Genomic DNA, 55,615 nt, shown 5'->3' with positions numbered 1-55,615 from the left:
AGTGGCCGGCAGTTACCAAAGCGGCAAAGGATCTCTCTTCAACTCAATGGACGAAGGTTTCTGGTTACCTGAAATCAACGAAGAGCGGTATTAAGCAGGCAATGGTCAGGATTTCTATTCCTAACGTTAGCAGCGTTAAGGCGGGTAACTCATTCCTCATTGATGACCTGGTCATTACCGAAGTGACTGATGCCTACAATGCGCAAAGTACAGCAGATGCTAACGCTAATGCGATTTCGACACTGAACTCGACCGTATCCCAACAGGGCGACCAGATCACCAGTCAGGGTAACAGCATCACTAAACTGACAAATGACCTGGCGACGACTAATAACAACGTCAGCAATAAAGCAGACGCTAATGCTCTGACGGCACTGACCAACCGTGTTACCCAGACCGAAAAAGACATTAACTCAACGAGTTCGTCTGTCACGAATCTGAACAACAAGGTTGATTCTATTTCTGTCGGTGGAACAAACCTGATCAAGAACTCCGGCGATATGACCGGCTGGTCGAACGTTACCAGCGAGACGTATCGTGGTAACGCGGTAATTGGTGCAACGGTAAAAGCTGGCTCCGGTTACAAGGATCTGCGGGAAATCACGCTTGAGTCGCCTGTCGATGCAGGTGAGTACGTTTACAGCTTCTATGCGAAAGGTGGTGTTGCCGGCCAGACGATGACGGCGTTCTTCTACAATCCGAACACCACAACGTCTATCGAGACCAGCCAGGGTGCGAAAGGTAATAACACCGATGGCCGTGCGTACTTCACGCTGACCACTTCATGGGTTCGCTATTGGGTTAAGTGGAAACAGACACCTACCACGGGTACCAAGCGCCTGATTCTGTGCCGTATCGAGAGTAATACCTCCAAAGACCAGACGGTGTACATCAACAGTCCGAAGTTTGAGGTAGGTAACGTTGTTTCCGACTGGAACGACTCTCCGGCTGATAGCGCCAGCGCGTCGGCAGTGGACTTGTTGACAACGACAGTGAATCAGCAGGGCACTTCCATAAGCTCTATCGGTAATCGCACCACATCGCTGGAAAACGGGCTGTCGACAGCTCAGAACAACATTGCCAGGAAGGCTGATGCTTCTGCATTGCAGGATCTTCGGAACACGGTGACATCTCAGGGGGGCGATTTAACTGCGGCGAACAGTAGCATTACCAGCCTGCAGGCCTCGATGAACCGTCGCACTGTGTTTACTGTCACTGCACGGGGAAATGGCAACAGCGTAACTCCTGGGGTTTTTGATGAAAGCGGCAAAAACCTGTTTACCCCTGGTCGCAGCTGGGCACTGGTCACTTTTGCAAAACACAGCGACGGATCAACGGTGATTGCGACATCCAAAACATACGATGTCTTTGGCAGCGCGAATAATGGTGCCACGATGTCGGCTGATATCGAGGCGTTGGCCAGTGGCACTTACGTTTGCGTCCTGACATTCGATGAGCCATCTGGCAACCGAGGTAAGATATTGTCTGCTCTGGAATCTCTTGGGGGTACATCCGAAGTCGTCAACTCCCTGCCGTATCGTGGTGCCTATATTCTCCTTGGCCGCAAAGGCATGAGGTCGGGCGATGGTCTGGAACTGCGTGCGCCAACCGGTGGTGACGCCACCGCTCACATTTCGACCTCAGTCGAATTTGTGAACGGGATAATGATGGGGCTGGGTGCAGCCGGCGGTGTGATGATGAAGGCTGATGCGAACGCGTCGGCAATTACCACGCTCCAGAACACAGTGAAGACCCAGGGGGGTAATATTGACTCCCTGAGTTCCTCGATAACGGCGCTGGAGAACAGCCTCAGGTCGACAAACGATACGGTGAGTAAAAAGGCTGACACGACTGCAGTGAGTTCACTGACTGGTCGCGTAAGCCAGGTGGAAAACACTATCACCAGCCAGTCGCAGAGTATCACGTCGCTGACCAGCAGCATCAATACCATCAGTACTCAGGGAGCTAATCCGTGGGTTGACGGTACGTTCGAAAGCTACGGAGATGGTCATGTGCTGGGCGGGGGCGGCACCGCCGTTGTGGTGGCGTCTCAGAAATTCACCGGCAATAAGAGCCTGCAGGTGAGTCGAGGAGCGAACAACAACGGCAACAGCGATAAACAGCTTGGGAGCTGGCAGTCAGTCCGTGAGGATGCGAAGTTCCGGTTTGAGTTCTGGGCTATGATGCCGGCGGATCAGGCGCCATCCTCCGGGTGGACAACGCTGGTCGGCATTAACTCACTGAATGCTGCCGGTCAAAACTCCTGGCAGTCGGCGGTCACTGTCAGCGAAGCCGCTCTTGGTGCGCGTGATAAGTGGGTGAAATTTACGGGTATTGCCAGTAACAACGGTGGGGGGAGAACACGCGCAGTGGTCTGGATCTCTACCCGTGGCGCCTCCGGCAGCGGCACCCCCGGTTATTCGCTGTATATCGACGATCTGGTTATCACGGATGTTACCGATGCGAAAGCTGCACAGGATGCCTCTGACGCGACGGCGAGTGCCGTGAGCGGTCTGACGGCCCGCGTAACGGATGCCGAAGGGAAAATCACCGCCCAGGCGCAGCAGCAGACGGCACTGGCCACGAAAGTGGATAATGCCAACTCCCGCGTCGATAACATGGCGAAGACGCTAAGCGACAGCCAGAGCACACAGGCCAGCCTGAATACCTCGCTTCAGTCGCAGATTGACGCGCAGGCGGCCGCCAACATCAAAAACCAGACGACGCTGGACAACACGATTAAATCGGTGGCCAGTATCACCAGTACCCAGCAGACGCATGCAACGGCACTGGAGGCGCTGGCAACGCAGCAGACGACCCTGACATCCAGTGTCGGGGATCTCAGCGCTTCCGTTCAGAACACCGCCAAAACTGTGGCGGATGTGAATGGTACGGTGAGTTCGCTGTGGTCTATGAAGGTTGAGACGGTTAACGGAAAGAATGTTGGCGCGGGGATTACGCTGGGCAGCAATGGTGAAACGAGCGATATGATCCTTTATGCCGACCGGTTCTCGTTGTTCAATCGTAATAATGCGACGGCTGTTCCGGTGATGGTTGCCGAAGGCAATGAGCTGTATATCGATACGGCACGTATCAAAAACAGTTCCCTGACCTCTGCCAAAATCGCGGACGGTTCCATTACGAACGCGAAGATCGGTAACGAGATTCGCTCGAATAACTTTGTTGATGGCTCGCAAGGCTGGCGTATCGCCAAGGATGGCTCTTCGCAGTTCAATAACGTGATCGTCCGTGGCAGGGTTGAAGCGAATAGCGGCGTGTTCCGTGGCACTGTCCAGGCGGATTCGTTCATTGGTGACATTGCGGTGGCCAAAAGTTACGACAGCCTGACTTTCCGCCGCAACCAGACGGTACAGCGGAACGGTGCGTATCAGAACAGGGGGTATAGCATGACAGTGGTTCTGGCCTGCACCCTGGTGTGCCAGACATATGGGACGGGCAGTGGCCTGGGGTATACCTCTGATATTACGTTCAACATTGGTGGGCAGGAGGTAACCCGCCGTATCTTCGTCGATGCCGGTAATATCACAGGCGGCACCACGGCCTTTGAATTGCGGTTTGCCGCGCGCCTGGATGCTGACTACAACAATGTCGGCTTCTTTATCAGAGCGTCAGGTCGTACTGCCGCGATTGATTACACCTGCACAGTCGAGAACATCACTGCAACCGCATTTCGGACGGACAGCAGTTCATTTAGCTAACAGAGGCCCCGTAAGGGGCCTTTTCTTTTTCCAGGGAAAACCATCCAGGAGCAACTTTATTATGGCGATGTATGAAGTCGGCACCGTCACGGGTGCAGCGTCGCAGGCACGTGTGACAGGTGCGACAACAAAATGGTCACAGGTGGCGCTGGGGATACTGCCCGGGTCGATTCTGGTGGTCTACCGCAGCGGTAGTGCTGACCTGTATGCGATCAAATCCGTGGACAGCGACACGCAACTGACGCTGACCAGGAATATCACCACCGCATTTTCCGGTGCCAGTTACGGCATTATTACCGCTGAAACCGCCAGCACCTCGTCGTTTGCTAACCAGCTGGCCAGCGCGTTTGCATTCTGGCGTAATGTAGTGGAGGGCTGGTCGATGGCCCTGACCGGCAGCGGCAATATTACCCTGACTGACCCGATCACAGGAAAGCAGGTGACCGTGCCGGCGATAGCCGGGATGGCGAAAGCATCGGATCTTAACGCGCTGGCAAAACTCACCGGAGGAAACAAACTCGACGGCTCGCAGGTTATAACCAGCGATAATGCCGGTTTTATTCTCGGTAAGAATTCAGATCTGGCTCTGCTCAAAAAACAGGGGCAAGGCGGGACGATTGCCGTTGGCTCGGGAACACCGTTCAGGGTTCAGCGTTCAAGAGCGACCACTATATCACCGGCAGACACCTTTGATGACATCCTCGTTATTGGCACCAATAACCAGACGACGTTGCCCGGAGATTTGGTTGTCGGTGGTGGTTTCGATAATACGGCAAAGGGCAAGCTGTATTCCCAGGCGTTAGAGCTGTCGATGGGCACTCCGTACATCGATTTTCATCATAACAAAAGTGCTAACGACTATACCGCACGCATCATCACTACAGCCGCAGATCAACTTAGTGTTCAGGGAAGTCATCTACGGGTAGACAGAGACCTGCGGGTGGGGCAAGCGGCCGACATCGGCAGCTGGATGCAGTGTCGCTATGACTGTGTGTCCCAGCAGACCGACTTCGGTTCCCCTGCCATTGGCGCGTTAGTTTCCGGTGGCAGAGTCCGGTCCCGCATGACAGGGCGTGGAGGAAACGGCGACACGTCTGGAGCGTGGGGTGGTTTCTACCTTGAAGAATACGTTGGGTACAACCACCGGGTGGTACTGTATATGGACGGTTTCGGCCAAAAAGATGCCTGGCTCTTTTACACCGGAGGGACAATCTCCACCCCTAAAGGCGATGTTATGACCACTGGCTCAGACGTGCGGCTGAAAAAGGATTTTACGGAATTCCAGGAAGGGGCCTCCAGGCGTATTAACGCGCTGGGGGTATGTGAGTTCAACATGAAAGGCGAAACACGCCGTAGGCGTGGATTTATTGCTCAACAAGCTGAAAAAGTTGACCCGATTTACACCTTTCAAAGCGGCGATGTAGAAATTGATGGCGAGAAGATCAATATCCTTAACGTAGACCATACGGCCATCATCGCGGATCTTGTTCTTACGGTGCAGGAGTTAACAAAACAAGTGCGTGATTTGAACAAGCAGGTTCAAACAAAAGAGTACTGATTGAGAGAAAATAGGTTATCAAAACTCGGATAATTTATCATGTAATCAGCATGTTAGAATTAACATAAAAATGGTTCTAGATAAGTGTTCAGAAACATATTTTTTTTAAAAATCAAAGGATTAAGAGCGATGCAGAGAACTACTGCTGCGCCATATGCAGTGGTTCGAAGCCGCAGACCTGATCGTCAAAGGCATGGAAGGCGCTATCGCCGCCAAGACTGTGACCTATGACTTCGAACGTCTGATGGAAGGCGCTAAACTGCTGAAATGTAGCGAGTTTGGCGACGCGATTATCGCGAACATGTAATCCCGTTTGTGGATTAAGTAAAAGCGGGAGCCGATGGGCTCCCGCTTTTTTGGCGTCTGGAAAATCTTTTCCAAAATTCCTCTCCACAACTAATTAAAAATCACGCTGTTTTTTTATCCCTCATGACTCACTCTTTGCTGCAGTCATCATGGTGTTTGTCAGTCATTTTCATTGTATTGTGGCCTAAGAGTTTCTGAGTGTTGATCTGAACGAGTTGCTCGTTAACCACCCCAGTGCGACTTATTTTGTCAAAGCCGCCGGCGACAGCATGAAAGATGCCGGAATAGGGGAAGGGGATCTTCTGGTTGTGGATAGCTCAAGGACAGCAGTTCATGGCGATATCGTTATTGCTGCTGTGGATGGGGAATTCACCGTTAAGAAGCTGCAGCTGCATCAGCGGGTTCAGCTTAACCCAATGAACCCTGCATATGCAGGAGATTGCTTGTAGTCGCAGCTTCGGGCAGCGGATCTCCACCTATGAAGAAATGCGCCAAGCTATATGTTCATACGCATCACGCGCAGCTGAGAAATTTCGTGGCGAGCATCAGTACTACCGCTTTATCTCTGCGTTCGTAAAAACCAGCCCTTTGCGCTGAACGAGCCGTATTACGGGAACAGTGCATCAGTAAAGCTGCTTACACCGACCCAGGATAGCCGGGGCATAATTACCGCGGCGACGAAATGCCTTGATGCAATCTGGCGAGACGGGCATCGCTATCAGAAAGCAGGCGTTATGCTTGGGATTTCTACAGCCAGGGCGTAGCGCAACTTAACCTCTTCGATGATAACGCTCCACGGAAGAACAGCGAGAAACTGATGAAAGTTCTCGACCAACTCAACGCAAAGGACGGAAGGGGAACGCTGTATTTTGCAGGGCAGGGGAACCAGGCTGCCTGGCAGATGAAGCGAGAAATGCTCTCGCCTCGATATACGACAAGATTTGCCGATTTACTTAAAGTGAGATGAGTTAATGTGTCCTCTAAAATTAGAATTACTATTCAGCACTCAGGATTGTGTTTTCGATATTCATTTGCCTCAATATCGTAGCGCTTTAATTTATTGTAAAGTGCTCCACGTGAAAGATTAAGTGCGATAGCAACCTGTCGCAGATTACCTTTTTTCTCCATCAGACAGCGTTCAATAATCATTTTTTCACTATCCTTAAGGTTATAGTTTTTTGTGCGTCCATCATGAACAGCCAAAGCACTACAAACAGAATTCTGTAATTCATCGGGTAAGTCTTTATCATTTATTACATCAGCTTCAGTGAGGTTTATTGTTCGTTCGACGATGTTCTCCAGTTCTCTAACATTACCTGGCCAGTCGTAGTTTTCCATATGACTAAGGGCTGAATCTGAAAATTTCACGCAGTTTCGTTTGAGTGCTCGACTGATTTTTTCACAAAACCATTCTACTAGTTCTCTAAGATCTTCTTTTCTTTCTCTTAATGGTGGAATAGGCAAGCTAATAACATTAAGACGAAAATAGAGGTCACGGCGGAAGGAACCATGTTCGATATCTTTTTTTAGATCCCGATTGGTCGCAGCAATAATTCTGACGTTAACCTTCATCGGGCGCTTGCCGCCAATACGCATCACTTCACCCTCTTGCAATACTCTCAAAAGGCTGGCCTGCGCTTCAAGTGGCATATCGCCTATTTCGTCCAGAAATAGTGTACCACCATCAGCAAGCTCGAATTTCCCCGCTGCACCACCTCGCTTTGAACCAGTATATGCGCCATCCTCATAGCCAAATAATTCACTCTGCACGAGATCTCGAGGAATTGCACCACAGTTAACCGCGAGAAAAGGTCCTGAATTACGATGACTACCGTTATGAATTGACTGAGCAAAAAGCTCTTTTCCTGTTCCGCTTTCTCCAGTCAGGAGAACAGTACTATCACTTCGCCCAACGCTTCGGGCCTTATTGCGTGTATCCTGCATCACACGCGACTCACCGAGGATCATATCGAAGTTGTAGATGGCGGTACTACCAATAACACGATGAGCCATGTCGCGTACGCGTCGGTTGTCACGCATCGAAATCACTCGACCACCTTCAGGCGTGATGACTACAGAGATCACACATGAAATACGAGAATCAGATACGGGACAGAACGTAATATTACGGTCTTTACTGGCTGGTAATGCTTTAACTGAACAGCCATCTGGGCATAATACTTCATCAACATCGCGAAAAAGGACATCTTCCTGAATACCTAATACCTTACGGGCATAACAATTTAACTGACGAATCACCCCCAACTCGCTGATAACCAAAACCCCTTCATTAAGTGACTCCATCACCGACTCCTGCTCGTTTACCAACCGACGCAGAATTAGTTGCTGAGATATCGCTTCTGCGGCAGCCTGAACAGTGCCTAACGTATGGTAATGGAAACAACCAGGATCAGCAGTAAGGGTCAGAATGCCAAGCATTCCACCGTTTTCATCTCTGATGGGAGCTGCCGCGCAATGTTTACCTCGTACGCGTAGCGCTTCTTTATAGTTCTCAGCGCTCAGCAAATAGACCAGCCGGTTCTCTTTGAGACACCGTCCAGTACAGTTTGTACCTTGTACCGTTTCGCAAAGAATACTACCGATCGGCGTCAAGTCCTGGCCGCAATAATGCAGGGTCACTCCGTTAGCATCTGTCAGGTTGATATGTCCATCAGGGTTGTAGGCCAGCAAGTTACGCATGATTTCACGAGCGATGGAAATCAGTAGTGAATTTCTCGCCATGATTCGGCGCAGTTCCCCATGTTCGCAAAATTGATATTCGAAGTGATAAGCATCTATGCCATTGGTATGGCTTCGTAGCCATGATGCATGAACAACAGAGCGTAATCCTTCAGGTTTTTCCCCCTTTTCGAACTCTGCCCAGGCTCTATCCAGTTCATCGGTGTACTGCGCAAAACCTTGTTCATGGTTAAGCCGGGCAATCCGCTCGCATTCTTCATCCCAGATATCACTGATGCTATGGCTCATCTGTTTCATTCTCTGTGCATTTTAATATGTTCATTCTATATACATGTTGTGTCATTGTGTCTTTTTTATGAACACATTGTGATCGTTATCTATTTTTATTTCTTTATGAAACATCGAGATGCGATTTGGCACATCTGTTGCTATTAGAACAGTGTCTCCCTACAAAGACATAAACTAGAAAAATCAATATGGAGTAAAATGAAATGTCTACACGAAAGCACAACGTGCCTTACCTCATATTCATATGTGCCATTGCATCTATTAGCGGGATCATCCTCGGTTATGATGCTTCCGTTATTTCTGGCGTCATAGATCCGCTTACTGAACATTTGTCACTCTCACCAGCGGAAAGCGGATGGGCAGTTTCAAACGTCATTCTGGGTTGTATTGCGGGTGCCTGGGGGGTCGGACGTTTCACTGACCGTTTTGGCCGCAAAGTAACCTTGATCGTCACAGCTATTCTGTTCACCATTTCCGCTATCGGGTCGGCATTAGCCAATGATCTCACCTGGTTTGTTATCTACCGTATGATTGGCGGATTGGCCGTGGGTATGGCATCAGCTGTTACCCCCCTCTATATCGCGGAAGTATCCCCGAAAGACCTTCGCGGGCGGATGCTGGGAATGCAGCAGATGCTGATGGTAGGCGGTCAATTAGTGGTTTACATCGTAAATTACCTGATTGCCAGAGGAATGGCGCATGAATGGGTAGTGTCTATGGGCTGGCGTTGGATGCTGGCATCTGCACTCATTCCCTGTGTGCTATTCCTTGTGATGGCTTTCTTTATGCCAGAATCGCCACGCTGGTATGCGATGCGCAACCAGAGAGAAAAGTCACTGAAGGTACTGACCTCGCTGTCCAACCCAGGACATGCCGAGCGCTTATATGCTGAAATTCGTACCTCCATCGCCACCGATTCTGCTTTGCAGAGTACACCCACATCTCATGGCATTCTGCGGGATAAAAAATCGTCTTACATCCTGTGGATAGGCTGCGCTATCGCCGTCTTACAGCAGGTCTCCGGCATCAATATCCTGATGTACTTTGCGCCTTCACTTCTACAAAACGTTACCGGAAACACACAGGATTCCCTCTTTCAGAGTATTTTCCTTGGCCTCGCACTATTGGCTGGAGTGAGCATTGCGCTGGTGGCCTTTGACCGCGTCGGACGAATCCCGTTGCTGCGCTGGGGGGCATTGGGCTGTGCTGCCTTCCTGTTATTCACCTCATGGGCCTTTATGAGTGAAGCAAAAGGGTATCTCCCGGTCGTCGGCTTAGTCGGATTTATTTTTGTGTTTGGTATGTCCTGGAGCCTCGGAGCCTGGTTGCTGATTTCTGAGATCTTCCCTAATCGCATGCGGGCCGTTGCCATGGGTTATGCGTTTTGCTCCCTGTGGATTTCGAACTTCATCGTTACTCAGAGCTTCCCGATGATGAACCGCAATCCTGTATTGATGGAGCACTTCCATGGGGCATTCCCTCTGCTGTTATGCAGCGGATTCAGCATTATCGCTTTCTGGTTTGTTGGCCGTTTTCTGCCGGAAACCAAGGGTGTTTCGCTGGAACATATCGAACCGTTAATGCTTTCAAAATCCCGTCGATTTGGCGGCGAGCAGGAGATGTTCGTCACGCCAAAATCTGTTTCGCAAAAATAATTAACCAATACCCTATATCTAAGGAGAATGAGATGTCAGTTAAAAACATTGTACGCATCGGTCTTATTGGCGCAGGTCGTATGGGCAGCTTTCATGGTGAAACTGTTGCTCAACGTGTACCGGGCGCAACTCTGATTGCCGTTGCCGATCCGGTTCCTGGCGCAGCCGAAAAACTAGCCGCCAGACTGGGAGCAAAAAAATCGTATACGGATCCACAGGATCTGCTGAACGATCCTGAAATCGATGCCGTTGTGATCGCTTCCCCGGCACGCACCCACGCTGAACTGGTCGTCGCCGCAGCCAAAGCGGGAAAAGGCGTATTTTGTGAGAAGCCAATGGCCGTCACCCTGGAAGATGCAGATAAAGCCATTAATGCGGCTAAAACAGCCGGAGTTGCTCTACAGGTAGGTTTCAACCGTCGATTCGTGAATGGTTTTGCTGCAGCGTATGAAGAGATAAAAGCGGGTAAAATTGGCGTGCCACAACTGTTGCGTTCAACGACTCGCGATCCTGGTTTGGGCGATCCTACGCCAATCCCACATTGGACCATTTTCCTTGAAACACTGATCCACGATTTTGACATCCTGCTGCACCTTAATCCGGGCGCGAAACCCACCCGTGTTTATGCGGTAGCCGATGCATTAGTGCGCCCCGATTTTAAGGATCGTGGCCTGCTGGACACCGCAGTCGTGAATATTTGCTTCGACAATGGCGCGTTCGCCACTGCTGAAGCTAACTTCCAGGCAGTGTATGGCTATGACGTTCGTGGTGAGGTTTTCGGTAGTAAAGGCATGCTACAGGCAGGAAATATCAATGTGAACAACTGCGTGCGTTACACCGCTGACGGTATCTCTATTGACACAGCACGTCGTGATACTGACCTACTTCATGATGCCTATGTTGCAGAAGTGACCGACTTCGTACATTGCGTTGCAACGGGCGCCACGCCGAAAGCAACCGGTGAAGATGCACGTAATGCATTAGAAGTCGCGCTGGCATGTATCGCATCTGTTCAACAGTCTCAGCCGATTAAGCTCTAAGGATTAAAATATGCCTACTTACTCACTGTCGGTCTGCGCTGAAATGGTATTCCTTGATCTGCCATTTATTGAGCGCGTTGAACGCATTCACGCTATGGGCTTTGGCGTGGAGATTTGGGACTGGACCCAAAAAGATATTGATGCGCTGGTGAAAACCGGTGCCCGCTTTACCTCAATGACAGGCTACATCTCTGGCAACCTGACCGATGATGAAGAAATTGATCACCTGCTTTCCAGCGCCAGTCAGTCACTCGAGGCCGCTCGACGCCTTGGCTGCCCGTCTCTCAACTTGCACGGTACAGGACTGAACAATGTTGGTCTGCCGGTGAAACCTGTTGAAATTGTAACGGGTGAAATGTGGCTGAAAGCGAAAAAGACGCTGGATGCCCTTGCCGCTATGGGGGAGAAAGCAGGCAAGGTATTCACTTTGGAAAACCTAAATACCGCCGTTGATCATCCGGGAACACCTTTCGCTAAAGCAGAGGATACTATGGCCCTGGTGTGCGCAGTGAACAGCCCATACCTGAAAATGAATCTGGATATTTATCACGCGCAGATCGGTGAAGGTAACCTGGTCGAGCTTATCCGCAAATGTGAGAAACATATCGGTGAAATTCAGGTTGCCGATGTGCCGGGCCGTAAAGAGCCGGGTACCGGTGAGATCAACTATAAGGCTGTAGCCCGCGCATTGAAAGGGATTAACTATCAAGGCGTGGTCGCGATGGAAGGTTGGGCATCAGGTGATTCCATCGTCGCACTTGAAGCCTTCCGCGAAGCGTTCACGCTATAAGAGTTAACATCTTTAGGCGCTCATTTTGCATCGCTTCTAAGCTAAGGAAGCGATGCATTTATTGTAAAGGATAGAACGATGAACGTATCAACACGTATTCATGTTGGCGTTAGCCCGCTCTCCTGGACTAACGATGTACTCGAAGATCTTGGTGGCGATATCCCATTGGAAACCTGTCTGGCAGAAGCGGCGGTGGCTGGCTACGAAGGAATTGAACTTGGCCGAAAGTTTCCGCGAACCATCGACACACTTGAGCCATTACTGAATCAAGCTAAGCTGAAGCTTGCCTCTGGTTGGTATAATGGCCTGATGGCTGAACGAAGTTTTGAGGATGAGTTAGCAGCGGTACACGATCATGCCATGTTATTGAAATCACTGGGTGCGAAAGTCATGGTATATGGTGAGTGCGGTGCAATGCCCGGACTCACGCCACTCGATGAGCCCCTGTCGAAATCTCCTGCGTTAGGACATATTGATCTGCCTCAGTACGCAGAAAAAGTGAATAAGTTGGCCGTCTCTTTATTGAATAACTATGGTTTACGTCTGGCTTATCATCACCATTTGATGATGGTTGTTGAAACCGACGATGAGCTGAAAGCCTTCCTGAAAGCGACTCATGACTTAGTCGGCATCGTCCTGGACTGTGGGCATGCAACCGCGGCAGGCGTAGATATCGAATGGGTACTTGAAAATTATGGCAACCGTGTGGCACATGTCCATCTAAAAGATGTTCGTGGCGAAGTACTCGATAACGTCATTAACAATAACCTGAGCTTCAATGATGCAGTAAGAGCCGGTCTTTTTACTGTGCCAGGCGAGGGGGTAGTTAATTACGCTCCGGTTATTCATTTTCTTAAAAACTCAACCTACGAAGGCTGGATTATCATAGAAGCCGAACAGGATCCTGAAAAAGCACCACCTTTAGAGACAGTAAAAAAAGCGCGCGCATGGGTTAAATGCGAGCTGGGTATTTAGCATTTGAACAGGTTTGCTGTAGGTTTTTGGCGCTCGTTGAGCGCCTTTTTTGACCTTTGGCCGCACCCACCCGTATTTCATTGTGTTGAACCGACTAGTTTGTAATAACGATCCCACGGGCCCGGAGGCTGCGACGGGTTGAATTAATTGATTCCAGAAGACGCTTACGACTGTCGCTCAGATGTCGGGAAAGTAATGCTGCCGCTTTATCTGTTTCCTGACCCCTGAGGGCGCTAACAATCTCTACGTGCTCTTTCCATGCTGGGTTAGTGGGCTCTTTATCCAACCAGCGCGCGCGGGATAATCGTCTAAGGGAATCCTCAATACCTTCTATGATAAAGGTATTACCACAGAAACCTGCCAGTTGTAGGTGAAACTGACTTCCAGCGTCATTGAGATCCTTTTCCGAATCATCTTGATCGCAATCCACGAACAGTGCTTCCAAACTGTCCAGGTGCTCTTTGGATATCAGGTTAGCCGACAGGCGAACGGCAGCCACTTCTAGCACCTCACGGTAAATACACAATTGTTCCACCTCTTTTACATCAATGGGCGCCACTATCCAACGCAATCCTTCCCGGCAGACAAGTCCCTCTGATTCTAATTTTTGTAATGCAGCACGAACAGGGGTTCGCGATGCGTTAAAACTAGCCTCTGCCCATCGTTCAGTCAGTCTTTCTCCGGGTCCTAAATCCATTCTGAGGATCATTTTTCTTAGCTGGCTTTCGACCTCTGATGCTTGACTCATGGTGGCAATACTCTCCTGGCAATTGACAGTAAATGGGGGAATCCGTATGGTATACCAAAACGGTGTACCAACGAAGGCTTTCATATGACACAATCATACAACAGTTACTGGCAACGTAATCTGCTGGTCTGTTTTATCGGCTCCTTCTCAACCGTCTTTGCAATGACCCTGATGCTCCCCTTCCTACCACTCTATGTTGAAGAGCTCGGAGTTCATGGGCACTCAGAGGTAGTTCAATGGTCTGGCGTGGCATTCAGCGCAACATTTATTACTGCCGGATTGATCGCCCCAGTCTGGGGGAAACTGGGGGACAGGTATGGGCGCAAATCTATGCTTGTAAGAGCCAGTCTTGGTATGGCAATTACTGTTTCACTTATGGGTTTGGTGACAAATATCTGGCAACTTGTCGGTTTGAGATTGTTAGTTGGCCTGGCTGGCGGTTATTCCTCCGGCGCAACCATTCTTATAGCGGTCCAGGCACCCAGAGAGCGTGCCGCTTGGGCGCTTGGGATCGTTTCATCCGGTGTTATGGCAGGTAATCTGGTTGGCCCACTTGCCGGCGGTTGGTTGCCTGCTCTGATTGGTATTCGGTCCACGTTTTTTTTCGCAGGCGCGCTAATATTTCTGGCTTTTATCATGACCCTCACTCTCATCCGGGAAGGGGTGCAACCGAATACAGATGCTGCGGCGAAAAAGCGAGTGAGTTGGTCTCAGTTGCCTCACCGTTCTGTGATTGTCTGCATGCTTTGCACCGGTCTGCTACTGATGCTGGCCAATATGTCGATAGAACCCATTATCACGGTCTATGTGCGCACCCTCGTCAGCGAGGCTTCTCAGATAACGAAAGTTGCGGGATATGTGATGGCTGCAGCGGCTCTGGGCAGCATTATTTCTGCCTCATGGCTTGGAAAACTGGCGGACAGGTTAGGACATTTACGCATTATCACGCTGGCGCTGACTGCGGCCGGTTTACTGCTGATCCCGCAGGCATTTGTCACTTCCGGGTGGCAACTGATCGCCCTGCGTTTCCTTATGGGCCTGGCGCTTGGAGGCTTATTGCCTTGTATTGCAGCAGTGATACGACACCGCGTACCAGAAGGCACGGTGGGCAGCATTCTTGGCTATTCCGTCGCAGCGCAGTTCGCTGGCCAGTTCATTGGGCCGCTGATTGGAGGCTTTGTCGGAGGGCATATCGGTATGCCCGCCGTCTTCCTGGCAACCAGCTGCATCCTGCTAGCCGGAGCTGCCTGGAATTTAAAAATACATCGCCAGTCAGCAACGCGCTGACTGACTTCATTACCTTTCAACTACACATTAAGGAAATTTTATGTCTAATCAACTCAGTAACATCAGTAAAAACAGCGCCCTACTGGTTATGGATTTTCAGACGATTATCCTTAACAATTTCCTCCCGCAAGAAAGCGCTGGAAACGTTATCCGCAATACCGCATCACTGATAGCCGCTGCGCGCGCTGTAGGCGTACCGGTCATTTATGTCAGTGTCGGATTCCGCAAAGGATATCCCGAGGTCAGCAAAAACAACACTATCTTCTCTTCGATTAAAGAGAATGGAATTTTTATGGCTGACAATGAGAGCACAGCTATTCATCCCCATGTAGCTCCGGCAGAGAATGAGACCGTCATCGTTAAACGCAGAGTCGGCGCATTCTCGTTTACCGAACTTGAGATGATCCTTCGTGCTCAAGGCATCGAAAACCTGATCCTTACCGGTGTGACGACCAGTGGAGTTGTGCTTTCTACGGTCGGGCAAGCGTTTGACCTGGATTACCGCCTTATCATTGTGAAGGATTGCTGCGCAGATCCAGATCATGAAACCAATGTGTTTTTGCTTGAAAAAATTCTACCTCAACATGCTTTTGTTACCAGTTCATCTGAAATATCAAAAGCCTGGGCATAAGATACTTAAATCTCCCGCAATGTGGGTGATTTGTGTATGGTTGTCCCTTTTGAGCGATGAGCAGACGTAGCCGCAGTTACCGGCTACACACTAATAAAGTAACCGGAAGTAAGTTTTTAGCATTACTGGCGAGACGGGCATCGTTACCAGAAAGCAGGAGTAATGCTGGAAGAATTCTACAGCCAGGGCGTGGCTCAACTAAATCTGTTCGATGACAATGCAACGCGGCAGAATAGTGCCAAACTGATGGAAGTCTCGACCATCTCAATGCGAAAAACGGAAGAGGAACTCTGTATTTTGCAGGGCAGGGGATCCAGACTGCCTGGCAGATGAAGCGAGAAATGCTTTCGCCTCGCTATACTCGAGGTTCTGTGACCTGCTCAAAGTCAGGTGACTCAGCCATTAACATTAGTGATTGTGCTACTACAGTCCGCTTAAAGCGAGGAGCGGAAGTAGCCTGGCCAAATACGTGGCGGTCGTCCTACAGATATTTCGACATGAAAGTAATTCATACTGCCTTAGATATAATAAGAATCAGGCTAATACCCCTCAATGCCAGTGTTTGCCCTAATTTAGGGCGAGTGCTTATTTTTTAGTGCAAAATGCTTTTAAAAATCATTGATAACACACATTAAAGCCGTTCAACGCTCGTTATTTTTTTTGGCACGAAAATTGCTTGAGCTATGGGCCCTTATTATTCTTTGGATAGAAAATGTTTAGAAAAAATTTATTGATTTCTGCAATTATTCTTGGTTTTTCAGGTGGTTCATTTGCTGCGTCAACGCTAAGTGATTCTCAAATTACCAAAATGAACTTATCGGAACTACGTAGTGCTCTGGATAAAAAAGATATTACTTCAGAGCAGATTGTCAGTGCCTATATGGCTGCGATTAATAAAGACGATCGTCAAGGTAAAAAAATCAAAGCATTGATAACACTGAATCCTGATGCACTGTCACAGGCAAAAGCGTGGGATGAAGCTGATCATGGAGGTAAGGCAAACGCTCCCTTGGCTGGTATTCCTTTCATCGCCAAAGATAACTTCGATACTAAAGACATTCTTACCACCGGTGGAAACCTTGCCCTTGAGACTAACAAACCCGCTAAGAATGCTTTTGTCATAGAGAAGTTACTCAATGAAGGAGCAATTCTTATTGGTAAAGCCAACATGTCAGAACTGGCGGCATCTTATGGATGGATGGGATACAGTTCAGTCGGTGGGCAAACAGTTAACCCTTATAATCCTCTTCGTGATACATCCGGTTCGAGCAGTGGTTCTGCTGCAGCAGTTGCTGCCGGGTTTGCGCCTTTTGCTCTGGGCACAGACACCAGTGGTTCAATTCGTGGGCCCGCAAGTGTGACCGGAACGGTTGGCCTTAGACCCACTCTCGGATTAACCAGTCGTTCCGGGGTTATTCCACTGTCTCTGACAGCGGACAATGTAGGGGCAATTACCCGTACAGTCAGTGATCAGGCTATTGTGCTTGATGCTATTCGCGGAATGGATCCGAATGACAGAGCCACTGAATTTGTGAAGCAGCCAGTAGATAACTTCAGCCACTCTGTTGCTTCCGGCAGTCTTAAAGGGAAAAAATTTGCTGTGCTGGATAACTTTGACGGAGGGAATCCAGATGTAGACCGTATTAAAAATGAAGCGGTAAATCAGCTAATACACGATGGTGCATCAGTTACGCATATACATCTGCCTGCGGAGTTTGAGAACCTATGGAGCCTGGTTTTAGGGCCGGTAGGTACAGCTGAATTCCGTCCTCAGTTTGATGCTTATCTTGCTACGCTGGGTAATGATCAGCCTAAAAACAGTACTGAATTTTTATCCGTACTTAATAAATTGACCGATAATGGCAAAAAAACAATAAATCCAGGTCGTTATAAAGGGCTTATTGAAAGTATTGGCACTACCACAACAGACTCACCTGAATATATTGGAATTCTTACTCAAAGAATTCCACACCTTCGCAGTGAATTGTTAAAAATAGTGCAAGAGGGTGGATATGATGCCATCATTTTTCCAACAATGAGTTGTCCTGCCTCTGTGATTCACGGTAAAAGTGATAAAAATTATATCTGCAAGTCTGTTGATAGCTATGCAGCTTCATATATAGCCTCTTCAACTGGATTCCCTGAGATTACAGTTCCGGCCGGGAAAGCTGTCGGAAACGTCCCCGTTGGTTTTTCATTTATGGGGAAAGCTGGAGACGACCTGAAAATTATGCAGTTTGCTTATCAGTTTGAGAAAAAATAATTGCGAGCTAAAAGTCTCAATAGTTATACAGGCTACTTATGATGAGTAGCCTGGGTTTGCTCTCTACCCGTGCGAAAGCGGCACCGATTAGCGCTTTCGCTTGATGAAAGCGAGGATATATCCAGAGGACTGGTAGCAAACCTCAGTATCACGGACATCGCTGCCAAATTATTAAGAGCACTATCAACGATTAGCCGCGAGATCAAAAGGTACGGTTGTGCAAAACAATACCGTGCAGTAAAAGCCGATGCAGCTGCGTGGGGAAATGTGTGGAGACCAAAACCTTGCAAGCTAATTTAATGCTCAACATTGTGTAAAATCATTGCATAGAAGTTGCATCAGGGCAGTCTCAGGGGGCATAAAAAAAGAGCTGGAGCAATGCCTCAGAAGCGGAAGAAAATTACTCAGATAGTATTTTCCAAAAGAAACTGACTTATCAGTTCACAGCCAACAAAGACTAAACAGTGTCGACAGACAGTTCAACGAGAGGCCGAGAAAAACGCTAGACTATGAATCACCCGCAGAGCGGTTCAATCAATGTGTTGCATCCATCGGTTGAACTCACAGCACATTTCGGACGTCATCAAAGCTATAGGCTTTTGATAGTCTCAATCAATTCAGGCCCCTGATTCTTGACATTACCCACGGCCCGCGTCACGGCGTGCCAGATAAACTTGTCGGCGGGCACTGCTCCGTCGGCTGCTATCATTTCTGCTTCCTTCCCTCCTATATCGTGGCGCATCCATTCGCGTGCTGCCTCCGGTGACAAAACCAGTGGCCGGCGGTCGTGAATGTCTACGAGTCCTTGATCAGCTGCAGCGGTCACAATCAAAAAACCTTCGGCTTCGTCTCTGCGTTCAAATGGTGTGCTTCCTAATCGCCGCTAAGACCGTGACCTATGACTTTGAACGTCTGATGGAAGGCGCTAAACCACTGAAATGTAGTGAGTTTGGTGACGCGATTATCGCGAATATGTAATCTGGCCCCCAGATTATGTCAAAACGGGAACCTTGTGGTTCCCGTTTTTGTTATTAGTTTTTGAACGGCTATCAAAACGCCCTCCCGAAAAACCTCATAAACCACTTTTGTTCACCCCATCCTTGATGATCATGGTACCTTTTTGGCTGTGAGTTCAATGGGCCACTTTAAGCGAAATGCGGGATCCTCTCTAATACTGCCGTAAAAATAAAAAACACGCAAAAGTGGTGTGTTTTACATTATAAATTGATTTTAAAATCTTATTTTAAACTAAATAAAAGAGTTCAAGTGCCCATATAAATATTATGTTTGGCTACGCATGACTTTATGCGAGATAGTTTATTTTCTTTAATGAATTTATGATGCCTGTAAATCCAACAGTCAAATCTTTCGTCCCCTAAAGGGACAGACAATCGGGATTATTTGTAATACAATTAATCGCGTAATTGTTATGAGGTTTTTGTATGAAAATTTATCAAGCCCAACCACATGATGTGGATACCCTCCTTCCTCTGTATCTCGGTTATCGTCGTTTCTACGAGGTCGAAGAAAACGCATCGCAAGCCAGAGATTTTCTTCTCAAGCGCCTGCAGCTTAATGAATCCGTGATTTTTTACGCCGAGGTTGATGGAAAAGCGGTAGGCTTTACGCAACTCTATCCTTTGTTTTGCTCTCTCGAGATGAAGCGTATCTGGTTACTTTATGATCTGTTTGTTGATGAATCCGCTCGCAAGCTCGGTGTCGCACAGACGTTAATCTCCCGGGCGGAGCAACTGGCGAAGGAGAGCGATTCGGCATTTATTATGCTTAGTACCGCGACAGATAATACCCGAGCACAAGCGCTGTATGAGCGTAATGGCTTTGTACGGGATACTCAATTTTACGTCTATAACAAGCTGCTGTAGTTTGCCTGCGCTATAACGCGTTAAGTGATATTGCATGATTGATTTTGCAGGCATGATGGCAGATCAAACGCCAGGGATATTATTCGTTTTCTGCTAAGGAGCGAGAATGGCTTTGGCTATCCGCTCACCTTCAGATTAAACAGCCGGGACAGCGCCGCTCTGCCGCTATCCGTCACTTGCACTTCCCGATATCCCGGCGCGCGGGTTATCCATCCTTTCTGCTCAAACAGTGCCATCAGCGCCGATCCGGCATCGCCTCCCAGATGAAAACGTCTTTCACTCCAGTCAAGACAGGGACAGCAAGGCTTACGTCGCGGGCGGGTGTTCAGTACTGCGCCAAGGCGTTCAAGCTGGGCTTTACCGGCTGATGTCAGGGCCAGTCCATCTGCCGCCAGCCATTTTTCCCGCAGCATAAACTCATAAATATTCACCGCCAGCTCGCCAGCCAGATGGTCGTAGCAGGTGCGTGCGTAACGAAGATTAACCGGCGTGCTGGGGAGAAGCGTCTTATGCGCCTGCATAGAGACGCCCATCAGGTTTTCCAGCAGCGCGGCGATATGCGCGCCCGCCAGGCGGTAATAGCGGTGACGCCCCTGCGCGAGACACACCACCAGCCCGTTGCTGAGCAGTCGGGCAAGATGCCCGCTGGTGGTGGAGGCAGACACCTCGGCAACCGTACTGAGTTCGGTTGCTGTCCATGCGCGCCCATCCATCAGCGCGCACAGAATACTGACCCTTGAGGGGTCAGAGAGGGCGGAGGCCACCATCGCCATAGCGGTTTCCAGCGCCTCCTCTGGCTCACTGTCTTGCTGCGTTTTCAGGAGATTCATTCAGAGAGTATGGCCCATTTTTTGGTCACTTCCGCTGCCCGGGTGTCATCATCGGTAATGAGAATGAGCCGGTTACGGTGGTCGCTGTACTGTACCAGAATATTAATGCCATTGCGGGCAAGGGTGTCTGCGATGTCGCCCAGTTCCCCTGGTCGTTCCTGAGGTAACTTTCTGATCAGAGGACGGCATACACTGCTGACGGCAAAGCCGGCCTCGGTCAGTACCCTGCGGGCTTTCTCACCGTCTTCCACCAGAAAATGCGCATGTCCGGCCTCAGGCGTGGTGAATACGCCGCCGCCTTCGAGCCCCACGCCGTTGTTACCCAGCGCCATACCCATTGCGCCAAGCGAGCCCGGCGTGTTGCTGAGAATCACGTGAATGTCATACATCTGACTGTGCTCCTCGATCCGATGCGTAATCCCGGAACACGCGGGCAACGCGTATTCTGTAGTATGAAAAAATCGATGCTTTGCCTTCGCGCTGGGCAGCCAGATGCCGCTCATTTTGCTGCCAGTTGGCCACCGATGCTTCATCTTCCCACCAGGATAGCGAGAGGATTTTGCCGGGCGTACTCAGGCTCTGAAAGCGCTCAATGGCAATAAACCCCGGCGTGTCTGAAAGCAAAGGCGTCAGCCCGGCCGCAAGCTGTAAATATCTTTCCTGTGCTTCTGGTAAGGCGTCGGCCTCAAAAAGTACTGCAATCATCAGTCTGCTCCGTGGTGAATGTCCCTGCAGTCTACTGACGGCCACAGCAGAATGCTTCGGTCTGCAGCGAAGTATGGCTGAGGGGGGATACCCTCAGCCGCCGTCCCTGCGCACCGGATTACCCTTCAGAAACGCGTTACTCTGCGTTAAAGATAATAAATTCAGGCTGGTAACTGACCGGGAAATTGACCGAACGGGCGATAAAACAGACGTGATGGATCTGCTGATGAATGGCCGTGGCGGCGTCGAGATCGGTACCTGGTAGTACGGTGATTTTCGGCCTGAGGGTGGCAGAAATAAAGCGACCCGCGCCCCCTTTTAATACTTCACCCATTGCCACCGGTGAGTCCTGATATTCCATGACCGTAATCCCGGCATCGGAGGCCAGATGTAAGTACCACAGCATGTGACAGGCTGAGAGAGAAGAGAGCAGGAGATCTTCCGGGTTCATTTTGCCGGGATCGCCGCCAAGTAATGGATCATTTGAACAATGAATGGGTTCTTTTCCCTTTACCGCGATATCCCAGGTCCGGGCATAAGCCTTGTAACCCGAAGTACCCGTGCCCTGATTGCCGGTCCATGTGATATGGCTGGTATAAGCATGTTGCATAGATTTGCCTTTTCTCTGTGGAGGGGGGGATTTATGTGCTGGCGGCTGCGTTGATCGCGCATAAATTGCCATCCGTATCTGCTCAATGCTATAAGAAAAGAGCCGTTTTAATCGTGCTTATCTTTTATCGGTAAGGAATCAGTGAAGGTCAGATAATGATTACGTCAGTGCAGCCAACCACCACCGTCACCACCACCACGACCGTAACCTGCGGTGGTGTGGGCGTATCTGTGACCGGCTCCTGACAAACAGATCCTCACTCCCCGCCAATGTGGACGGGGAGAGACCTCTCCGTTCGTGACACACTGAATGGAGACCCATCATGATTTCATCTGAGCATGCCCTTTTAATTATCGATATGCAGCAGGGGCTTTTCCATGGCCCGGTTTCTCCGTATCAGGCCGATGCGCTTCTGGCGAACGTTTGCCTGCTGATTGAAAAAGCGAGACAGGCTGAGGTGCCCGTCTTCTTTGCCCGCCATACCGGGCCGGACGATTCTCCGTTCTCAGCACAAAGTCCATTAACCCAACTGCTGCCTGAGATGGGTGTTAACGGCGAGCGGGATATCGTCTTTATTAAAAGGTACCCCTCCTGTTTCCAGCACACTGACCTTGCGCATCGGCTCGCTCAGGCCGGCGTAAAACAGCTGGTTATTGCCGGGATGAAAACCGAATTCTGCGTGGACACGACCTGCCGTGCGGCATCGGCGCTGGGATGGCGGACGGTGCTGATCTCGGATGCGCACTCAACCATGGATAACGAACGGTTGTCAGCGCCTGACATTATCGGCCATCACAATATCACGCTTGCCGGGCCATTTGTGACGCTATCGACCGCCGCAGAGTGGCACTTTTCTGCAGAGAAATAAGGATGAAGAAAGGGAGCTCGATGGCTCCCGTTTGCCACGCCAGTTCATCCGGTTTTACTGTGCATGGCGGCGCAGGGTGGAGGCGGGGTGCCGCCGCAGCGCCTCTTCCGGACGCACAGGGCGCCGCACCAGTTCGCCGCCACAGTTTGGGCAACGACCGTGCAGCCGCGCCGTCATGCAGTCCCGGCAAAAAGTACACTCGAACGAGCAGATAAACGCCTCGGGTGAGTCTGGCGGCAGATCTTTATCACAGCATTCGCAATTCGGGCGTAACTCGAGCATTAACTTCTCCTGTGGTTAACGGCTGTATCAGCGACGGCGGGTCAACGCATGCTGTTTTTATATCACGGCCCGGACTGGCTGCCGAGAAGGGCGGATTAACTTCCGCCTCAAAGCGTTGCCTTCCCGGGCTGCATCCCCGGCACAAGGATGACTTTGCGGCATGCCTCTTCGCGTTTCTCAAAGATCTGATAGCCGCGCGCGGCCTCCTCCAGCGGCATATGGTGAGTGACGATCTCCTCCGGGGTGAGCAGCCCTTGCTCAATCAGCGCCAGCAGGTCCGGCAGCCAGGCATGGACGTGGGTTTGCCCCATCCTGAAGGTCAGCCCCTTATCAAAGGCATCACCAAACATAAACCCATGAATGAAACCGGCGTAAACCCCGGGCACGCTGACGATACCGCCGCGGCGCACGGCGGCGATGCACTGACGCAGGGCTTTTCCGCTGCTGCCCTCGATTTTCAGGTTGCTGAGGACGGTTTCCGTGAGGCTGCCTTTCGCCTCGAAGCCCACGGCGTCAATCACCGCGTCGACACCGCGATGTCCCGGCGTGTTATCGATAATCCACTGCGCCGGGTCGTCATGGGTGTCGAAGTTTATCGGGATCGCGCCATAGCGCTGCTGCGCGAAATCGAGTCGGTAATCGTTATGATCGATGATAAATATCTGCTCTGCGCCATTGAGCCTGGCGCAGGAGGCGCACAGCAGGCCTACCGGGCCGGCGCCAAAAATAGCCACGCTGCTGCCGGGTTTGACCTCGGCGTTTTTTACAGCCTGCCAGGCGGTGGGCAGAATATCTGACAGAAACAGCACCTTTTCATCGGGTAAGGTGTCAGGCACTTTAAATGGACCGGTATTGGCTTTGGGGACCCGTACATATTCAGCCTGGCCGCCCGGGATGCCGCCGTACAAATCGCTATAGCCAAACAGGGCCGCCGGTGGCGAAATGCCTTTTCGGTTGAGTGTCGCCCCCTGGCCGCTATTGGTGCTTTCGCAGGCGGCATACTGCTGCAGGCGACAAAAGAAGCAGTCTCCGCAGGCGATCACAAACGGGATAACCACCCGGTCGCCTTTGCGGACCGCGGTGACCTCGGAACCCGCTTCCACCACTTCCCCCATAAATTCATGGCCGAAAATATCGCCGTGATGCGTGCCGGGGATCTTTCCGCGGTAAAGATGGAGATCGGAACCGCAAATCGCCGTCGCGGTGACGCGCAGTATAATATCGTCCGGCGCTTCAAGGGCCGGGTCGGGCATGGTGTCGACGCTGACATGATGGGGACCATGATAAGTGAGTGCTTTCATTGCATATTCTCCTGGAGAGAACGGCTGACCGCATCAGGTGCAAAGGCATATTGACCTGACGCGATGGCCACCGATAAACCACCGTAAAAATAAAGCGTAGAGTACAAGTAATGGAACTGCGTGATATTTCAGTTGTTGGGTGTGTTTTACGTTTCGCTTATTTCACGCTTGGTTTGTTGGGTTATTTGCATATTCGGATGAAGAAGGCTAGCCTTAATCAGGTATGATATTCGCTCCATTTTTTTATTTGATAGCCGCTCCCCCAGCGGCTTTTTTTATTGGTTATCTTTAGAAAAGTTCTGAATTTCATGCCGACGAAGCCTCGCCGCGCCGCTTCGTTATATACCTCAACAGGAGTACTCCGATTGTATCGATAATACGAGGGCTGCAGGTATTATTTCCCTGCACACAGTAAGTTAGCGGTGATGTGCCGTCTGGTTATTTTTAATGTGTGTTGTAGAATTATTCCGAATTACTGCTGAAAGACGTCGGGAAAACGGAATAATAATTTGACTAACCAGCATTACCCGCTAGAGTTAAATATCGAACGACGAGTGATACGGAATATTTTCGTATCGTACTGACATAACCGATATACATGAGGTGAAATATGGCAGAGCATCGTGGTGGTTCCGGTAATTTTGCTGAAGACCGTGAAAAAGCTTCTGAAGCAGGTCGTAAAGGTGGTCAGCACAGCGGCGGGAACTTTAAAAATGATCCGCAGCGTGCGTCCGAAGCGGGTAAAAAAGGCGGACAAAACAGCCACGGCGGTGGCCGCAAGTCCGATAATTCCTGATTATCCTTTTCCTTGCACCCTGAAGTGAAAGTATCTCCTGCGAGTCTGTATAGACTCGCAGTTATTTTCTGACTCCAGAAGGTATTTCTATGAATATGAAAAGCATTGAAGATGTATTTATTCACCTGCTCTCAGATACCTACAGCGCAGAGAAACAATTAACCCGCGGGCTGGCTAAACTGGCCAGAGCGGCGTCCAGTGAAAAACTCAGCGCGGCGTTCAATGCTCATCTCGAAGAAACCCAGGGCCAGATTGAACGTATTGACCAGATTATTGAGCAGGAATCCGGCCTGAAAATCAAACGCATGAAATGCGTGGCCATGGAAGGATTAATCGAAGAGGCCAATGAAGTCGTTGAGAGCACGGAAAAAAATGAGGTACGAGATGCTGCGCTAATTGCCGCTGCGCAAAAGGTCGAGCATTACGAAATTGCCAGTTACGGCACCCTGGTCACCCTGGCAGAACAGCTGGGCTATAAAAAAGCGGTCAAATTGCTGGCCGAAACGCTGGAAGAAGAAAAGCAAACCGACGTTAAATTAACCGATTTGGCGGTAGGTAACATTAATAAAAAAGCGGAAAAATAAACGCTCCCTGACACGAGGAAATGACGATGAATCATGTTGAACATTATCATGACTGGCTACGCGATGCGCATGCCATGGAAAAGCAGGCAGAATCCATGCTGGAATCGATGGCTGGCCGTATCGATAATTATCCGGATCTCCGTGCCAGAATTGAACAGCATATTAATGAGACCAAACGGCAAATTACCGTGCTGGAAGAGATCCTCGACCGCAACGACATTTCGCGCTCGGTGATTAAAGATTCGATGAGTAAAATGGCGGCTCTCGGCCAGTCCATCGGCGGAATGTTTCCTTCTGATGAAATCGTCAAAGGCTCGATCAGCGGGTACGTCTTCGAGCAATTTGAGATCGCCTGCTACACCTCTCTGCTGGCGGCGGCTGAAAAAGCGGGCGATACCGCCTCCATCCCGGCTATTGAGGCTATCCTGGCGGAAGAGCGGGAAATGGCCGACTGGCTGATCAAACATATCCCTCAGACCACGGAGCAGTTTCTCCTGCGTTCAGATGCGGACGGCGTAGAAGCGAAAAAATAACCCAGGAGGCAGGCCTATGTTTCGTCATGTGAAACAACTGCAGTATACCGTGCGCGTTGCTGAACCCAATCCGGGGCTCGCGAATTTACTGCTCGAACAGTTTGGCGGCCCTCAGGGCGAGCTGGCCGCCGCGTGTCGTTATTTCACCCAGGGATTAAGCGATGACGATCCCGGCCGCAAAGATATGCTAATGGATATCGCGACAGAGGAGCTGAGCCATCTGGAGATCATTGGCACCCTGGTCGGCATGCTGAATAAAGGCGCCAAAGGAGCCCTGGCGGAGGGCACCGAGAGCGAGGCGGAACTTTATCGTTCACTCACCGCCAACGGCAATGACAGCCACATTACCTCGCTGCTGTACGGCGGCGGTACCCCGCTGACCAACTCGGCGGGCGTGCCGTGGACGGCGGCCTACATTGATACTATCGGCGAACCCACCGCCGACCTGCGGTCGAATGTCGCGGCGGAGGCGAGGGCGAAGATCGTCTATGAACGCCTGATTAACGTGACCGACGATCCCGGCGTGAAAGACGCGCTGGCGTTCCTGATGACCCGCGAAGCGGCGCATCAGCTCTCTTTTGAGAAGGCGCTGCAGTCGATTCGCAACAACTATCCTCCGGGCAAACTGCCGCCCATTAGCGAGTACGCTAACACCTACTACAATATGTCTGAAGGTGGAGAAGTACGCGGCAGCTGGAACAGTGACAAACACTTCGATTATGTCAAGGATCCGCAGCCGGCCGTGGATGGCGGAGATGGCGGCGCTACTGTCGGCCTGACGCCAGAGCAGGAAGCGCTGTGCAAAGCGATGCTGAAGCGAACGCAGTCTGACCCGCAGGGCGATCCTTTGACCGGCGCCGAACTCGGCGCCGGTAAGCAAAACACTTCCTCATCGGCTAAGTGATGTTCGCATGAGCCCCGGCTGCGGCCGGGGCGATTCACAATGATGGGTGTGGAATATGTTTGAATTCGACGCGTTTCATCTGGCCCGATTGCAATTCGCCTTTACCGTTTCCTTCCATATCCTCTTTCCGGCCATCACCATCGGCCTTGCCAGCTACCTTGTGGTGCTTGAGGGGATGTGGCTGCGAACCCGGGATAACGTCTGGCGCTCACTCTACAATTTCTGGCTGAAAATTTTCGCCGTCAATTTTGGGATGGGCGTGGTCTCCGGATTAGTGATGTCCTATCAGTTCGGCACCAACTGGAGCGGATTTTCCCAGTTTGCTGGCAGCATTACCGGCCCGCTGCTGCTTTACGAAGTGCTGACCGCCTTTTTCCTCGAAGCGGGATTCCTCGGGGTGATGCTATTTGGCTGGAATAAAGTGCCGCCGGCGCTGCATTTTTTTACTACCTGCATGGTGGCGCTTGGCACCCTGGTCTCCACTTTCTGGATCCTCGCCTCCAACAGCTGGATGCAGACGCCGCAGGGTTTTACCATCGAAAATGGTCATCTCATTCCGCAGGACTGGCTGGCGATTATCTTTAACCCCTCGTTCCCGTATCGTTTGTTTCATATGGCGATAGCCGCGTTTCTCAGCAGCGCCATGTTCGTCGGGGCCTCTGCCGCGTGGCATCTTCTGCGCGGCAACGACTCGCCGGCCATCCGCAAAATGCTGTCGATGGCGATGTGGATGGCGCTGCTGGTAGCGCCAATCCAGGCGGTGGTGGGGGATATGCATGGTCTTAACACCCTTGAGCATCAGCCAGCGAAGATCGCCGCCATCGAGGGGCACTGGGAAAACCGACCCGGCGAGGCCACGCCGCTGCTGCTGTTTGGCCTGCCGGATATGGAACAGGAGCGCACCCGCTATGGCCTCGAGATCCCCGCTCTCGGCAGCCTGATCCTCACCCACAGTCTGCATAAGCAGGTGCCGGCGCTGAAAGACTTCCCGAAAGAGGATCGACCCTATTCACCCGCCGTTTTCTGGTCGTTTCGCATCATGGTTGGGATGGGCGTGTTGATGATCGCCTTAGGGATCTGCAGCGCCTGGCTGCGCTATCGGCGGCGACTGTATCACTCGCGTCCCTTTCAGTGGTTTGCGCTCTGCATGGGGCCTGCCGGCCTTATTGCCCTGGTTGCCGGGTGGGTGACCACCGAGATGGGTCGCCAGCCGTGGGTGATCTACGGCTTGCTGCGCACCCGGGATGCGGTGTCGTTGCACAGCACGCTGCAGATGGCCATCAGCCTGCTGGTGTTTATCGTGGTCTACTGCGCGGTATTTGGCGTGGGGTATTACTACATTTTCCGGCTGATTAAAAAAGGGCCGCAACCGGTGTCGGAGCTGACCTCGCAAACCGCCGGCACCCCGGCGCGTCCGCTCTCGGCGGCAGAGCCGGTGCGTGATGAGGAGAACGCATCATGAGCATCGATATCTCGGTGATTTGGTTTGTCATCATCGTCTTCGCCACGCTGATGTATATCGTGATGGATGGTTTCGATTTGGGTATTGGGATGCTGTTCAGCGTGGTGCATGATGGCGAAGAGCGCGACGTGATGGTCAACAGCGTGGCGCCCGTCTGGGATGGAAATGAAACCTGGCTGGTACTCGGCGGGGCAGGGCTGTTCGGCGCCTTTCCGCTGGCCTATGCGGTGATCACCGATGCGCTGGTCATCCCGCTGACGGCGATGCTCATCGGTCTGATTTTTCGCGGCGTGGCGTTTGAATTTCGTTTTAAAGCGGTTCCCTCGCATCGTACCTTTTGGGATTATGCCTTCGCCGGCGGCTCGCTGCTGGCGACTTTCAGCCAGGGGATTGTCGTCGGCGCGTTTATCAACGGCTTTGCGGTGGCTGACCGCCGCTTCGCCGGTTCGACGCTGGACTGGCTTACCCCCTTTAACCTGTTCTGCGGCCTGGGGCTGGTGGTGGCCTATCTGCTGCTCGGCACCACGTGGTTGATCATGAAAAGCGAAGGCGCGCTGCAGCAGCGGATGCGCGAGCTGACCCGCAAGGTGCTGCTGGCGCTGATGGTGGTGATCGCGGTGGTCAGCGTCTGGACGCCGTTGGGCTGGCGCTATGTGGCGGAGCGCTGGTTTACGCTGCCCAATTTCTTCTGGTTCGTGCCGGTACCGATTCTGGTGTTGGCGCTGAGCCTGTGGATCTGGCGCCTGAGCGCGCGCCCCGCCAGCCACGCCCGCCCATTTATCCTGACGCTGGGCCTGATTTTCCTCGGCTTCAGCGGGTTGGGGATCAGCGTCTGGCCGAACATTATCCCACCGAATATCTCCCTGTGGGATGCCGCCGCGCCGCCCTCCAGCCAGGTGTTTATGCTGCCGGGGGCGCTGCTCATTATCCCGGTGATCCTGATGTATACCGCCTGGAGCTATTACGTCTTTCGCGGCAAAGTCTCCGGCAGCGAGGGCTATCACTGAGCCTGATTCGCGCCGGCAGGTGAGGATTTGCCGGCGCGTCGCGCCAACCGCGCGGGAATGACCGAGACAGTCGCGGACAAGCCGGCGACCCGTTCCACCCCCTCGGGCAGGGTATCGATATGGATGCGTACCGGCACACGCTGCGCCAGCCGCACCCAGCTGAAGGTCGGCTCGACCTCCGGCAGGCCCAGGGCACCGGTCTCATCATTGGTATCGCCGATCCCGTGTCCGATACTCTCGACATGGCCGGTAATGACCGGATCATACCCCATCAGCGTGATATGTGCGGTATCGCCAACGTGGATGTGGCGCAGACGGGTCTCTTCAAAATACCCCACCACCCAGAAACGCTGGCCATCGATAATGGCCACTTTCGTCACTCCGGCGGTGGCATAGTCGCCCGGGCGTAGCCGCAGATAGGTGACGTACCCGGCCACCGGCGTCCGCACGGTGGCATGCGCTAAATTCAGTTGCGCCAGCGCCAGTGCCGCCAGCGCGCCCTGGTAGTTAGCGGCCGCGACGCTGGCCGCACTATTGGTCTGTTTCAGATCTTCGCTGGAGATGACGCCCTGGATCTGCGCCCGTCGTCTGGCGGCATCCTGGCGCATCGCCATCTCCTGGCGTCGGGCTTCCACCTCCGCCTGGGCGCTACTGACCGCCAGCTTCAGCCAGCGCGGATCGATGGAATAGAGCACATCTCCCCGATTGACCCACTGGTTGTCTTTTACCGCCACGCTGGCCACCGGTCCCGAGACATCGGGAGCGATCTGCACCACGTCGGCCCGTACCCGACCATCGCGGGTCCAGGGCGTTTGCGCCTCCTGTTTCCAGAGAATGAAAGCCAGTAGCGCGGCGGCGGCAACGGCGCCTAAGGTCAGGGCGTAGCGGCCCAGAAGAGTGAGATAGACTGTCATACGGCAAACCCCAGCGTGTTAACCTCCTGCAGGAGCAGGAAAAAGAGTGCGATATAGAGGGAAAGCCCCCACAGCGGGCGGCAGGGCAAGCGGCCCAGGCCCCGGACGGAGAAAATAAGCGGTTGCAGCAGCAGCGTCGCGAGCAGGGCGACAAGGCCGACAACCAGCAGGCCGGGGAAAAATACCCCGCCCATCGCGAGATCACGCATGGTTTTGGCTCTCCTCAGGCCGGTGTAAGGCGCAATACAGGGAAATGAGCGCTTCCGCGCGCTCATGTGAGGCGGCATCAGCCGGTAAACCGTGGGCTAACAGCGCGTCAACAGGCTGCGCGAGGGCCTCTATGTCCGGCTCCTGTCTAAGGGCGTCAAGCAGCGTCTGCACAGCGGTAGCCGCTTCTCGATCCACCGGCTGATAGCTACGGCGCAGGTGGATCACCGCCAGGCCGGTACGAATATCGTGCAGCATCTTGTCCAGCAGCTGACCTGCGGTTGGCCCGCTCTGCGGTAGCCGCGGCAGCAGTAAAGCGGTCCGGTCGATCATCAGGTTGGTCCAGCGGTGGGCATTGTGCGCCAGTCGGCCCCGCGCGGCGCGGCGTATATCGCGACGGCACAGTGTCAGCAGACGATGGACAGCGGCATCGGCCTGCACGGTTTGCAGCAGACGCATACCAAACGCGGCATAGCCGATGGCGACAAACAGCGCGATAGAGGTATTCATCGCCGTCGCGAAATCCCCCTGATAACTGGGGCCCAGTTCGCACAATATCGGCAGCGTCAGGGTGATGCCCATCGCCATAAAGGTGGTCGGCGGCCGCGCCTGCAGCGAACCGGCCAGCAGATAGACCGGGGCGAGCATCGCCGCCAGCAGGACAAATTCGCTCACCTGCGGCAGCAGGGCGAAGCTATACAGCAGGCTGAACAGCACGCCCCACACGCAGCCGATCAGGTATTTCACCAGCTGCGCCGCCGGCGCATAGAAGCTGGCGAACAGGCTACAGCAGACCCCGAGGATCGAGACCGCAGTGCCGCCATCGGGCCAGGCGGAGCCTATCCAGATCAGGCAGCCGCTGAGGATGATGACGAAGGCGCCGAAGGCGGTCCGCAGGGCGCTGAGCGGATCGCGATGGAAAACATAGCCCTTTGCCGCGTGGGCGTCAGGGGGCAGGGTTGGCGATCGGCGGTGATAAATCGCCTTCGCCAGCCGTTCGCTCTGCTGCAGGAGACGGATGGCTTCCGCCAGGTGGCGCACCAGGCTAACGCGCAGCGCCTCGTTCAGCGTCTGCGCAGGGGCGCACCGGTTGATGAGCGGCTCGCAGCGGGAGAGTAGCCCGTCGGCGGAGAGCACCGTTCTGTCGGCTTCCGGACCTCTCAGCCAGACCTCTGCCTCCGTTAGCAGCGTCTGCAGGTCGTCAGGTGGCTGCCCGCACCTCTGTAAACGGTCATACAATTCGCCATTAACAATCAACAGTCGCGCCAGCCGGTCGTGGATCGCTTTTCTGGCCTGGCGGTGGGGAGCCGAGAGGTCGTCATCCCAGGGAAGATGGTGGTTGATGCCCTGCAGAAACTGCAGGCTCAGCGCCAGCCGCAGCGTTTCCGCCGCCACCGGCTTACCGGCCAGCGTATCGGCGATCCGCTGCCGGGCGGTTGCCAGCGTCTGTGCCAGCGTGCTGTTAAACCGCCCGGCGATGCGCACCGGCAGCACGAAGCGGTGAATCAATCCGGCGCACAAGATACCGATGGCGATCTCTTCCACCCGAATGACCGCGAGGTCAAAGATGGTCCCGGGCACGGAGACGGCGGGGAAACCAATCAGGCTCGCGGTGTAGCCCGCCAGCAAAAAAGCGTATCCGCGCGGCGTGCGCTCAAGCAGCGACAGACACAGGCATCCCGCGATCCATAGCGCCAGCATGGCGCTACACAGGATCGGCTGGTTAACGAAGGTGGGCACGATGAAGACGGTGGCCGCCGCGCCGACGAGGGTCCCGACCAGGCGATAGACGCTGCGGCTTAGCGATGCGCCCACCGAGGTCTGCGACACGATATAGACAGTGATGATGGCCCACGAAGGCCTTTGCAGACCGATGGATAGCGCAAGATAGTACGCCAGCATCGCCGCGGCGAAACTCTTTGCGGAAAAGAGTATTGCCTGGGCATCACTGCGCAGGACGGTTGACGTCGATTGCGGCATGAAAGGGCGCGCGACGGCGCCTGCGGCACGCAGCCAGGAGGCCTGGCGAAAGAGGTTAATGTTCATGCCGCGGATTATGGCTGGCTTGCGCTTGCGGCGAAATACTCTATTCTGTCAAAAAATACCTGAATCTGGCCAATCGTATGCCATCACCTTTTGCCAATACGCTGTACGATCCGGACGCCGCGTCCTGCCCGGCCGTCGCCTGTCATCTTGATTTTGTCGAGTATGAAGCGGAAGTGCCGGTGCATACCCATCGCAAAGGGCAGTTGATTATTGTGCTGTATGGTGCAGTGAGTTGTCGGGCGGAAAATAACCTGTGGATTGTGCCGCCTCGCTGCGCGGTATGGATCCCGGGCGGTATTCCGCACAGTGTGTCCGCCACCTGGAACGCGCGCCTCAATTATCTGTTTATTGAACCCGGCGCTGCCGCGCTGCCTGGCAGCTGCTGCACCCTGGCGCTCTCTCCCCTGATCCACGAGCTGGTGGAGCGACTCACTCGTGAGGGGGCGGATTATGTGGCGGATAGCCATGCCGGGAGACTCACCCGAGTGACCCTTGACGAACTGGCGACCATGCCGGCGCAGCGCCTGAATCTGCCCGTCTCAGCACATCCCAAAATTCGGGCGATGGCCGACCGGCTGGTCAGCCATCCTGACGATCGCAGCACCCTGTCGGTGTGGGCGAAGCGTCTGGCGCTGAGTGAGCGCTCGCTGGCCCGGGTGATGCTGCGGGAGACCGGCCTGACCTTCGGGCGCTGGCGCCAGCAGCTGCATTTGATTATTGCCCTGCAGGAGCTGGCCAGCGGCGTTTCGGTACAAAACGTGGCGGCTAAGCTGGGGTATGAATCGGTAAATGCCTTTATTACCATGTTCAAAAAAACGATGGGGACGACACCGGCGCACTATTTTGCCGAGCGTCAGACCGCGGCTCGTTAAGAAAACCTTGTCGGGCCGCGACGGCTGGCGTGGCACCCAACAAGGTGGCAGGGGGCGCTTACGCTTTCGGCGGCTTGATCTTAATAATAAATCGTTCGTTAACCCGGGTGATCCTCGCGCCAATGTCGCCAAACTCGGTGGCGATTTTAAAAAAATCGTCCGCGGCGACATCAAAATCGAGTTCAATTTTCGGGTGTTGTCCTGTCGCCAGTAATTCATAGAAATGGTCAAGGCTGCGGGCTTTTTCGCTGGGCATCTTATTTCTCCATGGTAAACCAATCAGCAGGGCGTTTATTGTTTAAAACGTTTTCCGGATTATTCAGCAGGATGACAGTGGCGCCTGATATAAGATGATGCAATGTCATTAAGGATACGGTGGGGCGATATTATTCCATGTTGTTAAACCTGTGGCCGCGCGTTTCTCCTGGATGCCATGGGGGCGGGGCAACCCTGCGGCGCGGGTTGATGATAGACATTTTATGATGACAAATTGATGACAGTAAAATGAACGTACAATAGCGCCGGGCTTTCTTTTGACTAAATAAATTTATTCGGTGGCTGTTAAGGCAGAACTTAACTACTTTATGGTGAGAGGCGTCATTCGGCGATGGCTAACAGTGAGGGAGCAACGATGCAATTACTTGATTTATTCGCAGGTTTATTGTGGTTAAGCAGCGTTATTTTCCTGCTGTATCTCCTTGATGTGGTCATCACCCGTTATCTGTATCGTAAATAACCGGGAAGGGGATGCGCGAGGGCGCTCGGCATAGGGTACTGCGCCAGAGGATGTTATTATGACGCCGGACTGATTCAGAAAGGAATGCGCGGTGGCCGGGAGAATTGATTACGATATTGAAAAATACCAGTTTACCGAAGCCGGTGAGTCGCCACGGCTCAGAGCGCAGTGGCGTGAGGTCTATCTGGAGTGTCGTCAGCAGCAGGCCGGGGCTGAGGAGCGTCTGCGCATTGCGCTATTGAATGTCGACTATGTCACCAGCTTCGAATTGCCTTTTCGCCTGCTGCTGGTGCGCGCGCCGCAGCTGATCGCCGACGTGCGCGATCAGCTGCAGCTCAATCGTAAAGCCGCCGTTTTCAACGGCAAACGTTACGGTTGTGTCTACAGTCTGAAGCAGGATTTACAGCCGATTCCGGAGACCTTCCATTACCACCTGTCAAACCGTATCCGTCGCGTCGATCCGCAGGGACCGACGGCAGCCCCGTACCAGCAGATTGCCCGCGAGATAAAGCCGGCCCGGGAGCGGCTTCGCCATGCGTTACTTGCCGGCTTGCCGGTTACCGCGCTTGATGCGCTGTTCTGGTTCGGCAGTCAGCGGGTGGCGGCGGACATTGCGCAATTGCGCCGGTCCGGCATGGGAATTGTCACGGAAGAGGTGGAAGCCTGCGATAATCTGTTCAACACCACCCGGCGAGTACCGGTTTATCGTCTGACCAGTAAATGATGCGGCGAGCCTTCGCCCAGTCGTTGCTTCGGCAGGCAGCTCACCATTGCCCCGTCAAACCAAACGCACTGCATGCTGCCGGTGTGCCGCGGCGCAGGGCCCAGCCATGCGCTGGCGATGAGCATGAATAGCATCAGCCCCAGCGGAATCACGTTTATTTTTTTCACTGCCTGTCATCCACTTCACTCTTCTTCGCTGCAGGATAGCGGGAAAGTATGACGTTTTGTCGACTGAGTCACACTTTTTTATTGAGGACTCATGGCATGCCAGGCGAAGCGGCGCCTCAGGACGCAGCGTTATTCATATTCGGCATAATGATATGACTAAAACTGGCGGCTTGTATTTTTCATTTTTATTACCCCTCTCTTTTTTTACCTGGCAGCACAAAGCGTGAGACGACCAGGCTTTACGCAGAATACTCTGGTAACTGTCTGGTTTGAAACAATATTTTAATTGACTTTTCAGAGGGAGTTACAGCAGTGGCTAATTTATATTAATTCAATTTACCGATCAATAAATTATATCTTGATAGTTTTTAACTATCGAATGATTATTATCGATCACTTTAAACTATTTTTGTTGGCGGAAAATATATGACATGCTTTAACCCTTTCTTATTTTTGGTATTTTTTAAATGGTTGAAGAAAACGTGAAAAATACCTCTTATCGCTTCGTTCTGGAGCCCGCTATTAGCGATGACGGCAGCTACCACTCGTGGGAGTTGCTTACTAAAGATATTATAGCACCCGCACAAAATACCACCTCTGCGTCGACGTTTTCTTTCTCCACGCTTACCGAACGCGATAAGCTTGCTCTATTTATTCGGCAAATCGAGTTACTTTCTGTATTTGATTTCGCCCGGGTCGATAATAAACCGATATCGCTGAATATTGATGATTTATTAAGCCACTTTATTCTGACGGATCGCTATCTCTGTGATTTCCTGCGCTCCTGTAAACACATTGCTCTGGAAATAAATGAGAACTTTCACGAGTTTATCGCCGGACGTGAGCTGACGGCGCTGAGCACGCTGGCGGCGCTTTGCCCGGTCTGGCTGGATGATTTTGGCCGCGGACGGACGTCCTTCCCGCTGCTGGAGCGCTTCCGCTTCGATTGCGTCAAAGTGGATAAAGATTACTTCTGGGATAAAGAAAACGACCCCGCTTTTCCCGGGCTGTTGCAATCTATTCATACCCTGACCAGCCATGTGATCGTTGAGGGGATTGAAACCGAAAAGCAAAAACAGTTAATCAGCGCCGCCGGGGATATCATTGGACAGGGCCGTTACTGGAAGGATGAATATATCTTTCTGTGCTGCTGACCCGGGATCTGATTTCTGTTTCTTACCATCCTTTTTTTATCCAGTTTTAAATTAACCCTTTGTTACAGATAGTCTTTATTAGCGCAGTGATAATCGCCTCTCATTTTCTTTTCTGAAGGATCATTCACTGTGAATACTCGCTTGCGTAACACCCTGCTCGCCATTGCGCTGACCACCTGCTTTACGGCAGCCAGCCAGGCGTCGACCTCCGCCGATATACCGTCTGTCTCGCAGGATCCGGTCGTCCAGCACCTGAAGCTGAGTGAAGAGCAGGTCGCCAAAATCCAGGCGCTGCGTCAGGGATTCGAAAATAATGTAAGCCAGATTAAAATCAGCGGCTATCAGGATGGTGCTCTGGCAGACGTTATTCACTCCGGAAAATGGGATGACGCTAAGGTCAAACAGCAGCTGGCCGCCTTTGGCCAGCTGGACCAGCAGGTGCGGTATTATCGTGTGAAATACTACTTCGACGTGAGCCAGGTGCTGACCCCCGAGCAGCGTGAGCAGGTGAAAAAAGACCTCTCCGCCGCGATCAACTAACCCTGCGTCAGCCACCCGCTGCAGGTGATGCTGGCCCGGAAGATGCCGCCGTGCTCCGGCGGCTATCATCTGATTTTACTGACCGTGGTTTTTTTCCAGCCGGGCAAAATACTCCGGCGCAAACGGACGCGGATCGACATCGGCAAACGGTGCGCGTTCGAAGTGTGATTTTAGCGCCCACGGCACCGTGCAATCGAAAATCGTCTTGCAACTGATACCCTCTCCGCGGATCGACGGGCTGTATGCCGGGGTCTGGGAAGGATCCAGCTGGTGACCACGGATGCCGGGGATTGTCGTGATGCTGACATCCCCCTGCATACGGGTGGTCATCGCCCACAGGATATCGTCGCTGTCAAAGATATCGACATCTTCATCGACCAGAATGATATTTTTCAGCTCGGAATAGGTCGCCAGCGCTACCAGCGCGGCCTGCCCCTGACGCCCTTCGTCGGCGGGCTGGCGTTTTTTCACCTGCAGGATCCCGAGGAATTTACCGCCGCCCGCGGTGTGGGCGTAGACATTTTGTAAAAAGCCCGGGATAGCGGCTTCAACGGCATTCCAGATACTGGCTTCCGTTGGCAGCCCGGCGAGGGTGGTATGCTCTTCGCCCGGCCCTACCAGCGTCTGCAGAATCGCATTGTTTCGCATGGTCACCGCTTTGACTTTTATCACCGGCAGCGATGGATTGGCGCCGCCGCAGTAGCCAGGAAACTCCGGCATCGCGTGGCCGCTGTTGGTGTGCTGATCTTCTCTGACGCGTACGCCCGGCAGCAGTTCCCCTTCGATAACGATCTCGGCGCGAGCGATGGCTTTCTCCGGGACGCTGACGCCCTGTACCAGCTCTACCGGACGCTGACGCAGCGCGCCGGCGACGCCCAGTTCGTTATAGCCAAACGGGGTGGTTGGCGCTTCAAAGCAGGCGCCGATATAGATAGCCGGATCGAGTCCCATATTGATGGTTATCGGCAGCGGTTTGCCGGCGGCCTCGGCTTTCTGGCGAAACACTTCGATATGGCGGCCAGCGGCGAGAAACATCGACAGCTCATCCCGGCCCTGGACGCACAAGCGGTGGATGGTGACGTCGGTGAGCGAGGCGTCGTCGGGATCGCTGGCCAGCGCCAGGCCCAGGCAGAAGAAGGGACCGGCGTCGATCGGGGTGTTGGTGGGCGCCGGGAGCAGGGTGCGCAAATCAAAATCCGGATCGTCGGCCAGAAAGACCTGTTCCTGACAGGGGGCGCTGCTGGCCGGAACGACCACCGGCGCGACCGGTTTTTTCACCGCTTTGCCTACCTCCAGCGCCAGCTGTGAGGCTTCGCAGCCCAGCAGCAGTGCGGCCCGCTGGCGGCTGGCGTGCATGCCCACCAGAATGCGCGAGTGCGGATAGCCCTTAATATTGTTAAACATCATCGCCGGGCCGATGCGCGTGGGGCGCTTCACGGTGCCGCCCGCGCCGATGTGGCGATAGACGCCGGCCAGCTCAGCGTTAGGGTCAACCGGATGATCGGTTTCGAGGTACTGATTGTCATGCTGTTGCAGCAGCGCGATGGCGTCGCGCAGATCCTGAATCGGTGCGGTCATGATGTTCTCCTTAGCGTGTCGATGCGCACAGTATGCTTCGCAGGCTAATGGTTATCAATTGCATCATTCATGCGTTATTGATAACATTTTTATTATCAATTTACTCCGCGGAGTCCGGCCATGTCCTTGCGAGCGTTACGCCATTTTGTGGTCGTTGCTGAAGAACTACATATGCATCGGGCGGCAGAGCGGTTACATATCGCCCAGCCCGCCCTCAGCCAGCAGATTAAACAACTCGAGCAGCGCCTGGGCGTGGTGCTCTTCTCCCGCGCTAACCGGCGCCTGACCCTCACCGCCGCGGGCGAGGCCTTCTTGCAGAAGACGCGGCTGGCGCTGGAGATGGCCGATCAGGCGGTCCTGGACGCCCAGCGCACCGCACGAGGCGAGCAGGGGCGATTGCATCTGGGCTATGTCTCCAGTGCGATGTATGACAGCAAACTGCCGGGGCTCCTGCGCGAGCTGCGCGCTGACTGGCCGGGGATTGAGCTGTCGCTGGTGCAGGGGGATGTGCAAATGCTCTACGAAGCGCTGCTGGATCTGCGTCTGGATATCGCCATCATCCGCGCGCCGCTGGCGTCACCGCCGGACGCGCTGGTGGTCAGGCCATTTGTGCGGGAAAAACTTTGCCTGGCGCTTTATCAACAGCATCCGCTGGCAGGCGTGGGGGCGCTCAATCTGGCCTCGTTGCGCACTGACAACTGGATCTCGCTTGACGATCCGCAGGGCACCGGACTGGAGCAGGTATTTATTGACGCCTGTCGCGTCGCGGGTTTTACGCCGCAGGTGGTGCAGCGAATTAACGATGTCACCTCGATGATTAGCCTGGTCTCCGCCGGGGTGGGGGTGGCGCTGGTGCCGGTCTCGGCGCGGGCCTTACGCCTTGATAACGTGGTGTATATCGATCTTCAGGATCGGCTGGCGGAGAGTGAGCTGAGCATGGTTTACCACCGCCATTTCCGTTCGGCGGTGGTGCGGAAAGTTATCTCGCTGCTTAATGCCGCTGAGCAATAATCCCGCTTAGCGGGTCTTCAGGCGGCCAAAGCTGACAATCCTTGAACGGCCCAGCTCTTTCGCCCGGTACAGCGCGGCGTCCGCTGCGCGCAGCAGGCTGTCGCTTTGGGTGTGCTGCGGGTAGCTGGCGATGCCAATCGACACATCCACCTGGCCTATCTCGGTCAGGCCATCGCGCAGCGTCATATTGTGCACCTGGGTGTAGATCTCGCTGGCGCACTGGTGCGCCCCGGCTTCGTCAATGCCGGGGAGCAGCACTAAAAACTCCTCGCCGCCGTAGCGGAAAGCCATGCCGATATCGCGCACCGCGCGCTGCACAATGGTCGCGACGCTCTTAATCACCAGATCCCCGGCTTCATGGCCGTAGCGGTCATTGATGGCTTTGAAGTGATCGATGTCGATCATCAGGCAGCTCAGCGGGGTGTGGGTATGGACCGCCAGCGCCATCTGCGAGTGCAGCGCTTCATCAAGATGATGGCGGTTACGCAGGCCGGTCAGCGAATCGAACAACGCTTTTTCCAGCAGGGCGCTGCGTAAACGCTGATTGGCGAGCGCCAGCCCCAGCGCTTCGGCCATCAGCTCCAGGTAAGCCCGGGAAGGGGCGTCACTGGCGGTGACGTTCTGAAAGCTCAGCAGACCGATAGCTTCGCCCTGGGCGATGAGCGGTACGCAGAGCGACTGGCCGGCGTGCGCCTCCGGCAGATGATAGCAGGTGATATCGGGCTCACCCTGCACCGGCGGATGGCTGAGTCCCCGCCGTATCGCCCAGCAGTCGTCGGGAGCAAAGGACGTCGTCTCCCCGGCGGGCGACAGCCACTGCGCCACGCAGCGCATCTGCCATGGATCGGTATCCAGAATATACAGTTTACCGGGGATCGTCGGGGCGATGTTCGGCGCGAACAGCTCCGCCACCTTAATCACATCCTCTATGGTTTCACAGCCCTGCAGACGCTGGGTCATACGCGCCAGCAGTTCACGGATCGCCCAGTCGGCGTCGCGCTGCTGCTCCAGCTGCTGGCGGGCCAGGCCGTTCTCGCGAAAAATGCGGATCGCCTGGGCCATATCGCCAATCTCATCCACCTGGGTGAAGTGCGGCGTCTCCACCGCATAGTCCTGGGAGGCGAGACGCTGCACCACGTCGCTCAGACGGACCACCGGGTACAGCACCCGGCGTTTGAGAATGAAGCCGAGGACAAACAAAAACATCAGGGCGGTCAGGCCGACCATGATTTCCGACAGCGTACGCCAGATCCGCGAGCGCTCGGTGGCCTGGTCGATAGCGATGGCGGCGCGATGCTCAAGCATCTGACGGAAGCGATCGATCTGCGTCTGCATGCGCTCCAGTTCGGTCTCATACGCTTTGCCGTACAGCACCGCGATGGCCGCTGGCGCATCGCCGCGGGCGACATGCGTCAGGGCCGCCTGCTGTTCATCCTGAAGCTCATCGGCGATCCGCAGACCATCCTGGAGTAGCGCCAGCTCCTCGCGGCTGGCGCCGTTATCTTTCAGTCCGGCCAGCCGCTGCTCAATGCTTTTGTCGGTCTGCTGCAGTTGCTGATACTGCGTAAGCGTCTCCGGCGAAGGCTTAACCACGTACAGCCGGGCGAGGTCAGACAGCGCCCAGGCGTCGTTTTCCACCTCGTCGGAGAGGGTATCAAAGACCTGGCGCTGTTGTACCGCCTGGCGTTCGACGCGGTCGGCGCTGGAGGCCATAAGCATGGCGCTGCCGGATGCCAGCGTCAGGCCGACGGTGATCCCGTAAGCCCAGTTGGTGATGGTGGCGATTCTCACCCTGTATTTCCTTGCATGCAGATGAAGCTGTTTTAATTATAGAACTCGCCCCCCGCCATGACGGCGGCCTGCCTCAGGGGCGGTGCTCGCTGCGGGGGTGTTCGAGGGTCTGAAGAATGATGGCGTGCAGCGTTTCCGCATGGTGGCGCAAAACGAGAAAGACATCGCTATCCAGAGCGCCATTTATAACATCCGCTTCCATAATCTGTAAGGCCTCCTGCCAGGCCATTCCTTTACGATAAGGGCGATCTTCGGTCAGCGCGGTGAAAATATCGGCGATAGAGATAATACGGTCGGCGAGGGTCAGATGATCTTTTTCGAGATGCAGAGGGTAGCCGCTGCCGTCCAGTTTTTCATGGTGATTCGACGCCCAGTTAATGATGTCGCCGAGCTCGCTGTAGTCGCTGAGGATCTCGCCGGTCATATAGCTGTGCTCGCGCACCTGGTTCAGTTCGTCCTCATCCAGTTCGCCCTCTTTTTCGAGGATGGAGAGCGGGATAGAGATCTTGCCGATATCGTGCAGATAGCCGGCAATCTGAATTTGCTGGCAGATGGGCTCCGGCAGTTGTATCCAGCGGGCAAGCTGGCGGGCGATTTCCCCCACCATGATGCTATGGGTGGCGGTAAAGCTGCTGTAGGTGTCGACAATTTTGGCAATCAGCAGGCAGATATCTTTCAGACCATGAATATCCAGATACAGCGTGTTGATGGGACCAATAATTTCCAGCAGCCGTTGAATATGGCCGGGATGAAGGTGCTGCCAGAAGTTCGCATTTTCAGCGACCTCGCACAGCATATCGCACAGCGGCGGATCGATCTCCCGGTGCAGGGAGACGAACTGTTCCACCACCGCCCGTGTGGGCCAGCCGGCCACGTGACTCCCGGCAGGCAGCAGCCGTTCAAAGGCATCGGCGAAATAGACAATATGCTGTTCGCGGCTACCCCGGTGGTCCGGGCTAAAATGGTGATCGCGAATGAAGGGGACAATGGGCAGAAAGGTCACTAACCCTTCCAGCATCGCCGCCCCCTGGCGCTGATGCGAATCGTGGATGTTATCGATGGCATCCAGCGAATGAATGGTGCGTTTATCTCCCAGCACGCCGATATCGTGCAGCAGCGCGGCGCAAAAAATGGTCTGCTGCCGCTCGGCAGGCAGCCCCAGCCTTTGCGCCAGCGTCAGGGCGATTAAGGCCGTTCGTTGCATATGCCGGTGCAGTTCAGGGTTAATGATCTGAATGACTCTGGTCGTCAGCATTAGCGCTGATTTCAGGGCAATACGCATTTCTGTTCTCCGTACGCGTTACCTGGCGGGCAAAAATGACCTCGCGGGTGACGGAAGTGTCGATAATCTGATCGCAATGCGTGTTGTGTAGTTGGCTGCTGAACAGGTTAATACCCAGAATGTATCAGGTTCATAGCGCTGCCCGATTCAGAGCCTGCCGTGCACCAGATTTGGGCGATGTTGATGCGAGAACCTTATTATTGTCTGATAGTTAACCATTTCCCCCCCAAAAAATAAATAAATTCTGGCAAGCCCTTTGCATTAAGCAAGCGTTAGTTTGATTAATGTCTATGAAGGGAGTGACCTGTATGAATTTTAGAGCATTACTTACCATTGCGTTACTGACGATGAGCAGTCTGGCATTTAGCGAGACGCGTCTACCGCATATCGTTATTTTAGCCACCGGCGGGACGATTGCCGGTTCGGCTGCCAGCAATACCCAGACAACGGGTTATAAAGCCGGGGCGATTGGGGTGCAGACGCTGATTAACGCCGTGCCGGAAATGAGTAAAATCGCCCACGTCGAAGGCGAGCAGGTGGCGAATATCGGCAGTGAGAACATGACCAGCGACATTATTCTGGAACTCTCGAAGCGGGTGAATGCGTTATTGGCCCGGGATGATGTCGATGGCGTGGTGATCACCCACGGCACGGACACCCTCGATGAAACCCCTTATTTCCTCAATCTGACGGTCAAAAGCAACAAGCCGGTGGTCTTTACCGCGGCGATGCGTCCGGCGACGGCGATCAGCGCCGACGGGCCGATGAACCTGCTGGAAGCGGTCACAGTCGCCGCCGATCCTGATGCCCGGGGTCGCGGGGTGATGGTGGTGCTGAACGACCGCATCGGCGCGGCGCGCTTCGTCACCAAAACCAATGCCACTTCGCTGGATACCTTCCGGGCGCCGGAGGAGGGCTACCTTGGCGTCGTGGTGGGCGGAAAACCCCAGTTCGAGACGCGCGTGGATAAAATTCACACCCTGCGCTCGGTGTTCGATGTCCGCCAGCTGAAGACCCTGCCGAAGGTGGTGATCATTTATGGTTATCAGGACGACCCGGAGTATATGTACGACGCGGCGATCGCCCATCATGCCGACGGTATTATCTACGCCGGAACCGGGGCGGGGTCGGTGTCGGTACGTAGCGCTGCGGGCATCAAAAAAGCGCAGCAGGCGGGCATCGTGGTGGTTCGCGCCTCCCGTACCGGCAGCGGCGTCGTGCCGCCGGATGACAGCCAGCCTGGGCTGGTGTCCGACTCCCTCAACCCAGCGAAAGCACGTATTCTGTTGATGACTGCGCTGACGCAAACGAAAGATCCACAGCTGATCCAGCAATATTTCCACACCTACTGATCCTCTGCGGCCAGGGTGTCGCTCACGCCTTCGCTGCGGTTTGCCCCACAGTGACCCGATGTCGGGTCACTGTCCGCGCTAAACGCCGCGCTTTATGCGTATAAGGCGTAAAGAAATATTTTTTTTACGGCGGGTGTGGGCGGTATTAAAGTGCAAACAACTGGCAAGACGCTTATTTTTAAAGCATCTTTAAATAAGTCTATTCTTAATTATTCCCTTAAGGCGATTTTAATATTCCTTATGCCGACGGATAAAAAATGTTTCACTCTGAAGCGGGAGCGCTTTAATTCTTTCGCGGTACAGACGACGATCTTGTGGACGCGGGCAGGCTGCGGGCCACGTGGCTGAGCGGGCTCAGTCCCCGGCAGACAAGGCGTTCTCGCGGCGGGTTTCGGTTATGCCTGTTAGTAACGCTGATGATTAGCGTGAAAATGATATGCACGATGAATATATTAAGAAGAGGATAAGATTTAAGTTTACATTTGGTAACACTTGTGCCGCAATTATGTTTTTTTGTCAGCAAGTTGTTTTTTACTTGCCGGAGGGAATTTCAGCGGATTAGTATTGTCGAACTTGCTGTACGTACCGCCTAATGATGATAAATGGATTCTGTTTTCCTTAAGCGTTACCACATAATTAATGTTTACAGGAAAAATCATGGCCTGCGTATTTAATAAACAACTTTTACACCCGCGCAACTGGCTGACCTGGTTTGGGCTCGGCATCCTCTGGTTAATCGTGCAACTGCCTTATCCGCTGCTGCATTTTATTGGCACCAGCGCGGGTCGCCTCTCCCGACGCTTTCTCAAACGCCGCGAACATATCGCCCGGCGCAATATTGAGCTCTGCTTCCCGGACATGTCGCCGGCGGCGCGCGAGACCCTGATCGATCAAAACTTTATGTCGCTGGGAATGGGGCTTATCGAAACCGGCATGGCCTGGTTCTGGAGCGACGAGCGGGTCAAAAAATGGTTTGATGTCGAAGGATTTGCCAACCTTAATCATGCGCTTAGCGGCGGCAAAGGGGTGATGGTGGTCGGTGTGCACTTTATGTCGCTGGAGCTGGGCGGGCGCGCGATGGGGTTGTGCCGTCCAATGATGGCCACTTATCGTCCGCACAACAGCCCGCTGATGGAGTGGGTGCAAACCCGTGGTCGCCTGCGTTCGAACAAAGCGATGATCGATCGCAACAACCTGACCGGTCTGGTGCATGCCTTAAAATCAGGTGAAGCGGTGTGGTTTGCTCCCGACCAGGATTACGGTCCTAAGGGCAGCGTGTTTGCGCCGTTTTTCTCCGTCCCACAGGCGGCGACCACCAACGGCACCTATGTTCTGTCTCGTTTATCGGGTGCGAAAATGCTGAGTATCAGTATGGTGCGCAAGCTGGATCGCCAGGGCTACAGCCTGCATATTAGCGAAGTAATGAATGATTATCCGGGTGAAGATAAGCAGATCGCTGCCGGCTATATCAACAAGGTGATCGAGCGCGAGATTTTGCGTGCCCCCGAGCAGTATCTGTGGGTGCACCGTCGTTTTAAAACCCGCCCGCTGGGTGAACCTTCCGTCTATTAACCTTCCCGCACAGGCTGCGCTTTCAAAATCCCGACAGTTGGGGTAACGTGAGCCGGATCATGTTTTAGTCGTGCGCGAAGGAGTGCAAAGTGTTCGCTGAGTTTGGTGTTCTGAATTATTTGACCTACCTGGTCGGGGCGGTGTTTATCATTCTCGTCCCTGGCCCTAATACGTTTTTTGTGCTGAAGACGGGCATTGCCCACGGCGTGAAGAAAGGCTATCTGGCGGCGGCGGGCGTCTTTATTGGCGACGCGGTGCTGATGTTTCTGGCCTTTGCCGGCGTGGCGACGCTGATTAAGACCACGCCGGTGCTGTTTAACGTCGTCCGCTACCTCGGGGCGATCTACCTGCTGTGGCTGGGGGGTAAAATGCTCTACGCGGTGCTGACCCAGCGCGATGGCCAGGCCGACGCCAGCGCGGAGCCGGCGAGCGCGATCCTCAAGCGCTCTCTGACCCTGAGTCTGACCAATCCGAAAGCGATTCTGTTCTATGTGTCGTTTTTCGTGCAGTTTATCGATGTCAACGCCAAAGCGCCCGGCGTGGCGTTCTTTATTCTGGCGCTGACCCTCGAGGTGATTAGCTTCTGCTATATGAGCTTTTTGATCCTCTCCGGCTCGTTTGTCACCCGCTACGTTAAAACCCGCAAGAAGCTGGCCAAACTTGGCAACAGCCTGATTGGTCTGGTTTTCGTTGGGTTCGCCGCGCGCCTGGCTACCCTGCAGTCCTGATCCCCTCGGGCCGGTTACCCGCTGACCGGCCCGCCGTCTCTTATTCTGCCCTGTAACAAAAACCCTTCATTTTTTATTGCATTGGTGTTACATATACAGCCGTTTATCGCTCAGCAAAAAGGAAGCCCCGATGATTCTGCAAAAACTCCTCAGCAATAAAAACTGCAAAAAATACTGTCTGTCGCTCGCGGCGGTGTTTGCTATCGCGCTGGCGGTGGTGGGGCGGGCGACCTTCGGGGGCGTGGTGAGCGAGTACAATATGCCGTACTCAGAGTGGACGACGTCCATGTTCTTCCTGCAGGGCGCGATGGTGACGGTTTACAGCATTGTCTTTACCGCGCTCTTCGCTATCCCCCTCGGCTTTATTTTCCTCGGCGACGAGCGCCAGGATTAAGCGTCAACGGGCGAACCGCGGTTCGCCCTGTCTTTTCGGCTCATCAACAGCCTGAAGGATTAATCATCGTCATGATAGTGATGATGGTGGTGATGGCGATGGGCGTGGTACCCATCGTCAATAATGCATCCCGATAACAGCGTGCACAGCGCAATAATCAACGGTAACACGATCGGTTTTTTCATCCCTTACTTCTCCCGCTATTCTGCTTTCCCCGGGGCAGAGAATGCCGCGGTGGATAACGTGAGTGTAAAGGGTTAACTTGTTGATGGGATAGGATAACTCCGCAATATCGCCGCCGCGATCACCACCAGCCGAACTGGCTGCCGGCCACCGCCACGATGGCGACAACCAGCATAATAATGGTGCTTTTTTTCATTATGCCCCACCCGGCGCCGCATAGCCGCCGACAAAAAACCAGCCGAGAAAGACGACGGCGATGATAAAGATCGCCACCGGGAAAAGAATACCCAATTTCATGATAGTGTCTCTGTACCCACGAATGATGCCCTGCATGATACTGGATATCGCGGTACTTTAGTCAATATGAATGAAATTCTCCTGACGGCGGGACTTCTTATCCTGGTACATCGCCTCATCGGCGGCGCGTAAGGCCGCTTCAACATCGATACTCTGCGGATCGCAGATGATCACCCCGAAGCTGGCGCCTTCATAGTCGATACGCTGTTCGCCGAGGAAGTAGACGCCGCACAGGGCCTGGCGCAGGATCGTGACATACGCTTGCTGCGCCGCTGGATCCTGGGCGCTACCGACGATCAAAAACTCATCGCCGCCAAGGCGGCCAACGATATCCTCACGGCGCGCGACGGCGGTGAGTCGTTCGCCGACCTGCACCAGGAAGCTGTCGCCGCACGGATGACCGAACCGATCGTTAATGGCTTTGAAACCGTCGAGATCGATAAAAATCAGCGAGACCTGCTGCTGCTGGGCGCGGGCGGAGGCAAAGCGTAGCGCCAGCTGCTTAAACAGCGCACGGCGATTAGGAAGCTGGGTGAGCTCATCGGTCGACGAGTGCAGCTCCAGCGCGACGTTAGCCGCCTGCAGCTGTTGCACCAGGGTGTCTTTTTCCACGTAGTGGGAAATGAGCTTCGCGAACAGGCCCATCACCTGTTCACCTTCGAGATTATAAGGTTGCTTCTGTCGGCTGGTGGCGCAGAGGGTACCGAACAGCGAGCCATCGGCCAGGCGGACGGGAATGCTTAAAAAGGTGGCGATCCCCAGCTCCTGGGCGGCGATGCAGGAGTGCCAGCGATGGGCCACGTCGTTGCTAAACGTGCACTGATCCTCAAGGGCGCGTTTGCACAGGGATTCATCCCAGGGGACGGAGAATCCTTCCGGGATCTGCATTTCGCTGCTGTTATGGGCGAACATTACCTGCTGCCGCTGGGCGTTGATATCGATGCGGGTAAGATAGGTGGACTCCATTCGGGTCACCGCCTCAAGCATCTCCAGCAGCTGGCGCACCAGGGTTTCCAGGGACTGTTCCGCAGCGAGGGTTTGCGACACCCGGGCAAGAATAAAATCTGACATGAATAATACAGCTCCAGCACGCCAAACGTCACCCCAGCATAATGGGCTGCAAACGGACATCAGCGTCGAATAAACAGTGATATTTTTAAATTTATCACATCTGTTTGGGGAATACTTGTCCACGCGGCAGGAAAAAAAGCCCCGTCGGGGGCGACGGGGAAAAACTCATTGATTATGGAATGATCTGTTCTCTGGTCAGTTCGAGAACAGGGGCTACTCTACGGGGGAAAAGTGCAGGCAAGATGGAGAAAACGTGGAGATTCAGGCTAAAATCCCCGGGCATTCAGGAAAGGGAGGAACGATGAAAAAGTTACTGGCTATTCTGCCACTGGTATTAGCCGGCTGTGCCCAGCCGCAGTCCACCGCGCCGACGAAAACCATCGGCATGGCCAATCCCGCGTCGGTGTACTGTCAGCAATCCGGCGGTACCCGGGTGCCGGTGCAAACGCCGCAGGGCGTTAGCACCCAGTGCAAACTACCCAGCGGCGAAACCCTCGACGAGTGGGCGCTGTGGCGCCGGGATCATCCGGCTAAATCGTAACCGGCAGGGCCGCCAGCCAGGCGGCCAGCACCTGGGCATGATTCTGCTCGGTGTTCTTCGCAGCGTACAGCAGCGTCAACGGCTGGCGCTGCGCCAGCGCCGCCAGCCGCAGGCCCGTTTCACGATGGGTGTCGAGCTCCTGGCGATAGCGCTGGCTGAAGTGGGCGAAATCGATCGCCTCGCCGTGAAAGGCTTTTCGCAGCTCAGCGGAAGGCGTTAACGCCTTACACCACTCATCACAGGCCAGCGCCTCTTTTTTAATCCCCCGCGGCCAGAGACGGTCGACCAGCACCCGGTAGCCGTCGCTGCTTTCCTGCGGGTCATACACCCGTTTACATTGAATCATTATCCTGCTCCCTCTGTGCCATCCAGGCGAGCAACTGCGGGATTTGCCCGTCGGAAAATACCGTGATGCCGTGGGCGCGCAGCAGATCGGCTGCGACCCCGGCACCCGCTTTGCGTCGTCCGCGAAAAGAACCGTCATAGACAAACTGGCTGCCGCAGGTAGGGCTGCCATCGGTGAGTAACGCTGCCTGACAGCCCGCTTCCCGGGCGGCGCTGAGCGCCAGCCAGGCGGCCAGCTGGTAATGTCCCGTGACGTTGCGGCCGTCGCTTTCCACGATCCGCGCCCGCCCGGCAAGGACATCCCCGCCGGCGCCGCCGACGATCTCCGCCGGCAGACGGGGCGTGGACAGACCGGCCGCCAGCTCCGGGCAGTGGATCACCAGCCGCCCCGTCTGCTGCCAGCGGGACAGCGTCGCCGCCAGCTGTGCCTTCTCGCTACCGTTATACCGCACCTGGAATCCCATCAGGCAGGCGCTGACCAAAAGCTTACTTTTCATCCTTTCTCCCTTTCACGCTTGCTTCAGTATACCTTACCCGCCGGGGGGGCGGTGGGGCGAAAATAAGGATTGTGTTCCACTGGAGGGATCGCTATCCTGACGTGCCTTGTGCTGCTCGTCTCGTCCAGACATAAGGAACCTGCTATGAAAACCCCTTTACGCCTCGCCCTCGTCGGCGATTATCACCCCGATATTGTTGCCCATCAGGCCATTCCCCTGGCGATAGACGATGCTGCCGCCGTGCTGGAGCAGCCGGTGAAATATGACTGGCTCGCCACCCCGTCGATCGTCTCCGGCGAGGCGCTGGCCGAGTACGATGCCGTCTGGGTCGTTCCCGGTAGCCCGTATCGTCATCCGCAGGGGGCCTTTACTGCGATCCGCTATGCCCGCGAAAACGGCATCCCTTTCCTCGGCACCTGCGGCGGCTTTCAGCACGCGGTGATTGAATACGCCCGTAACGTGCTCGGCTGGCAGGATGCCGGCCATGCGGAAACTGACAGCGAAGGGCGGATGGTGATCGCTCCCCTTAGCTGTTCGCTGGTGGAGACCTCCGCCGTCGTCGAGCTGCGGGCGAATACGCTGATTGCCCGCGCCTATGGCCGGGAGAGCATTGAAGAGGGCTACCACTGCCGGTACGGGGTGGACAGCGCGTTTGCCGGTGAGCTGGAGCAGGGCGATCTGCGCGTCACCGGCTGGGATGAAGAGGGTGAGATCCGCGCCGTCGAGCTGGTGACGCACCCGTTTTTTGTCGCCACGTTGTTCCAGCATGAACGCCACGCGCTGGATGGGCGTCCCTCGCCGCTGGTCCAGGCGCTGATTCGCGCCGCGGCACAATAAACCCACCGGCAGCGGGCGCTGCCGGTCATCTTCAGGAATGGATTTCCCGGTCTCGTCCGGCGAGGGCGCCGCAGACCGCCATCACCAGCGAAATCAGCGCCACCGCCAGCAGCGGAATATGCCAGTCGCCATTAGCATCGTGGATCTTACCCATCAGCGGCGGCCCGCAGGCGGCCAGCAGATAGCCGACGCTCTGCGCCATCCCTGACAGCGCCGCGGCCTGGTGCGCCGAGCTGGCGCGCAGGCCAATAAACGTCAGGCCGAGGATCATGGTAGCTCCGGAGCCAAAGCCGAACAGCAGCGTCCAGCCGATCGCCAGCCCTGGCAGCAGCCACAGCCCGGCGGCGCTGATGGCGCACATCAGGGCGACCAGCACCGCGATCCCACGCTGGTCGCGCAGCCGATGCAGGATCAACGGTATCGCCAGACCTGGCGCGGCGGTCGCCAGCTGCAGCAGGCCATGCAGCGAGCCGGCCTGCGCTTCGCTATAGCCCATACTCTGTAGAATCGACGGCAGCCAGCCGATAATCACGTAATAGACCAGCGAGTTGATGCCGAGGAACAGCGTCACCTGCCAGGCCAGCGCCGACCGCCAGATCCCCCGGTTGTGCATGGCGCCTGAGCCGGTCAATGGCGCCTCCGCCCGGCGCCGGGACTGTGGCAGCCAGCTGAGGAGCGCCAGCAGCGGGAAGACCATCAGCAGCAACAGCGCGCCGCGCCAGCCGAATCCGGCCATTGCCACGGGAACCACCAGCGCCGAGCCGAGCGCCGCCGCGCCGCCCATCGTCAGGGAATAGGCGCCGGTCATCCGCGCGACATGCTGCGAGAAATCGCGTTTAATCAGCCCGGGCAGCAGGACATTGCCCAGCGCAATACCGCAGCCGATCACCGCCGTGCCGATAAACAGCAGTGCAGCGGAGGGCAGGGAGCGCAGGGCAATGCCGGCGCAGATTAGCAGCATTGCCAGCAGCAGGCTGCGTTCCATGCCGAACCGGCGGGCAACTCCTGCCGCCAGCGGCGAAACAAGGCCAAAGGCCAGCAGCGGCAGGGTAGTGAGTAGCCCGGTCTGCGCGGTGGTCAGGCCATAGTCGCTACGAATCGCGTCCAGCAGCGGCGCCGCGCCGGTAAAGACCACGCGCAGGGTAGTGGCGATGAGCAAGATACCGGCAATCAGCAGCGCGGGGCGGCGGCCGGTAGAGGAGATCACAGAAGACATATCATTCTCAAGGTAACTAACGAGGGGGTTACGATAGCGACTTTGTCCTCTGTTTAAATCAAGCTAAAATGACAGATTATCGCTAATATCGGACAACATGATGATCGGACTGGGTCTGGATGGTTATGAACCGGACAGTGGCCACGAATCGGCCATTGCCTTTCGTATTCAGGTGGTGGAGGCGGAGCAGTATATTCCGGCGCATTCTCACCGTAAGGGGCAACTGATCCTCGCCCTGCACGGCGCCTTGACCTGCGAGGTGGAGAACGCGATGTGGATGGTGCCGCCGCAGTATGCGGTGTGGGTCCCGGGACAGCTTTCCCACAGTAACCGCGCCACCCCCGGCGCCCAGGTGTGTTTCCTGTTCATCGAGCCGGGCGCCGCGCCGATGCCGGACCGCTGCTGTACGTTAAAGATTTCCCCACTGGTGCGGGAGCTGATCCTCACCCTGGCGGAACGCGGCGGGGAGTTGCTGGCCGCCCCTGCCACGGCCCGGCTGGTGCAGGTTCTGTTTGATGAGCTGCCCCGGCAGCCGCAGGAGCACCTGCAGCTGCCGGTATCAAACCACCCGAAAATTCGTCAGATGGTGACGATGATGGCCGAGGATCCGGCGCGCTGGCAGACCCTGAGCCAGTGGGCGGCGGTGTTTGCGATGAGCGAGCGCAATCTGGCCCGCCTGGTAGTGCGCGAAACGGGGCTGAGCTTTCGCCGCTGGCGCCATCAGCTGCAGCTGATCCTCGCGCTACAGCTGCTGATCCGCGGGCAGACGGTGCAGCAAACGGCTCAGGCGCTGGGCTATGACTCCACCACCGCCTTCATCACCATGTTTAAAAAAGGACTCGGACAGACGCCGGGCCGCTATCACGGCAGCCTGGCTACGACTTCCCAATAAACAATGAGATGATCCCGGCGGCAATCAGCGGTCCGACCGGGACGCCGCGAAACAGGGCGACGCCGAGTACCGTGCCGACCAGCAGCCCGGCCACCAGATGCGGCTGGGAGCCCATCAGGGAGACACCGCGCCCGCCGAGCCACGAAACAAACACCCCGACCGCAATCGCCAGCAGTGATTTCCAGTTCATAAAGGAGTGGATCAGCGTCGAGGGCGGCAGCGTACCGCTGGCGATAGGCGCCATCACGCCGATGGTTAAAATAATGATCCCGACAGTCAGCCCCTGTTTCTCAATCCAGGGAAAGAAGGTATTCAGCGGTGTAACGCGCACGATAATCAGCACGAGGATAGAGATCGCTACGGTGGTGTTATGGCTGATAAAGCCGAGCGCCGCCAGGCCCAGCAGGATCAACAGGGTGGTATCAAACATGTACAGAGGTCCTTGCCAAAAAAAGAAAGCCAAAAAATATCCCGCTTACTCTACGCATCGTGGCGTGAATAAACAGGATTTTTACGCCATGCGGCGAAAATCAGGGCGGATGCCCGGTTAGCTAAGGCGGCGAAAGGTCGCGATCTCCGGTCGGGCGATATGTAAATAATCCTCGGTATCGAGAATGATCGACCGATCCAGGCGTCCGGCGTTAAAGGCGATTTGTGGAAAGCGCTCAAACAGCAGCGGGTCGGCCACCAGCCGCAGCGCCGGATGGAAGCTGAAGGGGGGAATGGCGCCGAACACGCAGGCGGTGAGGGCATCCACTTCCGCCGGACTGGCCAGCGAGGCTTTGCTGCCGCCGATATGTCGGGCCAGGCTGGCGAGATCGGCCTGCTGATCGGCGGCGAGGATCGCCAGCACATGCTGGTTGACGCCGTTTCCTTTTACTTTACAGACTAGCGCTTTTGCGCCCTGGCCAAGCGCGGTGCCGCGGATCGCCGAGACGGCTTCGCACTGGCCGACCGCGTCGTGCGCCATCACCCGGTAGCGCGCCTGGTGTTCGTCGAGCAGCGCGCACAGCCGCTGGTGGATATTACCTTCTACTGCTTCAAGCATAGCGTCCTCCTGACATCATCAAGCCGCCAGCTTAGCGCTGTTGCGTCAGCCTGCCAACGGTGGGCCGGGAAATTCACCATTCGCTCATTATTGCTTCACAGTGCTGTGGTGCAATCTCGCAGGCGCAGCAGATGAGTTTTGTAAATAAAAAAAAGAATGATTTTCATTTTCAATCGAACTTTTTTTATTTCGCTCAGTCTCTATCGGACGACACAGAATATTAATAATTGCCGTAATGAGGTTAGGATGATGCACGATGCAACCATGCAGGGTTCCCCACGCAAGAAGTTTAATAAAATAAGGGAGCTCAACAGACGGCGGAATTACTTTACTAAGAAAGTACGTAATGCCCTGCGGGTGGGAGTGGCGAAAGCGCTCTGGGACCGCCGACGCCGTCAGCCGGTGGATTTATCGTCCGCGAAAACTGTCTTACTCATGCGTAATGAGGGGGCGGTCGGCGATGTGGTGGTGGATTCCGCGCTGGTAAAATGCCTGCATCAGTCAGGTTATATCGTTGATTTTCTGCTGACGACCTCTAACAGCCAGGTGATGCGCTATAACCCGCGGATCCGCCATATTTATGAAGCTGAGCCGGTCAATTCCGCTGATTTTTTGCGTAAATTTAACCATAACGTTCCCCGCGACGTCATTAATGAACTGGCTAATAATAAGTACGATATTATTATTGACCCTTCGCTGTTCGATATTCCCGTGCATCGCCTGCGGCTTTTTCGACAAATAAAAGCCAAATCAGTGCTCGGGTTTAATAAATGGCCATCGATTAAACATTACTCTCACTCTTTTGATTTTGACTGCCAGCGCTGGCACGTAACGAAGACGTTCGCGTTGATCGCCGACTATCTCCAACTGGACACCCGCGCTCTGGACACTTACGACCTGGCGGTGCCCGGGCCGATTATGCAGGAGGTGGCGCAGTATCTGGCGTCGCTGAGCGGAAAAGCGGTAGTGATTAATATTTTTGCCGGCCATGCCGACCGGAGTCTCTCCCAGACGCAGCTGGCCGAACTGCTCGACAAGCTGCGGGCTCGCCATCCGGGGCTGGCGGTTATTCTGCTCGATCACCGGCGTGAGATCCGCATCTCGCTGCCGCCGGAGGTGGTGATTAATCCGTTTAACACGCTGCACCATGCGATGGCGCTGATTGCCCAGGCGGAGCTGATTATCTCTCCGGACACCTCGGTGGTGCATATGGCGGCGGCGTGGAACAAACCGCTGATCGCGGTCTATAAGGACGTTCTGCTCAATAACCGGCTGTGGGCCCCGGGCTATGACAACGCCAGGCAGATCATTGTTAAATGCGGGAAGGTCCATCAGCATCGCGAGCTGGTGGATAGAATTATAGCGGCGCTACCGGAGACGCTGTGAGGGCGATGAGGGGAGGCTGGTAGGGCTCACCTGCTGACCGTATGCAAGAGCCAGCAGGTGAGCGAAGGTTGCATTGCCAGTCTGCAACCGCCGCTATTGTACTGTTGCCCGCAGCTCTGACACATCCGGGAAAGCTCTTAAAGAGATGGCCACCGCCAACGATGGGCGGCATCACTCTTCAGTGAGCCACATATCCGCTTCTTCAAACATCTCCTGCACCGTACGGCTGATCAGTTCTTTTTCATGCTTGCTGGCGTCGGTGTTGATCGCCGGCAGCGTCATCATAGGCTTCACCCGCACTTCCGCTTCCGGGAAAATGCGCTGCATGCGTTTGGTCAGTTCGTTAAGAATGGTCTCTCTGGCACCCGGCAGCCCGGCAAAATTGCGCTTGTCATAAATCAGTTCCACAAACATCTTCTGTCCTCTGTATGCTGATCGCGGGCGATAGTTTTACTGTGTTAATGTACAGTGTCAAGCGAATGCCGCGGTGCTGCTCATCCGCAACCTCG

55 protein-coding genes and 9 pseudogenes (1 of these 64 cut by a window edge) are annotated in these 55,615 nt (G+C 54.4%); 36 read left to right on the top strand and 28 right to left on the bottom strand.

Annotation, left to right across the window (positions count from 1 at the left end; translation table 11 throughout):
* The 5 genes and pseudogenes from DTA24_RS17870 to DTA24_RS28645 all read left to right on the top strand — a co-directional run.
* On the top strand, positions 1-3,719 hold the 3' end of the coding sequence (locus tag DTA24_RS17870; protein ID WP_123836988.1) for a DUF1983 domain-containing protein. It extends 7,498 nt beyond the left edge of the window; 3,719 of the gene's 11,217 nt are visible here — the last part of the coding sequence; the start codon falls outside the window, past its left edge; its stop codon occupies positions 3,717-3,719.
* Positions 3,720-3,780: 61 nt separating this feature from the next.
* Complete coding sequence (locus DTA24_RS17865; RefSeq protein ID WP_123836987.1) at positions 3,781-5,277, top strand: tail fiber domain-containing protein; 1,497 nt, start codon at positions 3,781-3,783, stop codon at positions 5,275-5,277.
* A 136-nt stretch (positions 5,278-5,413) separates the two neighbouring features.
* Positions 5,414-5,584, top strand: a pseudogene (locus DTA24_RS17860) (isocitrate/isopropylmalate family dehydrogenase); the annotation flags it as partial.
* A 199-nt stretch (positions 5,585-5,783) separates the two neighbouring features.
* Positions 5,784-6,017: pseudogene (locus DTA24_RS29015) on the top strand (S24 family peptidase); the annotation flags it as partial.
* Positions 6,016-6,550: pseudogene (locus DTA24_RS28645) on the top strand (DUF4113 domain-containing protein); the annotation flags it as partial. The pseudogenes DTA24_RS29015 and DTA24_RS28645, both read left to right, overlap by 2 nt.
* A 32-nt stretch (positions 6,551-6,582) precedes the next feature.
* On the opposite strand, the gene DTA24_RS17835 reads toward DTA24_RS28645, so the two are convergent.
* Entirely contained in the window at positions 6,583-8,571 is a 1,989-nt protein-coding gene (locus tag DTA24_RS17835; protein ID WP_123836986.1) for a sigma-54-dependent Fis family transcriptional regulator, read from the bottom strand.
* Between the two features lie 203 nt (positions 8,572-8,774).
* On the opposite strand from DTA24_RS17835, the gene DTA24_RS17830 reads away from it, so the two are divergent.
* The 4 genes from DTA24_RS17830 to iolE all read left to right on the top strand — a co-directional run bounded on the left by DTA24_RS17830 (position 8,775) and on the right by iolE (position 13,031).
* Entirely contained in the window at positions 8,775-10,226 is a 1,452-nt protein-coding gene (locus DTA24_RS17830; protein ID WP_023339910.1) for a sugar porter family MFS transporter, read from the top strand.
* 32 nt (positions 10,227-10,258) lie between these two features.
* Positions 10,259-11,266 (top strand): Gfo/Idh/MocA family oxidoreductase, encoded by a 1,008-nt coding sequence (locus tag DTA24_RS17825; protein ID WP_023339911.1) that lies wholly within the window; start codon positions 10,259-10,261, stop codon positions 11,264-11,266.
* Positions 11,267-11,276: 10 nt separating this feature from the next.
* Positions 11,277-12,056 (top strand): TIM barrel protein, encoded by a 780-nt coding sequence (locus DTA24_RS17820; RefSeq protein WP_012968551.1) that lies wholly within the window; start codon positions 11,277-11,279, stop codon positions 12,054-12,056.
* 78 nt (positions 12,057-12,134) lie between these two features.
* Positions 12,135-13,031 (top strand): myo-inosose-2 dehydratase, encoded by an 897-nt coding sequence (gene iolE, locus DTA24_RS17815; RefSeq protein ID WP_023339912.1) that lies wholly within the window; start codon positions 12,135-12,137, stop codon positions 13,029-13,031.
* Between the two features lie 94 nt (positions 13,032-13,125).
* On the opposite strand, the gene DTA24_RS17810 is transcribed toward iolE, so the two are convergent.
* Positions 13,126-13,779 carry a GntR family transcriptional regulator gene (locus tag DTA24_RS17810; RefSeq protein ID WP_042948409.1) on the bottom strand — a complete coding sequence of 218 codons (654 nt, stop codon included), beginning with the start codon at positions 13,777-13,779 and terminating at the stop codon, positions 13,126-13,128.
* 84 nt (positions 13,780-13,863) lie between these two features.
* Between DTA24_RS17810 and DTA24_RS17805 the strand changes: the two genes are divergently transcribed.
* From DTA24_RS17805 to DTA24_RS17785, 5 genes and pseudogenes are all read left to right on the top strand, one after another.
* Positions 13,864-15,066: an MFS transporter gene (locus DTA24_RS17805; protein WP_110219701.1), complete on the top strand. Its 1,203-nt coding sequence runs from the start codon at positions 13,864-13,866 to the stop codon at positions 15,064-15,066.
* Positions 15,067-15,154: 88 nt separating this feature from the next.
* Positions 15,155-15,767, top strand: a pseudogene (locus tag DTA24_RS17800) (cysteine hydrolase family protein).
* Between the two features lie 56 nt (positions 15,768-15,823).
* Positions 15,824-16,091, top strand: a pseudogene (locus DTA24_RS17795) (DUF4113 domain-containing protein); the annotation flags it as partial.
* A gap of 318 nt (positions 16,092-16,409) precedes the next feature.
* Positions 16,410-17,960, top strand: coding sequence for an amidase (locus tag DTA24_RS17790; protein WP_012968545.1), 1,551 nt, complete (start codon positions 16,410-16,412; stop codon positions 17,958-17,960).
* 66 nt (positions 17,961-18,026) lie between these two features.
* Positions 18,027-18,519: pseudogene (locus DTA24_RS17785) on the top strand (helix-turn-helix domain-containing protein); the annotation flags it as partial.
* 30 nt (positions 18,520-18,549) lie between these two features.
* Here DTA24_RS17785 and DTA24_RS17780 read toward each other — a convergent pair.
* Positions 18,550-18,837: pseudogene (locus DTA24_RS17780) on the bottom strand (SOS response-associated peptidase family protein); the annotation flags it as partial.
* Between DTA24_RS17780 and DTA24_RS29115 the strand changes: the two are divergent.
* Both DTA24_RS29115 and DTA24_RS17770 read left to right on the top strand, forming a co-directional pair.
* Positions 18,837-18,938 (top strand): annotated as a pseudogene (locus tag DTA24_RS29115) (hypothetical protein); the annotation flags it as partial. The pseudogenes DTA24_RS17780 and DTA24_RS29115 sit on opposite strands and share 1 nt — an antisense overlap.
* 464 nt (positions 18,939-19,402) lie before the next feature.
* Complete coding sequence (locus DTA24_RS17770) at positions 19,403-19,843, top strand: GNAT family N-acetyltransferase (RefSeq protein ID WP_023339916.1); 441 nt, start codon at positions 19,403-19,405, stop codon at positions 19,841-19,843.
* Between the two features lie 116 nt (positions 19,844-19,959).
* Here the strand turns inward: DTA24_RS17770 and DTA24_RS17765 are convergent, their stop codons facing one another.
* From DTA24_RS17765 to DTA24_RS17750, 4 genes are all read right to left on the bottom strand, one after another.
* Positions 19,960-20,673 carry an ArsR/SmtB family transcription factor gene (locus tag DTA24_RS17765; RefSeq protein WP_023339917.1) on the bottom strand — a complete coding sequence of 238 codons (714 nt, stop codon included), beginning with the start codon at positions 20,671-20,673 and terminating at the stop codon, positions 19,960-19,962.
* Positions 20,670-21,062, bottom strand: a complete 393-nt coding sequence (locus DTA24_RS17760) for an amino acid-binding protein (RefSeq protein ID WP_032732783.1) — start codon at positions 21,060-21,062, stop codon at positions 20,670-20,672. Before DTA24_RS17760 ends, DTA24_RS17765 begins: the two co-directional genes overlap by 4 nt.
* Positions 21,055-21,378: an antibiotic biosynthesis monooxygenase family protein gene (locus DTA24_RS17755; RefSeq protein ID WP_008807712.1), complete on the bottom strand. Its 324-nt coding sequence runs from the start codon at positions 21,376-21,378 to the stop codon at positions 21,055-21,057. Before DTA24_RS17755 ends, DTA24_RS17760 begins: the two co-directional genes overlap by 8 nt.
* 136 nt (positions 21,379-21,514) lie before the next feature.
* Positions 21,515-21,988 (bottom strand): OsmC family protein, encoded by a 474-nt coding sequence (locus DTA24_RS17750; protein ID WP_023322375.1) that lies wholly within the window; start codon positions 21,986-21,988, stop codon positions 21,515-21,517.
* 322 nt (positions 21,989-22,310) lie between these two features.
* Between DTA24_RS17750 and DTA24_RS17745 the strand changes: the two genes are divergently transcribed.
* Entirely contained in the window at positions 22,311-22,856 is a 546-nt protein-coding gene (locus DTA24_RS17745; RefSeq protein ID WP_012968540.1) for a cysteine hydrolase family protein, read from the top strand.
* Between the two features lie 54 nt (positions 22,857-22,910).
* Here the strand turns inward: DTA24_RS17745 and DTA24_RS17740 are convergent, their stop codons facing one another.
* Positions 22,911-23,138, bottom strand: a complete 228-nt coding sequence (locus tag DTA24_RS17740) for a DUF1272 domain-containing protein (RefSeq protein ID WP_012542149.1) — start codon at positions 23,136-23,138, stop codon at positions 22,911-22,913.
* A 107-nt stretch (positions 23,139-23,245) separates the two neighbouring features.
* Positions 23,246-24,439: a zinc-dependent alcohol dehydrogenase gene (locus tag DTA24_RS17735; protein WP_008807708.1), complete on the bottom strand. Its 1,194-nt coding sequence runs from the start codon at positions 24,437-24,439 to the stop codon at positions 23,246-23,248.
* A gap of 610 nt (positions 24,440-25,049) precedes the next feature.
* Between DTA24_RS17735 and DTA24_RS17730 the strand changes: the two genes are divergently transcribed.
* The 6 genes from DTA24_RS17730 (at position 25,050) to cydB (ending at position 29,725) form a co-directional block, all read left to right on the top strand.
* Positions 25,050-25,235: a general stress protein gene (locus DTA24_RS17730; protein WP_004150795.1), complete on the top strand. Its 186-nt coding sequence runs from the start codon at positions 25,050-25,052 to the stop codon at positions 25,233-25,235.
* 89 nt (positions 25,236-25,324) lie between these two features.
* The gene (locus tag DTA24_RS17725) at positions 25,325-25,819 is read left to right on the top strand and encodes a ferritin-like domain-containing protein (RefSeq protein ID WP_008807707.1); all 495 of its coding nucleotides are present in this window, start codon (positions 25,325-25,327) and stop codon (positions 25,817-25,819) included.
* A gap of 26 nt (positions 25,820-25,845) precedes the next feature.
* Complete coding sequence (locus tag DTA24_RS17720; RefSeq protein WP_008807706.1) at positions 25,846-26,352, top strand: ferritin-like domain-containing protein; 507 nt, start codon at positions 25,846-25,848, stop codon at positions 26,350-26,352.
* A 16-nt stretch (positions 26,353-26,368) separates the two neighbouring features.
* Positions 26,369-27,256 (top strand): manganese catalase family protein, encoded by an 888-nt coding sequence (locus DTA24_RS17715; protein ID WP_032735269.1) that lies wholly within the window; start codon positions 26,369-26,371, stop codon positions 27,254-27,256.
* 55 nt (positions 27,257-27,311) lie between these two features.
* Positions 27,312-28,718 carry a cytochrome ubiquinol oxidase subunit I gene (locus DTA24_RS17710; RefSeq protein ID WP_039103088.1) on the top strand — a complete coding sequence of 469 codons (1,407 nt, stop codon included), beginning with the start codon at positions 27,312-27,314 and terminating at the stop codon, positions 28,716-28,718.
* Positions 28,715-29,725, top strand: coding sequence for a cytochrome d ubiquinol oxidase subunit II (cydB, locus tag DTA24_RS17705; RefSeq protein ID WP_012542144.1), 1,011 nt, complete (start codon positions 28,715-28,717; stop codon positions 29,723-29,725). Before DTA24_RS17710 ends, cydB begins: the two co-directional genes overlap by 4 nt.
* Here the strand turns inward: cydB and DTA24_RS17700 are convergent.
* The 3 genes from DTA24_RS17700 to DTA24_RS17690 are packed head-to-tail and all read right to left on the bottom strand — an operon-like array spanning position 29,719 to position 32,892.
* A complete protein-coding gene (locus tag DTA24_RS17700) occupies positions 29,719-30,639 on the bottom strand; it encodes an HlyD family secretion protein (RefSeq protein ID WP_114500341.1) in 921 nt (306 codons plus the stop codon). The two genes, cydB and DTA24_RS17700, sit on opposite strands and share 7 nt — an antisense overlap.
* Positions 30,636-30,848 (bottom strand): DUF1656 domain-containing protein, encoded by a 213-nt coding sequence (locus DTA24_RS17695; protein WP_012968537.1) that lies wholly within the window; start codon positions 30,846-30,848, stop codon positions 30,636-30,638. Before DTA24_RS17695 ends, DTA24_RS17700 begins: the two co-directional genes overlap by 4 nt.
* Positions 30,841-32,892 carry an FUSC family protein gene (locus DTA24_RS17690; RefSeq protein WP_123836985.1) on the bottom strand — a complete coding sequence of 684 codons (2,052 nt, stop codon included), beginning with the start codon at positions 32,890-32,892 and terminating at the stop codon, positions 30,841-30,843. The genes DTA24_RS17695 and DTA24_RS17690 overlap by 8 nt, the downstream gene beginning before the upstream one ends.
* 77 nt (positions 32,893-32,969) lie before the next feature.
* Between DTA24_RS17690 and DTA24_RS17685 the strand changes: the two genes are divergently transcribed.
* Positions 32,970-33,764, top strand: coding sequence for an AraC family transcriptional regulator (locus DTA24_RS17685; protein WP_012542139.1), 795 nt, complete (start codon positions 32,970-32,972; stop codon positions 33,762-33,764).
* Positions 33,765-33,822: 58 nt separating this feature from the next.
* Here DTA24_RS17685 and DTA24_RS17680 read toward each other — a convergent pair whose 3' ends face one another.
* Positions 33,823-34,020, bottom strand: coding sequence for a hypothetical protein (locus DTA24_RS17680; protein ID WP_004140506.1), 198 nt, complete (start codon positions 34,018-34,020; stop codon positions 33,823-33,825).
* A gap of 571 nt (positions 34,021-34,591) precedes the next feature.
* Here DTA24_RS17680 and DTA24_RS17675 point away from each other — a divergent pair.
* The gene (locus DTA24_RS17675; protein ID WP_123836984.1) at positions 34,592-35,224 is read left to right on the top strand and encodes a DNA-binding protein; all 633 of its coding nucleotides are present in this window, start codon (positions 34,592-34,594) and stop codon (positions 35,222-35,224) included.
* Here the strand turns inward: DTA24_RS17675 and DTA24_RS28300 are convergent.
* The gene (locus DTA24_RS28300) at positions 35,203-35,391 is read right to left on the bottom strand and encodes a hypothetical protein (protein WP_032691162.1); all 189 of its coding nucleotides are present in this window, start codon (positions 35,389-35,391) and stop codon (positions 35,203-35,205) included. The two genes, DTA24_RS17675 and DTA24_RS28300, sit on opposite strands and share 22 nt — an antisense overlap.
* A 467-nt stretch (positions 35,392-35,858) precedes the next feature.
* Between DTA24_RS28300 and DTA24_RS17670 the strand changes: the two genes are divergently transcribed.
* Together DTA24_RS17670 and DTA24_RS17665 are read left to right on the top strand one after the other, a co-directional pair.
* On the top strand, positions 35,859-36,545 hold the full coding sequence (locus DTA24_RS17670) for an EAL domain-containing protein (RefSeq protein ID WP_016160694.1): 687 nt from the start codon (positions 35,859-35,861) through the stop codon (positions 36,543-36,545).
* A 129-nt stretch (positions 36,546-36,674) separates the two neighbouring features.
* Entirely contained in the window at positions 36,675-37,085 is a 411-nt protein-coding gene (locus DTA24_RS17665) for a Spy/CpxP family protein refolding chaperone (protein WP_012542134.1), read from the top strand.
* A gap of 75 nt (positions 37,086-37,160) precedes the next feature.
* Here DTA24_RS17665 and DTA24_RS17660 read toward each other — a convergent pair whose 3' ends face one another.
* Positions 37,161-38,663 (bottom strand): UbiD family decarboxylase, encoded by a 1,503-nt coding sequence (locus DTA24_RS17660; RefSeq protein ID WP_016160696.1) that lies wholly within the window; start codon positions 38,661-38,663, stop codon positions 37,161-37,163.
* Between the two features lie 120 nt (positions 38,664-38,783).
* Here DTA24_RS17660 and DTA24_RS17655 point away from each other — a divergent pair, with 120 nt between their 5' ends.
* Positions 38,784-39,674 (top strand): LysR substrate-binding domain-containing protein, encoded by an 891-nt coding sequence (locus DTA24_RS17655; protein ID WP_008807694.1) that lies wholly within the window; start codon positions 38,784-38,786, stop codon positions 39,672-39,674.
* Between the two features lie 6 nt (positions 39,675-39,680).
* Here the strand turns inward: DTA24_RS17655 and DTA24_RS17650 are convergent, their stop codons facing one another.
* The gene (locus tag DTA24_RS17650) at positions 39,681-41,465 is read right to left on the bottom strand and encodes a sensor domain-containing diguanylate cyclase (protein ID WP_012542132.1); all 1,785 of its coding nucleotides are present in this window, start codon (positions 41,463-41,465) and stop codon (positions 39,681-39,683) included.
* Positions 41,466-41,538: 73 nt separating this feature from the next.
* On the bottom strand, positions 41,539-42,747 hold the full coding sequence (locus tag DTA24_RS17645) for an HD domain-containing phosphohydrolase (protein ID WP_123836983.1): 1,209 nt from the start codon (positions 42,745-42,747) through the stop codon (positions 41,539-41,541).
* 308 nt (positions 42,748-43,055) lie between these two features.
* On the opposite strand from DTA24_RS17645, the gene fraE reads away from it, so the two are divergent.
* From fraE to DTA24_RS17625, 4 genes are all read left to right on the top strand, one after another.
* Positions 43,056-44,099, top strand: coding sequence for a fructose-asparagine asparaginase (gene fraE, locus DTA24_RS17640; protein ID WP_012542131.1), 1,044 nt, complete (start codon positions 43,056-43,058; stop codon positions 44,097-44,099).
* A 657-nt stretch (positions 44,100-44,756) separates the two neighbouring features.
* Positions 44,757-45,671: a kdo(2)-lipid IV(A) palmitoleoyltransferase gene (lpxP, locus tag DTA24_RS17635; RefSeq protein WP_008807690.1), complete on the top strand. Its 915-nt coding sequence runs from the start codon at positions 44,757-44,759 to the stop codon at positions 45,669-45,671.
* A gap of 89 nt (positions 45,672-45,760) precedes the next feature.
* Positions 45,761-46,399 carry a leucine efflux protein LeuE gene (leuE, locus tag DTA24_RS17630; RefSeq protein ID WP_004203730.1) on the top strand — a complete coding sequence of 213 codons (639 nt, stop codon included), beginning with the start codon at positions 45,761-45,763 and terminating at the stop codon, positions 46,397-46,399.
* 130 nt (positions 46,400-46,529) lie between these two features.
* The gene (locus DTA24_RS17625; RefSeq protein ID WP_004203731.1) at positions 46,530-46,793 is read left to right on the top strand and encodes a DUF2534 family protein; all 264 of its coding nucleotides are present in this window, start codon (positions 46,530-46,532) and stop codon (positions 46,791-46,793) included.
* A gap of 59 nt (positions 46,794-46,852) precedes the next feature.
* On the opposite strand, the gene DTA24_RS17620 is transcribed toward DTA24_RS17625, so the two are convergent.
* The 4 genes from DTA24_RS17620 to DTA24_RS17605 form a co-directional block, all read right to left on the bottom strand.
* Positions 46,853-46,978, bottom strand: a complete 126-nt coding sequence (locus DTA24_RS17620; RefSeq protein WP_012542130.1) for a hypothetical protein — start codon at positions 46,976-46,978, stop codon at positions 46,853-46,855.
* Positions 46,979-47,097: 119 nt separating this feature from the next.
* On the bottom strand, positions 47,098-47,172 hold the full coding sequence (gene yoaJ, locus DTA24_RS29110) for a protein YoaJ (RefSeq protein WP_004892898.1): 75 nt from the start codon (positions 47,170-47,172) through the stop codon (positions 47,098-47,100).
* On the bottom strand, positions 47,172-47,273 hold the full coding sequence (locus DTA24_RS17610) for a YoaK family small membrane protein (protein ID WP_004150782.1): 102 nt from the start codon (positions 47,271-47,273) through the stop codon (positions 47,172-47,174). Before DTA24_RS17610 ends, yoaJ begins: the two co-directional genes overlap by 1 nt.
* A gap of 57 nt (positions 47,274-47,330) precedes the next feature.
* Positions 47,331-48,344, bottom strand: coding sequence for a sensor domain-containing diguanylate cyclase (locus tag DTA24_RS17605; protein ID WP_008807688.1), 1,014 nt, complete (start codon positions 48,342-48,344; stop codon positions 47,331-47,333).
* A 301-nt stretch (positions 48,345-48,645) separates the two neighbouring features.
* Here DTA24_RS17605 and DTA24_RS17600 point away from each other — a divergent pair, with 301 nt between their 5' ends.
* Entirely contained in the window at positions 48,646-48,885 is a 240-nt protein-coding gene (locus DTA24_RS17600; protein ID WP_008807687.1) for a DUF333 domain-containing protein, read from the top strand.
* Here DTA24_RS17600 and DTA24_RS17595 read toward each other — a convergent pair.
* Together DTA24_RS17595 and DTA24_RS17590 are read right to left on the bottom strand one after the other, a co-directional pair.
* Positions 48,875-49,213: a DUF488 domain-containing protein gene (locus tag DTA24_RS17595; protein WP_162823100.1), complete on the bottom strand. Its 339-nt coding sequence runs from the start codon at positions 49,211-49,213 to the stop codon at positions 48,875-48,877. The genes DTA24_RS17600 and DTA24_RS17595 overlap by 11 nt on opposite strands.
* A 4-nt stretch (positions 49,214-49,217) precedes the next feature.
* The gene (locus DTA24_RS17590; RefSeq protein WP_123836982.1) at positions 49,218-49,727 is read right to left on the bottom strand and encodes a DUF523 domain-containing protein; all 510 of its coding nucleotides are present in this window, start codon (positions 49,725-49,727) and stop codon (positions 49,218-49,220) included.
* Positions 49,728-49,871: 144 nt separating this feature from the next.
* On the opposite strand from DTA24_RS17590, the gene DTA24_RS17585 reads away from it, so the two are divergent.
* Positions 49,872-50,564 (top strand): CTP synthase, encoded by a 693-nt coding sequence (locus tag DTA24_RS17585; RefSeq protein ID WP_012968515.1) that lies wholly within the window; start codon positions 49,872-49,874, stop codon positions 50,562-50,564.
* A gap of 31 nt (positions 50,565-50,595) precedes the next feature.
* On the opposite strand, the gene DTA24_RS17580 is transcribed toward DTA24_RS17585, so the two are convergent.
* Positions 50,596-51,771, bottom strand: a complete 1,176-nt coding sequence (locus DTA24_RS17580; protein ID WP_162493322.1) for a CynX/NimT family MFS transporter — start codon at positions 51,769-51,771, stop codon at positions 50,596-50,598.
* Positions 51,772-51,877: 106 nt separating this feature from the next.
* Here DTA24_RS17580 and DTA24_RS17575 point away from each other — a divergent pair, with 106 nt between their 5' ends.
* Positions 51,878-52,672, top strand: coding sequence for an AraC family transcriptional regulator (locus tag DTA24_RS17575; protein ID WP_008807682.1), 795 nt, complete (start codon positions 51,878-51,880; stop codon positions 52,670-52,672).
* Here DTA24_RS17575 and DTA24_RS17570 read toward each other — a convergent pair.
* The 3 genes and pseudogenes from DTA24_RS17570 to DTA24_RS28895 all read right to left on the bottom strand — a co-directional run bounded on the left by DTA24_RS17570 (position 52,656) and on the right by DTA24_RS28895 (position 53,975).
* Positions 52,656-53,102 (bottom strand): DUF441 domain-containing protein, encoded by a 447-nt coding sequence (locus DTA24_RS17570; RefSeq protein ID WP_012968512.1) that lies wholly within the window; start codon positions 53,100-53,102, stop codon positions 52,656-52,658. The two genes, DTA24_RS17575 and DTA24_RS17570, sit on opposite strands and share 17 nt — an antisense overlap.
* Before the next feature lie 117 nt (positions 53,103-53,219).
* Complete coding sequence (locus DTA24_RS17565; protein ID WP_008807680.1) at positions 53,220-53,720, bottom strand: YbaK/prolyl-tRNA synthetase associated domain-containing protein; 501 nt, start codon at positions 53,718-53,720, stop codon at positions 53,220-53,222.
* Positions 53,721-53,815: 95 nt separating this feature from the next.
* Positions 53,816-53,975: pseudogene (locus DTA24_RS28895) on the bottom strand (hypothetical protein).
* Here DTA24_RS28895 and DTA24_RS17560 point away from each other — a divergent pair.
* Entirely contained in the window at positions 53,970-55,106 is a 1,137-nt protein-coding gene (locus DTA24_RS17560) for a glycosyltransferase family 9 protein (protein WP_162822960.1), read from the top strand. The pseudogene DTA24_RS28895 and the gene DTA24_RS17560 overlap by 6 nt on opposite strands.
* Positions 55,107-55,277: 171 nt before the next feature.
* Here DTA24_RS17560 and DTA24_RS17555 read toward each other — a convergent pair whose 3' ends face one another.
* Positions 55,278-55,520, bottom strand: coding sequence for a DinI family protein (locus DTA24_RS17555; protein WP_004203750.1), 243 nt, complete (start codon positions 55,518-55,520; stop codon positions 55,278-55,280).
* Between the last annotated feature and the right edge of the window lie 95 nt (positions 55,521-55,615).

Origin of the sequence: Klebsiella sp. P1CD1 (genome assembly GCF_003790505.1) — a bacterium.
GTDB classification, from domain to species: Bacteria; Pseudomonadota; Gammaproteobacteria; order Enterobacterales; family Enterobacteriaceae; genus Klebsiella; species Klebsiella variicola.
The sequence above is the reverse complement of the archived record's forward strand: the minus strand, read 5'-3'. Positions and strand labels throughout refer to the sequence as shown.

Excerpts from the sequence above, each read along its gene's own strand:
- DTA24_RS17865 (WP_123836987.1), top strand. The coding sequence starts at position 3,781 with ATGGCGATGTATGAAGTCGGCACCGTCACGGGTGCAGCGTCGCAGGCA.
- DTA24_RS17835 (WP_123836986.1), bottom strand. The coding sequence starts at position 8,571 with ATGAGCCATAGCATCAGTGATATCTGGGATGAAGAATGCGAGCGGATT.
- DTA24_RS17830 (WP_023339910.1), top strand. The coding sequence starts at position 8,775 with ATGTCTACACGAAAGCACAACGTGCCTTACCTCATATTCATATGTGCC.
- DTA24_RS17825 (WP_023339911.1), top strand. The coding sequence starts at position 10,259 with ATGTCAGTTAAAAACATTGTACGCATCGGTCTTATTGGCGCAGGTCGT.
- DTA24_RS17820 (WP_012968551.1), top strand. The coding sequence starts at position 11,277 with ATGCCTACTTACTCACTGTCGGTCTGCGCTGAAATGGTATTCCTTGAT.
- iolE (WP_023339912.1), top strand. The coding sequence starts at position 12,135 with ATGAACGTATCAACACGTATTCATGTTGGCGTTAGCCCGCTCTCCTGG.
- DTA24_RS17810 (WP_042948409.1), bottom strand. The coding sequence starts at position 13,779 with ATGAGTCAAGCATCAGAGGTCGAAAGCCAGCTAAGAAAAATGATCCTC.
- DTA24_RS17805 (WP_110219701.1), top strand. The coding sequence starts at position 13,864 with ATGACACAATCATACAACAGTTACTGGCAACGTAATCTGCTGGTCTGT.
- DTA24_RS17790 (WP_012968545.1), top strand. The coding sequence starts at position 16,410 with ATGTTTAGAAAAAATTTATTGATTTCTGCAATTATTCTTGGTTTTTCA.
- DTA24_RS17770 (WP_023339916.1), top strand. The coding sequence starts at position 19,403 with ATGAAAATTTATCAAGCCCAACCACATGATGTGGATACCCTCCTTCCT.
- DTA24_RS17765 (WP_023339917.1), bottom strand. The coding sequence starts at position 20,673 with ATGAATCTCCTGAAAACGCAGCAAGACAGTGAGCCAGAGGAGGCGCTG.
- DTA24_RS17760 (WP_032732783.1), bottom strand. The coding sequence starts at position 21,062 with ATGTATGACATTCACGTGATTCTCAGCAACACGCCGGGCTCGCTTGGC.
- DTA24_RS17755 (WP_008807712.1), bottom strand. The coding sequence starts at position 21,378 with ATGATTGCAGTACTTTTTGAGGCCGACGCCTTACCAGAAGCACAGGAA.
- DTA24_RS17750 (WP_023322375.1), bottom strand. The coding sequence starts at position 21,988 with ATGCAACATGCTTATACCAGCCATATCACATGGACCGGCAATCAGGGC.
- DTA24_RS17745 (WP_012968540.1), top strand. The coding sequence starts at position 22,311 with ATGATTTCATCTGAGCATGCCCTTTTAATTATCGATATGCAGCAGGGG.
- DTA24_RS17740 (WP_012542149.1), bottom strand. The coding sequence starts at position 23,138 with ATGCTCGAGTTACGCCCGAATTGCGAATGCTGTGATAAAGATCTGCCG.
- DTA24_RS17735 (WP_008807708.1), bottom strand. The coding sequence starts at position 24,439 with ATGAAAGCACTCACTTATCATGGTCCCCATCATGTCAGCGTCGACACC.
- DTA24_RS17730 (WP_004150795.1), top strand. The coding sequence starts at position 25,050 with ATGGCAGAGCATCGTGGTGGTTCCGGTAATTTTGCTGAAGACCGTGAA.
- DTA24_RS17725 (WP_008807707.1), top strand. The coding sequence starts at position 25,325 with ATGAATATGAAAAGCATTGAAGATGTATTTATTCACCTGCTCTCAGAT.
- DTA24_RS17720 (WP_008807706.1), top strand. The coding sequence starts at position 25,846 with ATGAATCATGTTGAACATTATCATGACTGGCTACGCGATGCGCATGCC.
- DTA24_RS17715 (WP_032735269.1), top strand. The coding sequence starts at position 26,369 with ATGTTTCGTCATGTGAAACAACTGCAGTATACCGTGCGCGTTGCTGAA.
- DTA24_RS17710 (WP_039103088.1), top strand. The coding sequence starts at position 27,312 with ATGTTTGAATTCGACGCGTTTCATCTGGCCCGATTGCAATTCGCCTTT.
- cydB (WP_012542144.1), top strand. The coding sequence starts at position 28,715 with ATGAGCATCGATATCTCGGTGATTTGGTTTGTCATCATCGTCTTCGCC.
- DTA24_RS17700 (WP_114500341.1), bottom strand. The coding sequence starts at position 30,639 with ATGACAGTCTATCTCACTCTTCTGGGCCGCTACGCCCTGACCTTAGGC.
- DTA24_RS17695 (WP_012968537.1), bottom strand. The coding sequence starts at position 30,848 with ATGCGTGATCTCGCGATGGGCGGGGTATTTTTCCCCGGCCTGCTGGTT.
- DTA24_RS17690 (WP_123836985.1), bottom strand. The coding sequence starts at position 32,892 with ATGAACATTAACCTCTTTCGCCAGGCCTCCTGGCTGCGTGCCGCAGGC.
- DTA24_RS17685 (WP_012542139.1), top strand. The coding sequence starts at position 32,970 with ATGCCATCACCTTTTGCCAATACGCTGTACGATCCGGACGCCGCGTCC.
- DTA24_RS17680 (WP_004140506.1), bottom strand. The coding sequence starts at position 34,020 with ATGCCCAGCGAAAAAGCCCGCAGCCTTGACCATTTCTATGAATTACTG.
- DTA24_RS17670 (WP_016160694.1), top strand. The coding sequence starts at position 35,859 with ATGGTTGAAGAAAACGTGAAAAATACCTCTTATCGCTTCGTTCTGGAG.
- DTA24_RS17660 (WP_016160696.1), bottom strand. The coding sequence starts at position 38,663 with ATGACCGCACCGATTCAGGATCTGCGCGACGCCATCGCGCTGCTGCAA.
- DTA24_RS17655 (WP_008807694.1), top strand. The coding sequence starts at position 38,784 with ATGTCCTTGCGAGCGTTACGCCATTTTGTGGTCGTTGCTGAAGAACTA.
- DTA24_RS17645 (WP_123836983.1), bottom strand. The coding sequence starts at position 42,747 with ATGCGTATTGCCCTGAAATCAGCGCTAATGCTGACGACCAGAGTCATT.
- fraE (WP_012542131.1), top strand. The coding sequence starts at position 43,056 with ATGAATTTTAGAGCATTACTTACCATTGCGTTACTGACGATGAGCAGT.
- lpxP (WP_008807690.1), top strand. The coding sequence starts at position 44,757 with ATGGCCTGCGTATTTAATAAACAACTTTTACACCCGCGCAACTGGCTG.
- DTA24_RS17625 (WP_004203731.1), top strand. The coding sequence starts at position 46,530 with ATGATTCTGCAAAAACTCCTCAGCAATAAAAACTGCAAAAAATACTGT.
- DTA24_RS17620 (WP_012542130.1), bottom strand. The coding sequence starts at position 46,978 with ATGAAAAAACCGATCGTGTTACCGTTGATTATTGCGCTGTGCACGCTG.
- DTA24_RS17610 (WP_004150782.1), bottom strand. The coding sequence starts at position 47,273 with ATGAAATTGGGTATTCTTTTCCCGGTGGCGATCTTTATCATCGCCGTC.
- DTA24_RS17605 (WP_008807688.1), bottom strand. The coding sequence starts at position 48,344 with ATGTCAGATTTTATTCTTGCCCGGGTGTCGCAAACCCTCGCTGCGGAA.
- DTA24_RS17600 (WP_008807687.1), top strand. The coding sequence starts at position 48,646 with ATGAAAAAGTTACTGGCTATTCTGCCACTGGTATTAGCCGGCTGTGCC.
- DTA24_RS17590 (WP_123836982.1), bottom strand. The coding sequence starts at position 49,727 with ATGAAAAGTAAGCTTTTGGTCAGCGCCTGCCTGATGGGATTCCAGGTG.
- DTA24_RS17585 (WP_012968515.1), top strand. The coding sequence starts at position 49,872 with ATGAAAACCCCTTTACGCCTCGCCCTCGTCGGCGATTATCACCCCGAT.
- DTA24_RS17575 (WP_008807682.1), top strand. The coding sequence starts at position 51,878 with ATGATGATCGGACTGGGTCTGGATGGTTATGAACCGGACAGTGGCCAC.
- DTA24_RS17570 (WP_012968512.1), bottom strand. The coding sequence starts at position 53,102 with ATGTTTGATACCACCCTGTTGATCCTGCTGGGCCTGGCGGCGCTCGGC.
- DTA24_RS17565 (WP_008807680.1), bottom strand. The coding sequence starts at position 53,720 with ATGCTTGAAGCAGTAGAAGGTAATATCCACCAGCGGCTGTGCGCGCTG.
- DTA24_RS17560 (WP_162822960.1), top strand. The coding sequence starts at position 53,970 with ATGCACGATGCAACCATGCAGGGTTCCCCACGCAAGAAGTTTAATAAA.
- DTA24_RS17555 (WP_004203750.1), bottom strand. The coding sequence starts at position 55,520 with ATGTTTGTGGAACTGATTTATGACAAGCGCAATTTTGCCGGGCTGCCG.